At 48.9% G+C, this 56,098-nt stretch carries 62 protein-coding genes (2 of these 62 running past the window's edge); 20 read left to right on the forward strand and 42 right to left on the reverse strand.

Annotation, left to right across the window (positions count from 1 at the left end; genetic code table 11):
* The 4 genes in view from VNQ80_RS12385 to VNQ80_RS12400 are tightly spaced (at most 11 nt apart) and all read right to left on the reverse strand, a layout consistent with a single transcriptional unit that may run on beyond the window.
* On the reverse strand, nt 1-912 hold the 5' portion of the coding sequence (locus VNQ80_RS12385) for a hypothetical protein (RefSeq protein ID WP_325639015.1). Its footprint begins 12 nt before the window's first position; only the first 912 of its 924 coding nucleotides appear in the window; the start codon lies at nt 910-912; the stop codon falls past the left edge of the window.
* Nucleotides 912-1,886 (reverse strand): DUF6712 family protein, encoded by a 975-nt coding sequence (locus VNQ80_RS12390; protein ID WP_325639017.1) that lies wholly within the window; start codon nt 1,884-1,886, stop codon nt 912-914. The genes VNQ80_RS12385 and VNQ80_RS12390 overlap by 1 nt, the downstream gene beginning before the upstream one ends.
* An 11-nt stretch (nt 1,887-1,897) precedes the next feature.
* On the reverse strand, nt 1,898-3,265 hold the full coding sequence (locus VNQ80_RS12395) for a hypothetical protein (protein WP_325639019.1): 1,368 nt from the start codon (nt 3,263-3,265) through the stop codon (nt 1,898-1,900).
* A gap of 3 nt (nt 3,266-3,268) precedes the next feature.
* The gene (locus VNQ80_RS12400; RefSeq protein ID WP_325639021.1) at nt 3,269-3,541 is read right to left on the reverse strand and encodes a hypothetical protein; all 273 of its coding nucleotides are present in this window, start codon (nt 3,539-3,541) and stop codon (nt 3,269-3,271) included.
* A gap of 614 nt (nt 3,542-4,155) precedes the next feature.
* Between VNQ80_RS12400 and VNQ80_RS12405 the strand changes: the two genes are divergently transcribed.
* The gene (locus VNQ80_RS12405; protein ID WP_325639023.1) at nt 4,156-4,521 is read left to right on the forward strand and encodes a hypothetical protein; all 366 of its coding nucleotides are present in this window, start codon (nt 4,156-4,158) and stop codon (nt 4,519-4,521) included.
* Here the strand turns inward: VNQ80_RS12405 and VNQ80_RS12410 are convergent.
* The 14 genes from VNQ80_RS12410 to VNQ80_RS12475 form a co-directional block, all read right to left on the reverse strand.
* Entirely contained in the window at nt 4,505-6,256 is a 1,752-nt protein-coding gene (locus VNQ80_RS12410; protein ID WP_325639025.1) for a hypothetical protein, read from the reverse strand. The two genes, VNQ80_RS12405 and VNQ80_RS12410, sit on opposite strands and share 17 nt — an antisense overlap.
* The gene (locus VNQ80_RS12415; protein ID WP_325639027.1) at nt 6,225-7,163 is read right to left on the reverse strand and encodes a hypothetical protein; all 939 of its coding nucleotides are present in this window, start codon (nt 7,161-7,163) and stop codon (nt 6,225-6,227) included. The genes VNQ80_RS12410 and VNQ80_RS12415 overlap by 32 nt, the downstream gene beginning before the upstream one ends.
* A gap of 69 nt (nt 7,164-7,232) precedes the next feature.
* Entirely contained in the window at nt 7,233-7,793 is a 561-nt protein-coding gene (locus tag VNQ80_RS12420; RefSeq protein ID WP_325639029.1) for a hypothetical protein, read from the reverse strand.
* Between the two features lie 25 nt (nt 7,794-7,818).
* Complete coding sequence (locus VNQ80_RS12425; RefSeq protein WP_325639031.1) at nt 7,819-8,544, reverse strand: hypothetical protein; 726 nt, start codon at nt 8,542-8,544, stop codon at nt 7,819-7,821.
* Nucleotides 8,531-8,857, reverse strand: a complete 327-nt coding sequence (locus VNQ80_RS12430; RefSeq protein ID WP_325639033.1) for a Thoeris anti-defense Tad2 family protein — start codon at nt 8,855-8,857, stop codon at nt 8,531-8,533. The genes VNQ80_RS12425 and VNQ80_RS12430 overlap by 14 nt, the downstream gene beginning before the upstream one ends.
* Complete coding sequence (locus VNQ80_RS12435) at nt 8,857-9,264, reverse strand: DUF5675 family protein (protein WP_325639035.1); 408 nt, start codon at nt 9,262-9,264, stop codon at nt 8,857-8,859. The genes VNQ80_RS12430 and VNQ80_RS12435 overlap by 1 nt, the downstream gene beginning before the upstream one ends.
* A 60-nt stretch (nt 9,265-9,324) precedes the next feature.
* Nucleotides 9,325-10,362, reverse strand: a complete 1,038-nt coding sequence (locus VNQ80_RS12440; protein WP_325639037.1) for a hypothetical protein — start codon at nt 10,360-10,362, stop codon at nt 9,325-9,327.
* A gap of 81 nt (nt 10,363-10,443) precedes the next feature.
* Nucleotides 10,444-11,004 carry a hypothetical protein gene (locus tag VNQ80_RS12445; RefSeq protein WP_325639039.1) on the reverse strand — a complete coding sequence of 187 codons (561 nt, stop codon included), beginning with the start codon at nt 11,002-11,004 and terminating at the stop codon, nt 10,444-10,446.
* Between the two features lie 75 nt (nt 11,005-11,079).
* On the reverse strand, nt 11,080-12,732 hold the full coding sequence (locus VNQ80_RS12450; RefSeq protein ID WP_325639041.1) for a hypothetical protein: 1,653 nt from the start codon (nt 12,730-12,732) through the stop codon (nt 11,080-11,082).
* A 25-nt stretch (nt 12,733-12,757) separates the two neighbouring features.
* Nucleotides 12,758-13,684 (reverse strand): S49 family peptidase, encoded by a 927-nt coding sequence (locus VNQ80_RS12455; RefSeq protein WP_325639045.1) that lies wholly within the window; start codon nt 13,682-13,684, stop codon nt 12,758-12,760.
* A 55-nt stretch (nt 13,685-13,739) separates the two neighbouring features.
* The gene (locus VNQ80_RS12460) at nt 13,740-14,126 is read right to left on the reverse strand and encodes a hypothetical protein (RefSeq protein WP_325639047.1); all 387 of its coding nucleotides are present in this window, start codon (nt 14,124-14,126) and stop codon (nt 13,740-13,742) included.
* A 42-nt stretch (nt 14,127-14,168) separates the two neighbouring features.
* Entirely contained in the window at nt 14,169-14,714 is a 546-nt protein-coding gene (locus VNQ80_RS12465) for a hypothetical protein (protein WP_325639049.1), read from the reverse strand.
* Nucleotides 14,715-15,364: 650 nt separating this feature from the next.
* Nucleotides 15,365-15,637 carry a hypothetical protein gene (locus VNQ80_RS12470; RefSeq protein ID WP_325639051.1) on the reverse strand — a complete coding sequence of 91 codons (273 nt, stop codon included), beginning with the start codon at nt 15,635-15,637 and terminating at the stop codon, nt 15,365-15,367.
* Nucleotides 15,634-16,305, reverse strand: coding sequence for an SOS response-associated peptidase (locus tag VNQ80_RS12475; protein ID WP_325639053.1), 672 nt, complete (start codon nt 16,303-16,305; stop codon nt 15,634-15,636). The genes VNQ80_RS12470 and VNQ80_RS12475 overlap by 4 nt, the downstream gene beginning before the upstream one ends.
* A gap of 50 nt (nt 16,306-16,355) precedes the next feature.
* Between VNQ80_RS12475 and VNQ80_RS12480 the strand changes: the two genes are divergently transcribed.
* Complete coding sequence (locus VNQ80_RS12480) at nt 16,356-16,604, forward strand: hypothetical protein (RefSeq protein ID WP_325639055.1); 249 nt, start codon at nt 16,356-16,358, stop codon at nt 16,602-16,604.
* 14 nt (nt 16,605-16,618) lie between these two features.
* Nucleotides 16,619-16,864, forward strand: a complete 246-nt coding sequence (locus tag VNQ80_RS12485) for a hypothetical protein (RefSeq protein ID WP_325639057.1) — start codon at nt 16,619-16,621, stop codon at nt 16,862-16,864.
* Between the two features lie 114 nt (nt 16,865-16,978).
* Here the strand turns inward: VNQ80_RS12485 and VNQ80_RS12490 are convergent, their stop codons facing one another.
* From VNQ80_RS12490 to VNQ80_RS12575, 18 genes are all read right to left on the reverse strand, one after another.
* A complete protein-coding gene (locus VNQ80_RS12490) occupies nt 16,979-17,164 on the reverse strand; it encodes a hypothetical protein (protein WP_325639059.1) in 186 nt (61 codons plus the stop codon).
* Nucleotides 17,161-17,583: an ASCH domain-containing protein gene (locus tag VNQ80_RS12495; RefSeq protein WP_325639061.1), complete on the reverse strand. Its 423-nt coding sequence runs from the start codon at nt 17,581-17,583 to the stop codon at nt 17,161-17,163. Before VNQ80_RS12495 ends, VNQ80_RS12490 begins: the two co-directional genes overlap by 4 nt.
* Nucleotides 17,584-17,585: 2 nt before the next feature.
* Nucleotides 17,586-18,071 (reverse strand): hypothetical protein, encoded by a 486-nt coding sequence (locus VNQ80_RS12500; RefSeq protein ID WP_325639065.1) that lies wholly within the window; start codon nt 18,069-18,071, stop codon nt 17,586-17,588.
* A gap of 13 nt (nt 18,072-18,084) precedes the next feature.
* Complete coding sequence (locus tag VNQ80_RS12505; protein ID WP_325639067.1) at nt 18,085-18,285, reverse strand: hypothetical protein; 201 nt, start codon at nt 18,283-18,285, stop codon at nt 18,085-18,087.
* Entirely contained in the window at nt 18,282-18,500 is a 219-nt protein-coding gene (locus VNQ80_RS12510; protein ID WP_325639069.1) for a hypothetical protein, read from the reverse strand. Before VNQ80_RS12510 ends, VNQ80_RS12505 begins: the two co-directional genes overlap by 4 nt.
* Before the next feature lie 6 nt (nt 18,501-18,506).
* Entirely contained in the window at nt 18,507-19,478 is a 972-nt protein-coding gene (locus VNQ80_RS12515) for a phosphoadenosine phosphosulfate reductase family protein (protein WP_325639072.1), read from the reverse strand.
* The gene (locus VNQ80_RS12520) at nt 19,475-20,968 is read right to left on the reverse strand and encodes a DNA cytosine methyltransferase (protein WP_325639074.1); all 1,494 of its coding nucleotides are present in this window, start codon (nt 20,966-20,968) and stop codon (nt 19,475-19,477) included. Before VNQ80_RS12520 ends, VNQ80_RS12515 begins: the two co-directional genes overlap by 4 nt.
* On the reverse strand, nt 20,965-23,568 hold the full coding sequence (locus VNQ80_RS12525; protein ID WP_325639076.1) for a DNA methyltransferase: 2,604 nt from the start codon (nt 23,566-23,568) through the stop codon (nt 20,965-20,967). Before VNQ80_RS12525 ends, VNQ80_RS12520 begins: the two co-directional genes overlap by 4 nt.
* A complete protein-coding gene (locus tag VNQ80_RS12530; protein WP_325639078.1) occupies nt 23,565-23,873 on the reverse strand; it encodes a hypothetical protein in 309 nt (102 codons plus the stop codon). The genes VNQ80_RS12525 and VNQ80_RS12530 overlap by 4 nt, the downstream gene beginning before the upstream one ends.
* Nucleotides 23,874-23,882: 9 nt before the next feature.
* Complete coding sequence (locus VNQ80_RS12535) at nt 23,883-26,873, reverse strand: primase-helicase family protein (protein WP_325639080.1); 2,991 nt, start codon at nt 26,871-26,873, stop codon at nt 23,883-23,885.
* Nucleotides 26,874-27,021: 148 nt separating this feature from the next.
* Nucleotides 27,022-28,140 carry an RNA-directed DNA polymerase gene (locus tag VNQ80_RS12540; protein WP_325639082.1) on the reverse strand — a complete coding sequence of 373 codons (1,119 nt, stop codon included), beginning with the start codon at nt 28,138-28,140 and terminating at the stop codon, nt 27,022-27,024.
* 207 nt (nt 28,141-28,347) lie between these two features.
* Nucleotides 28,348-29,205, reverse strand: a complete 858-nt coding sequence (locus VNQ80_RS12545) for a hypothetical protein (protein ID WP_325639084.1) — start codon at nt 29,203-29,205, stop codon at nt 28,348-28,350.
* Between the two features lie 111 nt (nt 29,206-29,316).
* Nucleotides 29,317-29,895 carry a DUF4406 domain-containing protein gene (locus VNQ80_RS12550; RefSeq protein WP_325639086.1) on the reverse strand — a complete coding sequence of 193 codons (579 nt, stop codon included), beginning with the start codon at nt 29,893-29,895 and terminating at the stop codon, nt 29,317-29,319.
* Nucleotides 29,892-30,212 carry a hypothetical protein gene (locus tag VNQ80_RS12555; RefSeq protein WP_325639088.1) on the reverse strand — a complete coding sequence of 107 codons (321 nt, stop codon included), beginning with the start codon at nt 30,210-30,212 and terminating at the stop codon, nt 29,892-29,894. Before VNQ80_RS12555 ends, VNQ80_RS12550 begins: the two co-directional genes overlap by 4 nt.
* Entirely contained in the window at nt 30,212-30,484 is a 273-nt protein-coding gene (locus VNQ80_RS12560) for a hypothetical protein (protein WP_325639090.1), read from the reverse strand. The genes VNQ80_RS12555 and VNQ80_RS12560 overlap by 1 nt, the downstream gene beginning before the upstream one ends.
* Nucleotides 30,481-30,825: a hypothetical protein gene (locus VNQ80_RS12565; RefSeq protein WP_325639092.1), complete on the reverse strand. Its 345-nt coding sequence runs from the start codon at nt 30,823-30,825 to the stop codon at nt 30,481-30,483. Before VNQ80_RS12565 ends, VNQ80_RS12560 begins: the two co-directional genes overlap by 4 nt.
* Nucleotides 30,826-30,941: 116 nt before the next feature.
* Complete coding sequence (locus VNQ80_RS12570; protein WP_325639094.1) at nt 30,942-31,388, reverse strand: hypothetical protein; 447 nt, start codon at nt 31,386-31,388, stop codon at nt 30,942-30,944.
* A gap of 2 nt (nt 31,389-31,390) precedes the next feature.
* Nucleotides 31,391-31,633 carry a hypothetical protein gene (locus tag VNQ80_RS12575; protein WP_325639096.1) on the reverse strand — a complete coding sequence of 81 codons (243 nt, stop codon included), beginning with the start codon at nt 31,631-31,633 and terminating at the stop codon, nt 31,391-31,393.
* Between the two features lie 115 nt (nt 31,634-31,748).
* Here VNQ80_RS12575 and VNQ80_RS12580 point away from each other — a divergent pair, with 115 nt between their 5' ends.
* The gene (locus VNQ80_RS12580; protein WP_325639098.1) at nt 31,749-32,129 is read left to right on the forward strand and encodes a hypothetical protein; all 381 of its coding nucleotides are present in this window, start codon (nt 31,749-31,751) and stop codon (nt 32,127-32,129) included.
* A gap of 46 nt (nt 32,130-32,175) precedes the next feature.
* Nucleotides 32,176-32,640 (forward strand): hypothetical protein, encoded by a 465-nt coding sequence (locus VNQ80_RS12585; RefSeq protein WP_325639100.1) that lies wholly within the window; start codon nt 32,176-32,178, stop codon nt 32,638-32,640.
* Nucleotides 32,641-33,150: 510 nt separating this feature from the next.
* Here the strand turns inward: VNQ80_RS12585 and VNQ80_RS12590 are convergent.
* Together VNQ80_RS12590 and VNQ80_RS12595 are read right to left on the reverse strand one after the other, a co-directional pair.
* On the reverse strand, nt 33,151-33,777 hold the full coding sequence (locus VNQ80_RS12590) for a hypothetical protein (RefSeq protein WP_325639102.1): 627 nt from the start codon (nt 33,775-33,777) through the stop codon (nt 33,151-33,153).
* A 9-nt stretch (nt 33,778-33,786) separates the two neighbouring features.
* On the reverse strand, nt 33,787-34,575 hold the full coding sequence (locus VNQ80_RS12595) for a hypothetical protein (protein WP_325639103.1): 789 nt from the start codon (nt 34,573-34,575) through the stop codon (nt 33,787-33,789).
* Between the two features lie 284 nt (nt 34,576-34,859).
* Here VNQ80_RS12595 and VNQ80_RS12600 point away from each other — a divergent pair, with 284 nt between their 5' ends.
* The gene (locus VNQ80_RS12600) at nt 34,860-36,812 is read left to right on the forward strand and encodes a tetratricopeptide repeat-containing sensor histidine kinase (protein WP_325639105.1); all 1,953 of its coding nucleotides are present in this window, start codon (nt 34,860-34,862) and stop codon (nt 36,810-36,812) included.
* Entirely contained in the window at nt 36,805-37,416 is a 612-nt protein-coding gene (locus VNQ80_RS12605) for a response regulator transcription factor (RefSeq protein WP_325639107.1), read from the forward strand. Before VNQ80_RS12600 ends, VNQ80_RS12605 begins: the two co-directional genes overlap by 8 nt.
* A 276-nt stretch (nt 37,417-37,692) precedes the next feature.
* Here VNQ80_RS12605 and VNQ80_RS12610 read toward each other — a convergent pair whose 3' ends face one another.
* On the reverse strand, nt 37,693-38,217 hold the full coding sequence (locus VNQ80_RS12610) for a DinB family protein (protein ID WP_325639109.1): 525 nt from the start codon (nt 38,215-38,217) through the stop codon (nt 37,693-37,695).
* An 18-nt stretch (nt 38,218-38,235) separates the two neighbouring features.
* On the reverse strand, nt 38,236-38,694 hold the full coding sequence (locus VNQ80_RS12615) for an SRPBCC domain-containing protein (protein ID WP_325639111.1): 459 nt from the start codon (nt 38,692-38,694) through the stop codon (nt 38,236-38,238).
* Nucleotides 38,695-38,828: 134 nt separating this feature from the next.
* Here VNQ80_RS12615 and VNQ80_RS12620 point away from each other — a divergent pair, with 134 nt between their 5' ends.
* The 3 genes from VNQ80_RS12620 to VNQ80_RS12630 are packed head-to-tail and all read left to right on the forward strand — an operon-like array spanning nt 38,829 to nt 42,917.
* Complete coding sequence (locus tag VNQ80_RS12620) at nt 38,829-39,767, forward strand: hydrogen peroxide-inducible genes activator (RefSeq protein WP_325639113.1); 939 nt, start codon at nt 38,829-38,831, stop codon at nt 39,765-39,767.
* Nucleotides 39,768-39,797: 30 nt separating this feature from the next.
* Nucleotides 39,798-42,140 (forward strand): TonB-dependent receptor, encoded by a 2,343-nt coding sequence (locus VNQ80_RS12625; RefSeq protein ID WP_325639115.1) that lies wholly within the window; start codon nt 39,798-39,800, stop codon nt 42,138-42,140.
* Entirely contained in the window at nt 42,141-42,917 is a 777-nt protein-coding gene (locus VNQ80_RS12630; protein ID WP_325639118.1) for a DUF4249 domain-containing protein, read from the forward strand.
* 17 nt (nt 42,918-42,934) lie between these two features.
* On the opposite strand, the gene VNQ80_RS12635 is transcribed toward VNQ80_RS12630, so the two are convergent.
* Complete coding sequence (locus tag VNQ80_RS12635) at nt 42,935-43,543, reverse strand: polysaccharide deacetylase family protein (protein ID WP_325639120.1); 609 nt, start codon at nt 43,541-43,543, stop codon at nt 42,935-42,937.
* A gap of 91 nt (nt 43,544-43,634) precedes the next feature.
* On the opposite strand from VNQ80_RS12635, the gene VNQ80_RS12640 reads away from it, so the two are divergent.
* Both VNQ80_RS12640 and VNQ80_RS12645 read left to right on the forward strand, forming a co-directional pair.
* On the forward strand, nt 43,635-45,020 hold the full coding sequence (locus VNQ80_RS12640; RefSeq protein WP_325639122.1) for a TolC family protein: 1,386 nt from the start codon (nt 43,635-43,637) through the stop codon (nt 45,018-45,020).
* A gap of 23 nt (nt 45,021-45,043) precedes the next feature.
* Nucleotides 45,044-46,429 carry an efflux RND transporter periplasmic adaptor subunit gene (locus VNQ80_RS12645; protein ID WP_325639124.1) on the forward strand — a complete coding sequence of 462 codons (1,386 nt, stop codon included), beginning with the start codon at nt 45,044-45,046 and terminating at the stop codon, nt 46,427-46,429.
* Nucleotides 46,430-46,455: 26 nt separating this feature from the next.
* On the opposite strand, the gene VNQ80_RS12650 is transcribed toward VNQ80_RS12645, so the two are convergent.
* Nucleotides 46,456-46,728: a helix-turn-helix transcriptional regulator gene (locus tag VNQ80_RS12650; protein ID WP_325639126.1), complete on the reverse strand. Its 273-nt coding sequence runs from the start codon at nt 46,726-46,728 to the stop codon at nt 46,456-46,458.
* Between the two features lie 296 nt (nt 46,729-47,024).
* Between VNQ80_RS12650 and VNQ80_RS12655 the strand changes: the two genes are divergently transcribed.
* The 8 genes from VNQ80_RS12655 to VNQ80_RS12690 all read left to right on the forward strand — a co-directional run.
* Nucleotides 47,025-47,270, forward strand: a complete 246-nt coding sequence (locus VNQ80_RS12655; RefSeq protein WP_325639128.1) for a hypothetical protein — start codon at nt 47,025-47,027, stop codon at nt 47,268-47,270.
* A 129-nt stretch (nt 47,271-47,399) separates the two neighbouring features.
* Nucleotides 47,400-48,584 (forward strand): HlyD family secretion protein, encoded by a 1,185-nt coding sequence (locus tag VNQ80_RS12660; protein WP_325639130.1) that lies wholly within the window; start codon nt 47,400-47,402, stop codon nt 48,582-48,584.
* A 35-nt stretch (nt 48,585-48,619) separates the two neighbouring features.
* Nucleotides 48,620-50,845: a peptidase domain-containing ABC transporter gene (locus VNQ80_RS12665; protein ID WP_325639132.1), complete on the forward strand. Its 2,226-nt coding sequence runs from the start codon at nt 48,620-48,622 to the stop codon at nt 50,843-50,845.
* A 71-nt stretch (nt 50,846-50,916) separates the two neighbouring features.
* A complete protein-coding gene (locus tag VNQ80_RS12670) occupies nt 50,917-51,282 on the forward strand; it encodes a hypothetical protein (protein ID WP_325639134.1) in 366 nt (121 codons plus the stop codon).
* A 119-nt stretch (nt 51,283-51,401) separates the two neighbouring features.
* A complete protein-coding gene (locus VNQ80_RS12675; RefSeq protein ID WP_325639136.1) occupies nt 51,402-51,926 on the forward strand; it encodes a ferritin in 525 nt (174 codons plus the stop codon).
* A 142-nt stretch (nt 51,927-52,068) separates the two neighbouring features.
* Nucleotides 52,069-54,789: a TonB-dependent receptor gene (locus VNQ80_RS12680; protein WP_325639138.1), complete on the forward strand. Its 2,721-nt coding sequence runs from the start codon at nt 52,069-52,071 to the stop codon at nt 54,787-54,789.
* A complete protein-coding gene (locus VNQ80_RS12685; protein ID WP_325639140.1) occupies nt 54,786-55,757 on the forward strand; it encodes an NAD(P)H-quinone oxidoreductase in 972 nt (323 codons plus the stop codon). The genes VNQ80_RS12680 and VNQ80_RS12685 overlap by 4 nt, the downstream gene beginning before the upstream one ends.
* 101 nt (nt 55,758-55,858) lie before the next feature.
* On the forward strand, nt 55,859-56,098 hold the 5' end (the start) of the coding sequence (locus VNQ80_RS12690; RefSeq protein WP_325639142.1) for a serine O-acetyltransferase. The gene runs 573 nt beyond the window's last position; 240 of the gene's 813 nt are visible here — the first part of the coding sequence; its start codon is at nt 55,859-55,861; its stop codon lies beyond the right edge, outside the window.

A 56,098-nucleotide genomic window follows, 5' to 3' on the forward strand; every position in this document is an offset into this window, starting at 1 on the left:
GTTTTTAAATTTACGTTCCATCTCTTTATTGTCGAGGTGGTTTTTGTACAAGTAGATCAGGATATCGAAGAGCCCGGCTTTGTCGGTTTTTTCTGCATCGCCGAATATGCCTTCTTTGGCTACGTCAAAGAGCAGTCCGGCCCATCCGATTCCTTTCTTTGCGGTGCCGGAAGCGGCGGTGGATTTTGGGAATAATACGGCTAGGTTGATGGTCTGGCCGTCGATGATGATGTCTTCGGACTGGATGTATTTGATGCAGTAGGAAAACCATAACAGTGTCGTTTGTTTTTGCCATAGGGGAATCGCTCGGGTGAGCAGTGCGTATTTGCCGGTTTCAGTTGCATCGAAGGCCGAACGGCGGTGGTTCTGGCCGGGACGGTATAGCACGGCCATGAATCGGTTGAGCGCGTCGAGGGCTTCGGATGCGGTGTCGGGATCTTTGGCGGCCGCAATGTGGGCGTCCATTTCGCGGACGGCCGCTCGGAATTCTCCGAAGGTGAGATCGCCCAACAGATCGGCGGGACCGTAAAAGCTGTTTCCGCCCGCTGATATTTTGGTGAGCATATTTTTCACGGTGTCGATGTTGAGCTCCATTCGTGGCGGTTCGTCGTCTATGGCCGGTGCGGTGGTGAATGGCCATGCGCATAGCTGCTCGGCGAGCCGGTAGATGGTAGCGGTGATTTCTTCGTGCTGGGCGTGGGCTAGTCGCCGGGTGACGTGGTACTGGGGCGTGATTTCGAAGCCTGTGAGGTGCGCGAAGACGTAAATGCGGAATGCTGCAAAATCAATCGTTCCGGACACGACTTCAAAGGCGCGTTGCAAGATGTAATCGCTTTGCTCTCGGGTGCATTCTTCCCAGCACGATGGAAGGGCGATGGTTTTATTCTTTTCGGGGATTTCGAGGGTGTGCATTATGTACGTGCGTATTTTTTGCAAGGATCGTTATGTGGAGCTAAGTCCTGCGGGTTGTATTCCGGTTGGTTTTCATATCGGTATTTGCGGATATCGTCGAGGGCGTCTTCGGCGTCGCGTTCGAGGTAGAGGGCGTACTTGCGCAGGTCTTCTGATGGTGGGATTTGAGCGCCTTTCTGTGTGTGGCGTTCGGCTTCGAACTGCTGGACAACACCGCGGGGCAACACTTGGATGGATAGGCGTTTGAGTGCCTTGGCCATTGTGAGCAAAGCAAGGGCCTGTTGGGTGAGACTGAGCAGGGGTTCTTTGGCTTCCGGCACACTTTGGGCGATGAAGTCGTTGAGCAATGGCTGGTAGTCATCGCCGAGGGCCTGACGGATGGCGTTGCGCTGTACGTCGGCAATGAACGGCCGTACGGTGTGGTAGAACAGCCCGGAAAAGTCGATCGGGTAATGTTCTTGAAAAGCGGCCGTGTTGGGGATGAACAGCTTTTTGGCGGCTTTCTTTTCATCGCTGTTGGCCCATTCTTCGAGGTCTGTTTTGTCGAGCCACGCGATTAGCCGGTCGGTGGCTCGCTGGGTTTTACGAAGATGCGCTTCGTCATCTTTGTCGATCATCCATTGCCACGCCATTGACTCGCTACCTTTATCGATCTTGACCTTGCGACTGGTGTCGTCGTGGCTGACGAGATTAGCTTGGTAATATTTGAAAGCGGCGCCCAGTGCGATCGGTAGTTGCAGGTGTTTGAGCAATGCTTTGTTTGTGTCGGTTGCATCGTTAGCGATGGTACCTGGTACTTTACCATCAGTGGAGGGCGTGTAGATTGCCTTCGCACGGTCGTAGATTGCTTGGCCAACAAGACGGACGATCGCTTCGGTTTCGAGTTCGACATCGGTTGCGACCTTGGTAAAGTCGTTGTTGGTGTAGTAGCTGCCTGTGAGATTACGTAATTCGATGGATGATGATATGATCATGGTGATTGCTTTTAAACGGTGTTACGCATGCGATCTTCGGGCTTTGTGTCGGCTTCTGTTTTGACAATGTCGCGGTAGAACCCGAGTTTATAATCCTTACCCGGGAAGTTGACTTCGATGGCTTGATTGATGGGCTCGAAGATGACTTCTTCGGGGATGTTGACGTCCGAAGCGAGGTATGCTTTGAGTGCATAGAGCAGCTGCGAGCCGCTGGAAAACTGACCTTGCAGAATGATGTTGGATAACGACGGATGGAGACCCATGCTGGATGTGGTGGCGCTGTCTGCCTTTTCGCCAATCTTGATCTGGGCTTCGATGAAGTCTTTTATCTTCTGGTCGATCGGTTCGATTTTCCACTCGCAAAGGTTTTGCTCGTCGTCGTAGAAATCGACGGTTTCGATGAATTTGCCGGCGTTCTTTTTACCGGCCAGGGCGGCGGAGATATCGTCGAAGATTTTTGTTTTGAGTTCGTCGAGTTTTTCGTCGATGAAAGTCGCGGGCTTGTCTTCGTAGATATCTTCCAGTCGCTTGCGTTTCCGTTCCCAGTACAGCGCGGGGCTGTGGATGTGGAAGGCGGCGGCTATGCCGTTTTCCGTGAGGTACTGGATGATTTCGGGAATTTCGCTGGACCGCATGATCCATTTGAGTGCGCCGTAATACCCGGGGATGCTGTAGAAATTGCGGGCGAAGCTGTAGCTGTTGTGGTAGCTTAGGGCTACCGTGTGGCGCCATGGCTCGTCGTGATCGTAGACGGGGTATGTGGTAATGCCGGTGCGCAGGCAGTTGTTTTCGAAGTCGCCGACAAAGATGTTTCGGACGTCTTCGAGGCGCTGGTCCTGCGTGTCGGGCCATTCGAAGCGGGCATCGGTAGCGGGGATGACATCCAGTTGTTTTATGAATCGCTTTTCGCCGATGCGCCATCCACGGCGCTGGAACCGGCGGACAAAGAATCCTTTGAGGTGCTTGTATTCGACCATGGCCATGTCGAGGAATCGGTGGAATTTCCAGCTTTTGAGCCACTTTTCTATTTCGAGGTCGCGCAGGTATTTGCGCTGGATGGTGCCGTCTTCGGAGAATTCGAGGCGGTACAATGCGGGGCCGTTGCCGAATAGCAGGCCGATTTCGCGCTCGATTATGCCGGGTGCCAGGGCGTTTTCATCCATCACCTTGCGGATGATGACGGGCAGGTCGTTGTTGGTGCCGTAGGGTACGATTTTTTTGCCCATGACGTAGGTGGGGTCGCGCTCCCAGTTGTGCTTGTTGTCGAACAGGACGGTGCGCTGCCAGTCGTTGCCCTGGTAATTGGCGGCCACGGTGTAGACTTCGCCACCCAAGTGGATGGCGGCGGAGTTGTTTGATATTTTTTTGACGTTGCTCATGGGCTATGGTATGTGTACGCGCTGGCCGTTGAAGGTCATGAGGCAGCAATGCCAGAACCGGCGCGGTTCGTTGGTGTTCAAATCGAGGTATTCTTCCTGCAGCTGGGCGTGTTGGTTGTATTGGTCGTGGCCACGGGCGCGGAGCCGGGCGCTATTGACGGTTACGATGCCGTCAGTCCGTTGACGGGTACGGTCGTAGCTCATGAATGAGAAACTGAATGGTTTGCCAATTTTTGTCAACTGGCGCATTTCGCGTATGGCTGCGTAGAGTTCCATACAACGAAGGTATCTGATGACACCTCTCTAGGAAAGGACAGGTTTAGGTGAAACTTGGATGCTGGGCCAGCTTCAATCAGTTAAAAAGTAAATCTTTTTATGAAATCTGAATTTGAAATCCGCTCATGCAGTTTCGGAGCCACTAATGACAACACCATGGATAACAGCAAAATTGGACACAACAACATTAAAACTAATATAGATACGAAAAATGATACCCCATTAGACAGAAACCTTGTAAGTTTCTTTACGCTAATTTCACGATCTCGTTCGTGTCTAAATTCACTTATTCTTCGCCTGATTAATTCGTTATCCAATACCCCATCGTATTTTTCGTAGAAATCACCGTTAATAAAGTATCCAACGATTACCCTATCGTGTTCATTGGCGATTCCCTCAACTATGGTAACGTCGTTATTATCTACCCTAGAGAAGTTCAGTTTATGGACTTTATTAATTAGGTCGCTCTTCATAATCAATGTTTACCCGACTAAGGTATGTAAAACTAGCTAAAATTTATAACCCAAGCATCGAAGCGTGATGGGTTGTTTCCGGCAAGCGGGTGCTGATGAACCTGCAAAAATACGATGCCGGCAAATGCCGATATTTGAGGTATGAAAAAATTAAGCAATAACGCAGTAAACTTTTCCAAGGGAGAACTTTCTGCTGACCAGGTAGCTCTGGGGTTCGAAGGTGATGTAATTCGTATCACTGAGGTGTGGATAGACAACGGGTTTCAAAAGGCAAAGGGCATTCTAGAAAGCCATCACCCAGATTGGACCGGGTCTGAAGTGCGTATTATTCACCTTTTATCGGAAACCGATAAGATTTCATTGAAAGTGGGAGAGGTTTATCCCCGATCTATGTTCCGGCCACTTCGTGAATTCAATTGGGACAAACCGTTTCAAAAAGGAATCAGTATAGTTAACACTGTATGCTTGGACCTATGCCTTGATATGGACGCTAACCAATTGTCCTAACCGATACGTCGCCGACGTAGGTGTCGCCGGTGGACCGGATGAGTTTGCGCCATTCTTTGCGCATCATGAGGTATTTGAAGGAATCGGACGGGTTGGTTGATTCCAGGGGTAACCGGTGGATTGGTAGCTTTTCGGATTTCTTGTTTTTGACTATCTGGCCTTTACGGTTCTTTTCGGTCCGGGCGTTCTCGAGGGATGCCTTGAGTGGTTTGCAGTTGTAGAAGTCGATGAGCACTTTGGGCAATCGCTTGTTGTGGCCTGACAGTAGTTCTTGCATGAAGATGTATTCTTCGTTTTGGCCGATGTTCCCTTGACCTTTCGAAATGAGTAGGGCTTTCCATCCAGTGCGCTTGCCTTCGCGGTCTTTTTCGATGGCTTCCTTTAGCTGGCTGGCGTAGTCTTGCTTTGCGTCGGAAAAATTATTGCCAGCGCGGTCGTAGTAGATGTTGATGGTTTTTTCCCGGTGCGGTTTGAAATAGCGGATGAATTCGTCGGCCAGCTCGCGTATGAAGTCGGGCGAAAGGGTGTAGATGAATTTTAAGCACCGGTAGTGTTTGGGGCCTTGCTGGGCAATGGTCATGGACATCATGTTGCCGAAGTCCATGCCGGCATCGAGGGCACGATCCGGATTGAGGTATTTAAGGATTCGGCAATCTTCTTTATCCCGGATGCCGAAGCGTTCATCCCATTTGGCGTCGGTCCCGTCGGTGTAGAAATGCCGTTCGCCGATGTTAGCGTAGAAGCGGTCGCCCGATTCGAGGGATGGTCTCATGGATAGGATAGCCGTATTGGCATCTCCAAGGTCGGTTTCGTAGGCGTCGCTGAACCAATCGGGTGTGAGGATATCGGAGTTGACATAAGATGATGCGATGAAGAATAGTGTTTCAGCGTTCTTTTGACGGCGCACAATTTCCCAACGTTCTAGCCAACGCTCGTATGTACGGCGCTTCTTAATTGTTTCTTCGGTGTTGTTGGGCTTTTCGGCAGCGACGATGTATTCCTGCAGGGCATTATTGAGGATCAATGCTGTATTGGCAACGAGCATGATGGCGTCTTTATTCATCCGTTTCCCTTGGCGCACGATCCAGTCGTATTCGCCGATGTTGCTCGTGTTGGGCATGTCAGTTGTGAACGTCTGGCCGCGGTAAAAGACGGTATTGCCATATTTTACGAAGTAACCTCTGACTGCTTTTAACAGGTTGGCTATTTTGTGCTCGGCGAAGTACTTCACTTCATCGCCAAAAACGTGGACGTATGATCGACCGGCGAGGGATGCAGGGCGATCTAGCGAGCCAAAGGTGATGTTTAAGCCACTAAAGAAAATCATGGTATGTTTATATGAGGCCAGCCGGTTGTATGGCTTCCAGAAGTGGGTTTTGATATCGGCGGGAAGATCCTCCTTTTCGGCATCGGTGTATTCCGGCGGTTGCTTACCTAAGACGTAGTGCAACCCTTCTTTAAACCCTTTTCGTTCGAGGCCTTCCATGACCATCGGTAGGACGTTTTTCTGGAGGTTGGAATACGTATCGGACACCCAGCATATCGGAGCGCCGGGCATGTCGTAAATCATTTCGATGAGCCGTTCGACCAGAAATTCAGTGGTTTTGGATGAGCCGCGGCCCGCGATCAGCAGAAGTGTTTTGGTCATGACCATATTTGCCAGCTGGGCCAACCAGTTGGCAAATGCGACGGTAACGTTAGGGCTACTTTTCTTTACTTTCGGTCTCCAGCTCATCGAGGTATTGATCTAAAATGATGGGTTCTAAACGGGCATCCTTTCGTATCCGGGCTTTATCGGATTCAGGAATTTCGAGCGCGTCGATCTGCTTGGCGATCACGTTTCTATTTGGAGCGGGCAAACCGATATCGGGGGCATCCAGCGAGAATACGCGGACGGGTTTTCGGAATGCTTCAGCAGGTAATTTTTCAGGATCAGGCTGGTCAAGTCCGCGGAGTTTGGCGGCTTTCATTTCAATGTTGGCCGCTACTTCGATATCCTTAGCGGATTCGGCATTGTCGAATGCTGCTCGGGCCAGGTCTTCGAGAAATTCGGCTTTCTTGATGCGCAGGGCTTTCTTTTCGACGTTTCGGTCGGAGTAGAACAGGTTGACGGATTCGTCGTACATCTCGGAGGCTCGGGCATGTTTGAGGCCGTATGTTTTGACAAAGAAATCGACAGTGTTGCGGCGACCGTATTTGCGGTCCATCGAGTTTATGAGGGTGAGCGCGTCGAGGTATATTTTTTCGTCGGTATGGAGGTTTGATTTGCTGCCGCCCTGAATCCAGTCTTCGAGGGCTTGGAGTGACTTCCGGTCGGTGGTGCCGAAGATGTCTGTTTTGCTGATTTTGAAGCCACGGTTTTTCCGGATGTCTTGCAGGCGTTTTGATGCGTCGATATCGCCACGCTCGGCCTTTGACAGGATGGTGAGCGATTCGTTGGCCAGGGCTTTGAATTTCCCGGCCTCAATCCGGTAGTTTATGTGGGATGTAGGGTCGTTGGCGATGTGCTCGAAAGGTTTGACCGGCAGGTTGAAGTACCGGGCGATATCGGCGGGCTCATAGCCGAGCGCGGCCAGCTTTTCTAGCTTTTCGAGCTGCTCTTCGTCGAGGCCGAAGTTTTGATGTAGGGTAACGTCTGACATTGCCAAAATCCGCGTTTGGGCGGATAGTGGCTAAGGTATGGGGAGGCGGGTGATGGGGAAAGGACTTAATTATTTCATCAATTGGGGGTTTTGCGTATTTAATTGTAGCAAGCCCTCATACAATTTGTTTATAACTTCAAGTTTACTTAAGGATGAGCTGCTATTGGTTTTAACTTTTTCAAACAGAAGAAACATGTACTTATATAAGGCACCATCAATTGTTGGTATAGGATGTGTATTTTTCAAATACCCAATCCGAGCAACTAACGAGTATTCAAGCATAGGAATGTCTGGATAAATATTCAATAATTTCACAAAATATGGACTAGATTGTAACCGCTTAAGTCCGTCTCTAAAATCCTCACACGCTGTCAAAAACAATAATTGTGAATGTTGATCAGTTTTTATTGTTGCTTGCTTCGCATTTTTTTTGTCGATTGAATTGTAAAATGTGATAAAGTATTTAACCACCAAATTGATAAGTATCGCTTCTCCATTTTCAGTTTGAATTCGATCTACCTTTTTTTGTGTTACAAACTGTGAATAACCTATGATTGCCGTGCATATCAATGCTAATGCCGATAAGACTATTGACAAAATATCAATTGTGTATTGATAATTACCTTCCATAATGGTTTCTTTTAAGCAAAGGTATTCATTCTTTGATAAACTTACTGATTTCTAGTAATTCCTGCTGGTATGATTGAATTTTACGGCGGCGGTCAAAGTCCAGGTGTGGCTTTTTTCCTTCAGTAATTAGTTTTTCGATGCGCCAGATGTTGTGTTCGATGTTGCGTTTGCGTTTGTATAGGTCGACGGTGGACATGTTTCTAAAATGCTTTAGGCGCTGCATTTCTTCGAAGATGGGGTGTTTTCCGAGAATGGTTCGGTTCGTTTGGTAGTACGATAGCTCCTGATGGATCGCGTGGTTTTCGATGTAGTTTTCGGCGAGGGTGCGGACCGTATTCAATTCTTCGTCTAGCGTGGTGCAATCGAATAGTTTGGCGTGGGCGGCTTTGTATTCGTGGTAGGCTGTGATTTTATTGCTGACTAGAACTTTGAGTTCGGGCGGGGTGCCGGGTTCGGATAGGAAGGTGTAATCGGCGCGGAGCTTCCTGTTATTAGACGCGGATGACGCTGATTGAGCGGATGATAGCGAATTTTCTTTTTTGAGGTGGTTTTTTTGGGGGCTGGGCGGGGTGATACCAGCACGGTGGCATAGGGATTTGACGAGCAGCTTGTAGTTAGCTTCGGTTTTTATGCGTAGGATGTAAATGGTTGGATGGCCTTTGCCCACGGCTTTGACATAGAGCTGCAGCCCGGCGTCGTAGTCGGCACCGGCTTGCAGCCATTGGGTTACGGAATCCTTAATATTCGTCATATTCCCAATCCGTCGATTTGATGTCTGCATCGCCAGGAGCCCATCCGTTTTGGATTTCGTCGGCTTCATTCTTTATGCACAAATACTTTGTGCACTTAATTTGTGCTTGGTTGGGGTCTACTATTGGTTGATGTTTTCGCTCGAAGTAGTCTTTCACTTTCCTGGGAAGTGATTTGGCACCTAGCAGTACGCCGATTGGAAGGTCATCTTCTGGGCGCATGAATGCGAATACGTTTTTCGGCCACGCTTTGCGACGGGCGGTGTTTCCTTTTTCCATTGCCTCGTAGGCCTGTTCGAATGTTTGATTTTCCATTATTTGTTTTCTTTGATTTCGAGGTATACTTCTTCGCCTTGGTCGATCCAGCCATAGACCATGTCTTTGATTTTGTTGAACTGGATGCGGGAACTATTGCCGGTACCGGGGCCGGTGAGTCTGGTGACGGGTGCGATGCATCCGAGCAGCTCGGTGGCTGCGTTGTTGGCTGGATGGATAAGTATCAGGCTGCGATCGGGCACTTCTTCCAAGTGGATGTGGTGCTTGAATTTCTGGCTGTACCGCTTGGTGAGCTGGTAGGTGCCTTCGGGAATGCATGATTCTTGGATGCGATTGTTGCGCCAAGGCAATTCGATGGTATAACAAAGCAAGTCGCCCTGCTCGTTGTATAGCAGTCCGTTGGTGCCGTTGATGTGGTAGGTACGGCAAAGGGTGAGTTTCTTCATGGTGTGGTAAATAATGATGGCACCGGCACGGGTCCGGCACCATCGGGCTGGCAAACCAAATTAAACTTCGAACCGGGATTTTTCGGGATATGCTTCCTCGAATATGTGGCTGATTTTCTTCCATCCACGGGTATTGCAATTGAGGTACTTGCGCCGTTTGAGGGCGGTTTGCACGACGTCGAGCGGCGGGTTTTCGGAATATACCGAAATGAGAATGGTGCCGTTGAGCGCGCCGTTCAGTTTGATTAGGCCACGGGGTTCGGGCTGGTGGTGGTTGAAGTATGCCGATGTGAGCAGCACGCCTTTATCGAGCGCTTTGTAGCCGCGGATGGTGTCGGCCAGTTTTTCGGAATCCAGCACCATGGGTGTGTGGGTTCCGTAGTTGAGCGTTGCTTTTCCGGCAGATTTCAGCATGCTGGAGGTGCGTCGGGCATTATCGCCGTACATGCCTTTTTTGTTGATGTCGGTCAGGTTGCCCAATATTTTGGGCTGCTGCAGTTCGCTCAACGTGGTTGGCCCCAGTAGGAAGATGTCGTCGTTGGTGAGGATGAATTGCCCGTTGACGGTTCCGCTGGTGATGGCGTACAGTAGTTTGTGGGCCACGTCGGCCTGCGGGTTGCGGATCTTCTTCGGGTTGTCGCATCCACAATCTTCGTCGACCATATGGACATCTATGGGTAGATGCGTGATTTCGTCGCTGAACCAGTCTTCGCGCTCGCCTACGACAACTACGCGGAAATCGCCTTGGTAGTTTTGCTCCCAGGTACGGAGGGCGTGTTTGAGTTCGCCACCGGCGGCGGCACTGGCCAGGTAGGGAATCAATACCGTGATGACTTGCTCTTCGATTGTTCCGGATTGTCCGGTGCTGGATTGTTCATGTACTGTCTCTTGAACGACGGCGGGTTCGCCAGATGCTTCATCAGCGGGTCCGGCAGGTGCGCTATCAGTCGCTGTGACGGTTGCTGTTGCTGCAATATCTGTGACATCGATATCGGCAGCTTTTTGTTGCTTGGTGTCATTTTCTGGTCGCTTATGGGTGGTCTGCTTACTTGCTTTTTGCGATTTACTTTTCGCTGGTGCTTTTTTGGTTGTTGCCATGGTGTTGAGATTTTGATGGACGATTGGTTAAAAACCCCGCGGACCGTTCGGAACCGCGGGGCATTGTTATGGAGGAAATGGCTAAACGCCGGAACTTCCAGATGATGATCCTTCATCGGGATCGGGTGCCACTGCCGGGATGGCGCCACGGTAGTGGGCTGGCATCAGGTTGGAAGGCAGCGGCTGTGTAAACGTGAAGGTATTGCGGACGGCTTCATTGTCGTCCTGGCCTTCGAGTGTGAACTTCATCGGGTTGCAGATGGTGCCGTGTAACCGGTTACCAAGTCCGTCGCCGCATTCGCGGGAAATGGCCAAAAACCCTTCGCCCAGATTGTTCTGGATGAACTCGTCGATTTCAAGCGAATTGCCTGGGTGTGCGAAACCGAGGTTGTCGACGATACCTTCGGCATCTTCGTCGCCTTCAATGGTTTTACCCCGAGTGATGGATGACGGCGTGGCGTAGATACCGATGCCAACGGCTCCGGGCTTGAGTTCTAGGTCGCCCGTTACCAGGACGCCTTTATCGTCGCGAGTTGGGTCGGCCACCACATCGCGTGTGTTGAACAGCAGGATGGTGGGGTTCTTAGGACGCGGAGCGCCTACGGGTCCGCGTTTTTTTGGTACTGATGCATTTACGTACATGGTGAAATTTTTTCGATGGTTTTTGAAAGGCCAGCGCCGTATTGGCGCTGGCTGTTATCTGTTACTTGGCCGTGGCTACACGCCGCTGCCGCTACCGGATGATGATGACGAACCGGTTGATGATGAGCTATCGGCTGGATAGCTGTCGGCATCGCCCGGCATGTCTTCGTAGATATCCGACTCGCTGCGTGGATCGGTACCATCACGGAACTTGGTTGAAGTGCCGTAAGTGGCGGTGAGCTTGGCTTGCGGATCGTAACCGGACGGCACGTAGGCAAACACGGCTTCGGCAATAGCGAAACCAGCGGCGAACCAGAATTCACCGAACAGGCGCACCTCGTAGTTGATTTTTTGTACGTCGTTGATGACCATGGGCACTTCGTTTTTGTGGCGAAGTTTCACCTGGTTTTGCGCTGGTGTGCTCCACAAGATGGGTGAGCCGTAGAGGCAATCTAACGGAACCAATGTTTGCTGCGAGAAATCGATCTTGTCGTTTCCGAAATCGCCTGATTGCCCGGAATTGGTTCCCCAAACTTTTTTGTAAGCACGACGGTACCGTTTCCAAAACTCGTGAGAACAGTGGATGTTCATTGCTTTGTTTCGGTAGAACGGACTGATCCAGTCGACGAATTCTTCTACGAAATCGAGCACTTCTTGGTCCGTTGCGTTGGTGAAGTCGAATGGCGCGGTGGGTGTGAAGAAATTGACCCGGCTGTTGGCTCCGAGTGACTTTTGCTGCACCAGAATGGTTTCTACACCGTCCATGCCATCTTCTGGCGGAGTACCGGCGTCGCCTTCGCTGATGGAGCTCCATTCGTGTTCGACATATTTACCCTTGCCGAGCATTCGCAGCTCAATATCTTCCAAGATTTGGGGATATACTAGCGTATCCCAGATGTACTTGGTGATGGGCATCTGATCGGGTGCAAGACCTTCGTCGTACAGGTAGAAAAGGTACGAATCGAGCACCTGGGCCGGGATGATGGGGAAGTTGATTTTGTGGCGCCGGTTCTCGATGACCAAGGGGGTGAACTTGGTGTTTCCGGCGGGTGTCCACTTGGGGCTGAACTGTTGCACCACGCTGTTGATGAGTGCTTGCATGGCCTTGTATTTCGTCGTGGCAGGCACGGTGCGGAAATACTTGGCCGACGTGAAGTCTTGGAACAGCTGGCGGATGATTTCCAAGTTGTTTTGGTCTTGGCTCAAGAACGTGCCAAATTCGTTTTTGATGTCAATGACATCGATGGTGGCGGTAGACGCACCGGTGAATACGCCGTTGCGCAGAAAATCGGATGCCGCTTGGTAGTGCGGCAACGCCATGTTGACGTTCATTACCTTGGCTACTCCGGCTTTGCGGGGCAGTTTGCTTTCGCCTTCGGGTTTGGGAGCCTGCTCTGGCTCTTCGCTTAACCGGGCGACGGTGGCTTGCAGCGTTTCTTTGTCGGCATTGGCTTGGGCCAACTGTTGTTGCAGTTCCGTCAGGTTGTTGGCAACCGTCTGAGCGTTGTGGTCGCGTATAGCCGCTACTAGGTCTTCGGCGTCATTGTCTGCGGTTTCTTCTTTGAAATCCGCGAGCTGCGTTTCGAATTTGGTTACGGCTTCTTTTCCGAACAAACCTTCGAGTTTCGTTCGTTGGTCTTCAGTAAGCACGCTTTTACCGGAGGCATCTTTGGAGAATGCTTGGATTTTTAGCGTGGTCATGAAGATGGTCATCAGCTTTTTAAACATGGCTTTTGGGATTGGGGGTTAATGATTATGATTTGAGAAATTCGTTGCGGATGGCTAGCTCCTGGGCGTACTGGATGGCGCGGTCGCGCGTGCCTATCTCATCGATCAGGCCAACGGCCAGTGATTTTTGTGCGTAGAAAGTTTTGCCGTTCAATAGGCCGGGCTCTTCGAGGTTGAGCTTGCCGCGGCGGTTTGTTTTTACATTGTTCTGGAAATCGACGGCCAATGGTGATAGCTCTTCGGACTTGAGGAGCTCGTAGTCTTCTTTCAATGCATTCTCGAATGCGAGGTTTTTATGGTCGGATTCGGGCGCGTATACGGTATGCAGCTTGTAGCCCAGTTTTTCGTAATAGCCTTTTACATCCCAGAACGACATCATGACGCCGATGGAACCTACCGTGGCTGATATGCCATTATCGGCAATGATGCGATCGGTGGCGGATGCCGCCCAATAAGCGGCGGAGCATGCCATATCTACGGATGCTACGACTGGGATGCCCAGACCTCGAGCAAACTCGATGGCCTGCACGACGGGCGCTACGGAATCGACACTTCCGCCGCCGGAATCGGTATCCAATACGATGGAGTTGATGTTTGCATGGACGGCGGCGGACCGCATGGCGTGGGCTACCTCTTCGGTACCGTAGCTGCACCAGGTGCCGTACTTGAGCATGGTGCCTTTTAATGGGATGATGGCTGTAGAGCCTTTTGGTGCCTGATCGAGGTCGCCAAAGAATCCATCGACAACGGTACCGGCGGAGATGGGGAATTTCGACCGTATTTTTTCGTCATTTAGGTCGGTCGTTCCGTTGAACCCGTCCCAGTCGCGGTTGATGATGGACTGCACGGAACCGGCGAGGGCGACGGCATGATCTGGAGCAATAAAAAATTGCCCACGGAGTAATGTACTTATGAGGTGGAATTGCCAGTTGGAATGTAGAATGCGTTGCATGGGCATCTTGTTTCAGCAAGATTACCCTGATGCGCTGGCGGTGGAAAGGACGGTTTTAGGCCGTTTTCAGTGGTATATGAGTGTTTTGGTGGACTATTTGGATGGCTTTTTGGGTGGTTGTGTAATTGGGCTCGATGGTGACGGGTAGATCGTCGGTGCCTATTATATAGGTGGCATCGTTGCAGACTTCAACCAATACGATGCCTACGCACCGGATGGGGATGATTTCTTTGATTCGGGCGGTGATCTGGGTATTGAATAGCTCGACACCGTTCGTACGGTTGCCTGTAACCGTCATCCGGCCGCTGGCGGCATGCATTGGAATGGTGGTGAGCTGGCTGGTCTCGAGGGTGGCGGTACCGTCGTGGTTGTCTACGTAGCGAATGACGTCTGATAGCTTGGTGAACTTGATGCTACAGATGATATTGATGCGTTGTTCCATGGTTGTTTTTCAAGTTAAAAAGTTGAAAACCGGGTATTTTTTCTACAACGGACTGGCATTGAGCCGATAAGCTGTTGCGAGCGTTGATTTGATGAGTCTATCGCGGTAGTGAATCTTCTGTAGCAGGTGGTTTGACAGCTTTTCGAGGTCGTTTCTTTGCTTCCGGTACTGCCTTTTCTTGAGCGTTTCCACATCGCCGATCATCGATACCAATTTACGGTTGATGATGAAATTGTGGATGACATCTTTCTGCATCATGCCCAGACGGATGCCCGCCTGGTAATACGATTCGAAGTCGATATCGAATAGGGAGTCGAGCAGGTCGTTCAGCTTGAGCTGATCTTCGGTAGTGTAATAGAGGAAATGGTTTCGGTGGCTTCGAATGGATTTGGTGTTGGGGAGCCGGATACGGATTGTCTTTTCGGAAGGTTCGTGTTTGACTGGTAAATCCGATTTGCTGACCAATGCACATAGGGCCTTGCCGAATGTGTTGTGCCGGAATACGCTGAATGCATCGCTTTCGTACGCGAACTGCGAATGCAGGTATTCTCGAAGCATGGGCTTTTTGATATCTATAAGAACGATCATCGTTTGAGTAGTTAAGTAATCAAATGATGACTCTAATATAGGGGTTTTGTGGCTGATTTTCAAGTTGAAAAGTTGAAAATATGGTATTTATTTTCCGATAGTTTTTTGGGGGACTTTTCCGGTGCGGATCGCCGGGTTATTTTCCCGTTTATTCCTCTCCCAAATGTGAGGTGGTTTAAGTGCACGAAATTTTTGTAATGTTGTAATAATGTAACAACGTATTGTTTTACAGCATGTTGGGTCGATACATTTTTAAATTTAGAGTTGTAACGGCTTGTACTGCATTTTGTAACACGGTTTTGCATTACATTTTATTTGTAATACTACTATTTCTATTACAATAAAAATTGTAATACTGTAACACACTTATATTGTTCGCTCCCAGCCCTTTTCAAGTCTTTTTAGCGAAGCTATTACATTATTACATTTTTTTCGTGCAAAATTAGGTAGAGGGGTTTGGGGCGAAATCGGCCGGGCACGCGTAAGGCGCGGCCGGAATCGGCGGTGTGGCCCGATGGGCCACGTGTTGTAACAGTACGATGAAGAATGGAGTAGGACCAGTGAAGGGTGGCGCGCGCGATTAGACGCGCTGAGAATGGCGTATTTGATGCGGCGCTGGCCTGTTGGGTTGTATATGGGGTTGTGGGCGGCTAGAACTCGACATCGAATCCATCGGAGCTGCTTTGGTCGCGCCAGTATTGGTTAACGGCATTAAACGCAGCTTCGAGCTTATTCCTATCGAACTCTGCGCCAAACAATTCTTCACCGACATAAAGGTCGCCGAGATCATTATATATCAACCGGTCTGGGCTAAACTGGCGCTTGTACTCGTCGTCTGGTGTGAATAGGTAGCCGTCACCGTTCTCGTCGATGGCGATCATCCGGAAGTCTTCCGGATTGGTGAATACTTTGTAACTGCTCATATTGGATCCTGAATTTCGGGAACGTTCGTATCTTCTCCGCGGATGGCCGTAACCCGTCTCACTCGATGGGCAAAAAATTCGCCATCCCATGGCCGCATCAACTGCTTTATCTCAATGGGATCGGTCGCATTAAGCCAATCGTCACGATCGACCGGGTCAACGACGAACGGCATTCGTTTCTTTTCGTTGTGTATTTCTTCCAGTTGGGGATTTGCTTTGGTTGTGATGACGCTGAAGGTGGGGTATCCGTTGAACTCGGCCCAGACAATGCCGAGCGTAAACGGCTCGTGATGCTCCAGGTGCAAGTAATAATTCTCCGTGTCTTTCACCCCAGCTACCTTGTGTGGTTCGAAGAATCCGTCGACTATCAGCAAGCCCCGGTTCTTGGTGATGAAGTTCTTATAGCTGGCTTTTTCGAATATCGATTCCGATTCAGCATTGAGCGTGTTGGCGTACTTATTAGCACCTTCTTCATCCTTCACCCAGAACGGTATCAGCTTCCACCTTGCCGGAACAACCGTATCAGGTCTGTTGTTTAGAATTGCGGGCAGTGTAGGCCTAACGAAGCCGCTGACGTGATAGATACGCTCGCCTTGGTATTCGCTGCCAAGCGACTTAAAATGCTTGCGGATAGCCCGCTCGTCGGGATGACTGGTATGGTAACACATAAATACGAATTTAGGGAAAAACAAAGTAACGGGTACTATGTTTGGGATATATGTTTTCAAAGCTTACACACGAATTACTACGCGAATTAGAGGGAAAGGGCTACAACTGTCTCAAATCAACATCGCATTGGGGTGACGAATCCCCGACGTACACACCGATAAAAGTTGACAATGTAAATGAATACCTCATGTGGGGAGACCTGCACGGCCAGCTCGGCGACAACCCTCATTTCCTTGTTATCAGCGAAGCACTTACAATTCCGGAAGAACAATTGTTTGGATTTGTGCTGGACGATTAGCTAACTTTGTTAGCATGGAGCGACACACAGGCACGATGGATTTCGATTACTTCGGCAGACGGATAACCATTGATTACGCAATGACCAATCTAGGCGGGAGTCCGCATATCTATATACGGGACAAAAACGGCAGTTACCATACTTTCTTCCATCAAGGCAGTTGGCAGCTAAGCGGGAATTATACACTGAAGTGGCCCGCCGATTTCATGGCAGTGCTGTTCGCTGCGTTTGATATCGAGAGGGAACGGTGGGGGCTTTAAACCTCATTCAACGGTAAGCGCTTAGACCCAAGCCCCAGCTTACGTTCGGGACTATGGCGTTCAGGCGTGGGTTAAGTAGCCTGACTACTGCTTGTTCGAGTTCGGGTGTCGTAATCATGACTTCACTTTCCTCAATAACCTCCCTATAACCACCACGTCACCATGACCGGCGAAATGGACCAGCATGGATCCGTTCTTGCCGCGTACGCACTTGCCGTCATACCTGCGAACTGGATGGCATATGGCTTTCTTTAGCGCGGGGTCGGTCAGCTTGTCGCCGTGATAGATATATGTGGTCATAATTCAAACTCCCAAAATGACAACTTACCTTTTACGTTTTGTATCGGTTTATCGAATTTGACGGGGTTGTCAAGCACCCAATTGTAGATTGGTTTTTCTCCCATATACACACCTGCGGGAATTTCTGTTATCTCCGCCCATATACTTGGGTGATTTATAACACAATCAACTATTTCGACTTGGCCTATGATGGCTGATACAGGATAATCCCGCAACAGCATATCGGTTTGCACACTACCTGGCAGTGTTGCGAACTGCTCATCCGTAAGTAGCTCCCATGGATGCGGATGCGCGTATTTAGCGCTGGTGTGGATTAAGGTTGGCCCACGGAATTTCGTTGCCCACATGCGGTTTTCGATAGACTTGTAGCCCTCCACAATGAGGGAAGCCCATGGTTGTTTGACAGTTATACATTTCATGGTCAGTAATCTGTTGATGCGATGAAACTTGGTTTTTCGGCACCGGCCATGAATTCGGCTACTGTTTCGACGACCTGAAGCTTTTCGTGAACTTCGAGGTCTGTTTCGGGGTCGACGATATCCAGTGAACTCCATTTGTCCGGGTGAATGAGTTCGATGTTGTCGTCGGTGCCGAAGTCGAAAATGTTGACGCTGAGTTCGGTGATCATGGTCTGTATCGCTTCGATTTCGGTGCGGGCGCAAATCCAATAGTTCTCGCCGCCGAAAAGGATGTTGTAAACGTTCAGGCTATGGGGATGTGGCGGATAATCTTCTGGTGGCGCTGGCATAAGGCCGTGCTTTTCTGGCGACATCATTACACGGCGCATGCCGTAGTCGTGGGCTTTAATTGCCACGGATTCTTCGGTGCTTCCGGCGGTATAGTAAACGCTAGCGTAATTGGCCGAAGCCTTCTCAATGGTTTCTGTTTGTTGTTTTGTGAGTGTCATTTTTTGGTTCCTCCTAAATATCTTTTCTGATTAATGCTACGATGAACATTGCGGCTAAGATTACGATTGTGATGCCCGCGCTGATCCATAACGGAGACAATACCCACCACCATGTCCAGTTTATGGTGCCGATGAGTTTAAGAACGATAAATACAATTGTTAGCAAACCGGTAAATCCGATACCTGTACTGCTAGATGATGAATTGTTGCTCATGATAATAGTTTTTGTTTGATTAATTTTTCGAATGCTCGTTCGTATTGTTCGGTGTGCCCGTCTTTGGTAGCGACGTAGTCGTACCAGGTGCGCGTAATGAACGCGCTGCCGTGGATGTGCTCGGGCTCTTCGCGGTACAGCCGCTTTACCTCGTAGCCGTGAGATGCAAGGGATTTTAAGATTTCTTCGTCGGTGAAGTGTAGGGTGAGTTTCATAGTTGATTACATTGGTCCGCAGCTTTCGCCGTAGGCGCCAGCTGGAAGAATCCATTCTTCGTTATCGTTGAAAATGATTTGTTGGTCGTATACTTGGGAAGTGGCCATCCTCGCCAGTTCCGGGGTAATGTCATTGTATGGCCTGCCCAGGGCAATAAGGTCCCTGAGCGTCATGTTCCGTTTGATGGTGACGCCGAAAGAATCCTCATACATCATAATCTCATCGCCCTGGTTCGGACTGATGGTGTATGCGCTGGCGAACTGGTCGGCATTACCGAAGATGCAGAACTTGCAGCTGCAGCGGCTCCATCCAAGGTAATAGCAGGGGTGGACGCGGACGCGGTACCGCTCGATGATATCCCAGACCCTTCCTTCTTTCCAGTCGCGTATAGGACGCCAGCGGTCAACTATTCGCCAATTCTTTTTGCCCTCCCTTAAATCTGCACGGTCAGGCTCATGTATTTCGTATGCCGCCCTTGCCTTACTTTCCTCACCGCGTTCACCGGATATGACCAGAACCTTCCTTTGTAAAAATCTGCCCTGATTACGGATGGCGGTCGTCATGACATCAATCTTTAGGTACGACGAACACCATCTGACGGATAGGTCTACCGATATCTGCGGGAATTTTTGTCTGGTAGCTTTAGTTGCCCTTGTGCCTCGTTTTGAGACGCCAATACTACCGTCTGGTAGCTCAAAATAGTTTGGTTGTGTGTAGGCGTTTTCCCGAAGCATTTCCCGCTTAAAACCTCCTTTTTTCCACGAGAAATACAACGGGACGCCAAACGCAGCAGCAAACTTCCTGCAGTAGTCTGGTGTGACCTCCCAATCCATGAAAGTCTCTTCCCGACCGTCGATGTCATGGTGCCACAATTCAATTTTATCTTTCGGGATTCCGATATCAAGCAAATGAAGGAAGCAGGATATCGAATCCTTGCCGCCTGAAAATGCTACTATGTATTTGTCGTATCCTTTCATGCTGCCTTGATATTTTGTTTGTACTTCAATACCGCGGATACATTAGGTGATACAAGTTTTTCGGCCCATTTTGGCGGAACAGCATTACCGATAAGCCGAACGGCATTCTTGGCCGACAACTTAAGATTTGGACTGGTGAAATACCCTCTCTTGAATGTGCTGCATGCGCCTAATTCTTCGGGATTCAGAAAGCGGGCTTTGATATCGAAGTCATCCAATAGTGTGACAAGTTGATGCTTAAAATCCGTCATCACCGGCGGTAATGGATCATCGAGGGAATGGGTGTTTAATCCTGGGTTTCCATTTGAGTTAAAAAACGTTGCAATAAATTGGATTTTTTCGAACCGGATAGTAAGTAATTGATGTACATCTCGGGCAGGTATTGTGTTGATTGGGGCATCCAATGTTTGCGATTGAATGGTGCCATAGTATTGGCAAAGTATATTGTTAACCGTGGTCATTTGTTTGGTCTGCCAACATAACTGAGGTTTCATGGGTTCGTCAAGCTCATGGTAATTGTCCGTCCGGATATGATCCATGATGAACTTTAACTTTTCTACAGTAATCAACTGATGCCTGTTCTCACATGGAATGGTGTTGATTGGTGTGTCTAGGCTCTGAAACCTATTTGCGTTTTCCCCGCCGTAATAGTGTGCTAAAAACTGATGGAGTTGTGGGTACAGTCTTTTGATGCCGCCAGCGATCCTGCGGAGCGATTTGTAGCATAATGGTTTACGTTGGCCTTTACGAAGACCTGTGTTAAACTGCCTTCCGAATATGCTGTTCCCCTCGTTGGAAGTGTCGATGTGCGGTCGACATGACTTCCATTTTTGCTTGCCGTTTGTGCCGCACTTGGAGTGGGTGAAATTGGGGAAAGAAACGTTCACGCCCGGGCGATGAAAAAAAGCAAAGTAGCGTACACGTCGTGTGGGTAGACCGTCGTCGGCGGCATTTCGTATAGACTCTTTGTATTCGTAACCAAGATCCATTATCGCTTTTTTCCAGCGTTCGAACTCTTCGCCTTGTCTGGATTTAATAGGTTTGTTTTTCGCGTCGAGCGGCGCCCACTTTTTGAATTCGGGTACATTTTCAATACTGATAACAATTGGCTTAAGGAACTTTAGGTAACGGTACAATTCCCAACCTAAAGTATAAGATCCTACTTTCTTTTCTTTGCCGGCATTGGCCCGACTATGATATTTACAGTCGACGGAAGCATGTACCCAGTCTACGTAATCCATTTCGTGTTCATCCTGCGTACATACATCCGCCCAATAAACTTTTACCCCTTTGTGCCAGTGGGCATTTGTTTTTATTGCAACCTTATCATGGTTGAGTATCCACTTCGTTTTTACGCCTGGTAAGTCTTCGACACCAGACGTCCAGCCGCCACCACCAGCGAAGAATTCACCAAACGTAATTATTGAAGGGTCTTCAGTAGTCGAGCTTTCTACAAAATTCAAGCTGTACTGTTTTGTGTTAATTCTCATACAGCCTCCTCAATTAAGTCAAACAACGTAGGTACGGATTGCTTAAGCTCGGTGGCTTTGCAATAATTTGAGCCGTCTAAGAAGTACGTTGGATTGAGCTCGATGCCTTTTCCGTAGCGGCCTTTCTCTACTGCGATCATTGGCACGGTACCGATGCCGGCAAAATAGTCTAACACAACATCGCCGGGGTTACTCATTTGCTCGATGACGCGCTCCACAATATCAATCTGGAACGGGCATACGTGCATTTCTTTACCCAGACTCCACTGGGAGCCGTTGAGCGTGCGCATCCGCGTGATGTCGGTCCATACTTCATCTGACCAGCTTTGCGGCTGAAGGATCATGAAGCCCGGCGGCAACTTGCCCTGCGCTTCCAGCGTTTCGGCAATGGATACGATTTGTTCGAAATCCCAGACATCTTCAAGCGAATGGGTTTTGAATAGCTTGAAAATTGCATCGGGCTCCAGCTTGGCTACTTCTTCGGGGTTTAGCAAACGGTCGCCCGATGACCGGGTGAACCCATGTGCATCCATTTGCCAACGGGCACGGCTATATCCTTTGCTCCAATTTTTTGAAGATTTATCGTACATCCGTTTTTCTTTGAGCACGGGAACATCGGCATATGCATTGGACGTATCGGTTGGTGTTTTCCGAAACAGTAAAAGGTACTCGGGCATGCCGACACCCATTTTACTGCCGTCTTTGCATTGCTCTGACCATCCGAGACGATACGTTTGACTGTTTTCCCTTACCACGTCGGTGACTATTGTTTTCATACCGAGATATCCGAAGCCGTGTTTGATGAAGTGGTTGATAACGTCGCAATGGAAGGGATAGGCTGTTTGGTAACCTAGCCCGTTGATTCCGCCCGGCACGATGCGATCTTTTACATGGACGGCACATATACGGCCGGGCATGAGAACGCGTAGGGCTTCCGGCGTGGAGAAATCCATTTGCTGGAAAAATTCCACCGTGTTTTCCGAATGGCCATAATCCGCGTAATTAGGCGAGTACTCATACTGCGTGGCGAATGGAATAGACGTAAGTATCAGTCCTACGCTGTTGCTTTCGATTCTCGGTAGTTCCAACACGTTGTCGTTGTTGACAAACGAAAAGTTCTGGCCTTTAATTTCAACTCGTTCTACGCCCATTTTTCTAGCCAACAGGCTTGCCATGGACGCTTGTGACAATCCGTACTTTCTTACAATTTCTATCATTTTGTTTACCATTTTATCATGTTGCTGCCATTTGTGTTCAAGCTGTTTGCGAATCTGACGTTCGGCTTCGGTATAGATCAAATCGATTCGTGTGGGGTTTTTCTGGCCGAATCGAACGATGCGGTGGATGGATTGAATGAAGTCGTTGAATTTGAAACCTATGCCGGAATAGATGGCCCAGTTGCAATGCTTCTGTAAATTGGTGCCGGACCCTAACATGGAAGGTTTAGCCGCGATCTGGGCAAGTGAGCCGTCGGAGAATTCTGAAACGATCTCTTCGCGTAATTCCAGTTTTTGCGTGCCGAAAACAGCTTTGCTTTTCGGAAAGGTTTTTTGGATGTGACGACGTTCGTCTTCCAAGTCATGCCATAGGATGACGTGGCTTTCCGGTGATTCCTGATGTATGGAAAGCATTTTGTCTACCCGCCGTTTGAGGCTCTTCCGTTTTTCTTTAGCAGAACCATCCAGCCCGATAGCGGCCTCTGCGAAGGCTTTGTATTGGCCATTTCGTTCAACACCGGCATCGTTGTGGTCTGTCGGTATTTCATGCCAACGAACTTCCATGGGCGGCAATACGTACCCGGAATCGTCTGCCGGGTTGCCGGTAAGGTCTGACGGGACCGAAACGAATAACGCCCAAGATGCTACCCATAGCCAGAATTCTTCTGTCTTGTGCGGATATATCGTAAGCTTATCGGCTTTGGTACTATCCCGTTTGAAAAAGCGCGTCTTTGCTTGCGAGACATCCATAATGCCGAGAAAGTCTGCATATGCCAGCAGTTCGATGTAGTCATTGGGTGATGGCGTGGCCGTGGCGACGAACCGGTAGGGTACGGTTTCGGTACCGCGGCGATTGCCATGGACGCCTGCATCGCCGGTGAATAGCCGCATGAATTCACGGAAGGTTTTGGAACCTCCCAATCCCCTGAGTATCGATGCTTCGTCTAGACTGGCTACGTTGAAAAGGCGTGGGTCCAGTTTTCCGTCGCGCACCGTTTCGTAATTGGTGATGTAAACGCCTGTTTCGGCCGCTTCGTTTATGTTCCGAATAAATTTGGGGCCGGATGGCCATCCGAGTATTCTGACTGCATCATTACTGAATTCCTGACGGACGCCCAACGGCGCGATGATCAACCCACGGCCACCGGTTTTGGTGAGTACGATGCGGACGGTTTCTAACTGTGTGACGGTTTTGTGCAGGCCGAATGAGGCAAAACAGGCACGGCGGCCACCTTCTACCATCCATTTTACCATGAGCTTATTGTGGGGTTTGAGCGCAGGATTAACTTCGGAGATTTCACAGTCGAACCCGTCGGGTTGTGCGAGCCTTATTTTGGATTTCAGGAATTCGTTGTATCGCTGTAGCCTTTCGTTAGTATTCATCGCATCACTATTTTGCGTTCATCAATCAGTTGCTGCATCACTTCGACCGGGTGTGTGTTGGTGACAGCCGTGGGGTTGCCGATTTGCTTGAAGCCGACTTTTTGTAGCACGGATTTGTCGGGCGCGCCATACATGTTGATGCGGTGGCCGTTGGTAAGTTCTAGGGTGTAGCCGATACCGGATGGTGGCTCGGACTGGCCGGGGATGCCCCAGTGGGTTTCGATGATTTCGAACTCGCGTTCTTTGCCGTCGACGAAGCGTTCGCCGAGGCCGAAGGGGGGTCTGTAAGTGGTGTTGGGTTCCATAATCGTTTTTTAGAATGGTAAATCGTCTGATTTTTTAGCTTTCGGCATACCGTCGTTGCTTGTTTGCTCGGGCTCTTCGATTTGGAGCGACGGCGGTACGTCAAACTTGGTTTGTATATATATCATATCCTTACTGACTTTTTCGGGGGTGTCGTGCCAATGGCCGGTGCTCTTATCGAGCTTGCGGACGGTGACACGCATCATGATGCGGGGGGTGGCGCCGCTGGTGTTGATCAGTTCTTTGGGGTTGAGTATGTAGTTGTTGTACTTGCAGAATGCGCGTAGAGCGCGGCTAAACCGCTGGGTTTTCCATCCGCCGCGATAGCGGAAGTTGAAGTCGTCTCGAGCTTCATCGCGCGGGACTGGCCGGTCTACTTTATCGCCTATGAGACTGAAATATCCAGCGGCCCATTCTTCGAAATCTGGCCCCATATCTGCGAGCAGATTGCGGCGCGATACGTTGTTCATTGGCGGGTCTATCTTATTGGCTACACTCAGATAGAAGCGTAACGACTGCATCATGTTGACGTAGAAATGGTTCCATTCGGCATCGGTGAAATCCATGAATAAGTTCTTACCGAAATCGTCGCCGGGCGAACGGCTCTCGAGGTAGTCTGTGGTTTCGCCAGCGATATGATAGAAGTCTGAAAAGACGGTGTATAGCAGCCGGGCTTCAGTGGATGGGTCGATATTACGAAGTGTGAAATTGGATGTGATGGCGTACTTGCCTACTTTTTCGTAGGGAATGGTGTATGGTGCCATGTTTTTTGGGTTGACTTTCAATTCGCCCGTGATGGCATCGAAAAAGAACTTGAAGTTGATGTATTCGTCGGCATCGTCGATATATATGTATCGGTGATGCTCGGTGAGGCCATCGTAGATGTGCGGATTGTCTGTAATCTTAGGGTTGCGGCCACCTAGATAAAAATACCTACGCAGTACGAAAGGCAGCGCCTTGTGGAAGAGAATGGATTTGCCGGAACGTCCGTGGCTTCCGCCATCGTCGTTGATGTGGTTATCCATCGCGAACACACACCACGGCCGGCGGGGGTCTTTGAAACGATGGAGCAGGTAGCCCATGGCAAACAGTTTGTTGATAAGGTGCTTTTTCTGCTCGTTTTGTTCGTCGTCGGTGAGTAATGGACCGGCGATGTTGAATTTATTTTCAACACGGTAGTCTTCGCGCTCTTCGGGCTTGAGCTTCATGATTTCTTGCTCCAGCTCTTTGCGCCAATGGATGCGACTGGTTTGTATGAGGTAGTTGAAGAATAGATCTTCGTAGTGATTGACGGTGATATCGTATGTGTCGTGCTCTTCGCTGTAGGTGATGGTAAACGCTGGGGTAGTGGGTTTGTAGAAGTGCTCGATGACGTCTTGCTGCCAGACGTACCTGTTGACGGCGCCGGGCTTGTGCTGGATGATGTCTTCGCTGGTGATTTGCAGGGTGGTGTTTTGGAAGATGTAGTATTGTTCGTGTTTATCGGTATCGTTGAATTCGATGTCGATAAATGGCAGGTTGCTAAGGCTTGACTCGCTGAGCTGGGTGGTGCGGTACATGGCGTTTCGCAGGTCGTTATCGAGCATGCGTTCTTTGAGGAACTCATGCACGAAGTTTTTCACCTCGTTGCCTTCGGTTTCGCGCACGATATTGCCTTCGATCTTGATGAACATGTAGCCTACTTTGCGGGCTTCGGTGGCGAGGCGGTAGAAGCCGTTTTTTGCAAGGAAGTTGTAGGCCTGGACGTTGTTGAACTCGTAGGTGTAGCCGGTGAGCATGCGCTCGGAACCGCGGCCGGTGTATTGGGGCTTGCGGTCCCAGAACCGATAGGGTAGGGCGGTTTCTACGAGTGTGCGGAAGGCTTTGGCTTTCCAGTACCGGAAGTAATCTCGCACGTCTTTGCAGGGCTTTCCGCGGTCGCGGTATGTGGCCAGCACCTGAGGCAGCTCGATGGTGTAGAGATCGAGATAGGTCATGGCTTTTTTGTGGGCCTCGGCGCGGCCGGTGGCGTCGATATCCTGCAGTTGGTAAACCTTATCTGCTATTTTGAGCAAGGCGAACCAATGGTTGTCGGTGAAGTCGGCCGTTTCGGAGTTGAGCCATACGGGCCAATAGTCTAGCAATGCGAGGTTGAGCGCATCGGAGCCGCCGGATGCGAGAATGATTTCGGGTAGCTTTTCGACCTTGCGTTTTTGACGCTGGGTTTCCGGGTCGTCGTCGTTGTATTCTGAATCTTCTTCGACGGCCGCGGCTTCGCGTTTCTTGTATTCTGACTGGGCGGCTTTGAGGCCGTGCATGTAGTCTTTGGTGCGCTCGCCGATGTAGCTGAACCGGTGGTCTTTGTTTTTTGGCTGGTAGATTTTGGCAAAGCCATCTTCGGTGAAGATGAAGATGGGGTACCGTTCGTTGCTGGCGAAGGTCATCACCTTTCGGTTCTTGACCAGACTGTGGCTGACTGCCGGGTATAGGTTGTAGCGGGCGGTGACGGTTTTGATTTTGGTATATGCTTTTTTGCGCTTTTCTTCGCCACTGAACCATCCGACGTACCGCAGTACGTTGGGCGCGAACAGGGTTTCGATTTCCTGATCGGTGAAGCTATCGCGCAGTTCGTAGAACTTGTGCCCTTCTTGTTCTTCGCTGGTGGCCGGGCGCTCGCTGTAGTCGGGCCGTGGGGCGTCTTGCGGTTCCTGGCCGGTGAGGCCGTATTGCTGGGCGAGGTGCTGGATGGCGTCTACATAGCTCAGTCCGTTTTCGTGGGCATAGCATAGGATGCCGTTGCGTGGCTGGGAGTCGGAGCCGAAGTCGGTGACGAGCCATACGTCGTAACCTTTGCCGGTGTCTGTTTTCTTGAATAGGGATGCAGACGCGGTTTTTTCTTGCCGGATTTTGAACTTACGGTTCTTTTTGTGCTCGCTTTCGGCGGCATCGGGGTATAATTCTTTGATGATGTCGAGTCCGCCATTGGTGGCTTGGAGTAGTTCGTCTGCGTCTATGTACTGCATGTTGTCGTTTCGGCTATTGGGTTATGTGAATTCGTGCCAGTCGTTTAATTTTTTGATCGTTGCTTTGAAGGGGAACTTGTCTTTGGGCACCATCTGCAGTTGCTTTATCAGGTATGTGCCCGAACAGAAAAGTACCCGTTGCTTGCCTTCATGTTCGAACGATAGGTGAAGGCAGTTTCGGCCCAGTTCGGGTTTGATGATGCTCTTTTCTACCTTCCAATCGAGTACTGTGATTTCGATGTTCAGGATATCGGTTATTGCCATCTTCTTGCCTACAAAGCCTTTCATTTCGGCCTTGATGTTTAAGTCCTTGAAACTGATCATTGAGTTTTTTGATTAGGTGCTTGCTGTTGCAATGCTTTGCCCAACCGTTGTAAGCTGCTATCGATGCGCGGTTCGGTCGTTTTGCGAGCATGCGAGCGAAGCGTTGTTTAATTGATTTGCGTAGTAATGTGTGGTGGTGGTAGTGTATGTATCCGAAAACGTCGATGCCGCGCTTAGCGACTGGGAACACCTGGTAGTTGCCTTTTACCTGAAGGTTGAGTTTTTCGCGTAGGTATGTGCGCACTTTGGCCAGTATGGTATGAAGCTCGGTTTTGCTTGATGACAGGAACACCATATCATCGGCGTAGCGGAAGTAGTGCTTGACGCCGAGATTTTCTTTTACCCAGTGGTCGAAGTATGTGAGGTACAGATTGGCGAGGTACTGACTGAGGTAATTGCCGATGGGTAGGCCGGGAGCGCTATCGATGATTTCATCGAGAATGTTGAGCATGTCCTGGTCTTTGATTTTCTTCCGGATGATGGTTTTAAGGATGCCGTGATCTACCGACGGATAATACTTGACGATATCCAGTTTGAGGCAGTAGGTTGTTTCGCTTTGGTTTTTGAGGGCTTTACGCAGCCTGTACGATGCTTTATGAACGCCGCGGCCTTCGATGCAGCTGTAGGTGTCTGCGGTGAACGTGGACACCCAAATGGGCTTCATGACGTTGACGATGGCGTGGTGTACGATACGGTCCGGGAAGTATGGCAAGCAATAGATGGTGCGCTCCTTTGGATCGTGGATGGTGGCGGTAACGTATGGCGATGTGCGATACGTTTTGTCCATCAGTATGTTTTGCAATGCCATAAGGTTCATGTCGGGATTTTGCCGGTGCTTGATCACGCCGGGCTGTTTGCTTTTTCCCAGCGACGCTTGGCGGTCGGCCGCTTCCAGATTATGGATGTTGTATACTTGCTCGTATAGGTTGGAATGCCTTTTCATTGCCTCTGTTTTAGTCGGTCATCTTCCCTCGCCGTGGCGGGTACCAATGCCCTTTGAAACCTGTGATTTTTTACCGTGCGGGTAGGGTGTGCGCCATCCAAGTGTATCAGATGTGGGACGCGACATTCGAATTCGAGTTATCGTAGTTGTAATCGTTGAACGAAAAACCGCGGGCCGAACGCGCCGGACGGCGCACCACCTTTTTTCTTATCCGTTTATGTAGCGGTCGTAAATGCCTATGTGAGTTTTGCCCATGAATGTTGCTTTTTCGCTCGAATCAACGGTGAGGCGGGACGCGACACACGAAACCGAGTAAGCGCAGCGGTAATCGCCGAACGAAAAACCGCGGGCCGAACGCGCCGAATTAAACCACGGATAGTAGTCGTAGTCGCCTTTCTGCCCTTGACGGATGGCTTCTGCGATGACTTCGAGCTCTTTGCCGGCACGCTGTTGGTCGGTGTCGAACTGGGTGCGGTAGTTGAACTGCTCGATGGTTTCGCCGCGGTACTCGAGGGCTTTTTCGACCGACACGATATCCTTCCAATGCAGTGATTTGTTTGGCTTGATGCTGGTGTTATCGCTGTTTGGAAGTGTGAGGGGTGCGGTGTAATACTCTTCGAAAACCGGGAGGAACTTCTTGACGGCATCTTTGAAGTTGTCGAGGTCGAGAAACGCGAGGCGGGACGCGACATACGAATCCGAGTAATCGTAGTAGTAAGCGTCGAACGAAACACCGCGGGCCGAATCCATCCAAAACCATCCCCAGTATTTGCGCTGCTCATTGTCATCCCAATCGGGTGTTTGGCCTTCGTTATACGCGCGGGCAATGTATTCGAGTTTCAGCTCTGTTACGAATCTTGGGGGGAGAAGCTTCGATTCGTTGATGAATTGGATAGGCTTGATGCCCAGCTCGTCGAGTACATCGTCGAAATCAAAGATTCGATCTCGGACGTTACCGGTGAATACTTTCTTGCCGAAAAGGTTTTCGAGCAATGCTTTGCCTTTTTGGTTGGCTTCATTGTGTGCGGCCAATGCGTTTTGTTTGGTTACCTTTAATTCTTCCATGATTATTTGTTTTTGATTTTTCGGGGTTTATAAAAAATGAATGCTGCGATGAGGGCTATGCCGACGGCATTGCCAAGGAGCCAGTCTCGAACGGTGGGGTCTTGAAATAGATCACGCATCGACTGTAGCCTCCATTTGTTTTGTCTGGGCCTGTTGGAATGCTTCGAGGCTTTCGTGCACGGTGATGCCTACGAGGCTCGCGTTCATCTGTTCCAATGTGGCGTCATCCGAATTTTCCCATCCGGGAAGCAAAACGATGTCGGTACAGTCCATAAGCTGCTGTAATGCGCGGCGCATGAAGGTTTCCCATCGGGATGTTTTTGGAATGTCAGCGCTGAACTCGTGGGGGTTCTTAGCGATGTGTCCCATGTTGCGGACGGCCTTGGTGGCTTCGCGGAAGGCAACGACGTTGCCGTGGGGAATGTTGGTGATTGGACCGGCGATGTAGACGGTTTTTTGTGTGGTTTCCATATTCTCGGTTTTTTGCTTGTAAATGGTGATGGCCACCGCGGCGATGATAAGGGCGTGGGCGATGTATAATGCGACCATCAGGGTGATGATGGTGATCGCTTCCAACGCCCTGAGCCTGTAATATTGCTCACCGGTTTCGGGGTCCGTCGCGAAGAGTGCGAGGTCGCTTTCTTTGCGGACCGGCGGAGCGGGTGGCGGTGGTGTTATGGGGCGTTTCATTTGATAAAGGTGATATCATTGAGCCTTGCGGATACTTCGTACTTGCGTATGCCGCCATTGATGACGCTTTCGGTACTGGTGAATGCGAACCTGGCTTTGGCTTTTGTGCCGATGTGGCCGGCGGTGATGCCGAACTTTTCGATGCGGTCACCGTAGATGCTGACGCGCCAGTGATTGTCGCGGCCTTTCTTATCTCCGAAGTCGTCTGTGTAGCCGGGTTCCATCATGATGATGACCTGACGGCGTAGGCCGTCGCGTAGGGTTTCCGTGGGTTGAACGTCTTGGATGATGACGTTGATGGGTTCTGATTTTGCCATTATGATTGAGTTATGGGGGTTAATACTTCGAAATCTTTGAAGGGGAAGAAGGCGGCGACCCGCTTGTTTATGATGTAATTTTCGAGGGTGAAGCCTTTGTTGCTTTCGGTTTCGTGGATGTAGCCTTCGAAGTTCCAAGCATCTAAACACTCGGGCGATCTGTATGACCATACTTGCATGGTGATGCTTCCACCACCCCGGATTTTGTACCAGGTATTATCGTTAATGGTTGAGCGGAAGATGATGCCTTCTTTGAGGTCTGAACGTCTCATTGCGGCAACCTCCCTTCTATTTTTATGAAGCCGTATTCGTCGGCAGATTGGTGCAAAAGGTAGCTTCCGCTGTATTCGATGTTTACGGAAACGTTAGTGCCGGCAAGTGATTTCAATTGAAAACGCAGGATATCGCCAGGACGGGCTTTATCGTAATAAAGTACTTGGCCGTATATGGTGTCACGAACGACCATATTTGTGCGGTGTAGGTATATAACGACCTCGGATGCGTGGCCGGCGGTGATGTGGTAGGTGAGCTGCTGGGGCTCGGGCTGTGGTGCGGACTTCTTGCTGCATGATATGAGCGATGCCGCGATAAATATTAAGATTAGTGGTTTCATTTTGCCCGGATTAAGGGGTGGTTTAAAAAGCCCTGTTGCCACGTACAGGGCCGATATGACAGATGCTCCGAAGCTACAAGGCCATAAAGAACGGCGTGGCGGAGCTGGCCTACCTTTTACACACGGTTCTTTAAGTCGGGATGGTAGCGCTTGGCGTATTCCTGCTGGCACCAGTACCGGATGGGCACGACCTCATGGAGATACTTGCGATGGTAACGGCTCTTTTCGCCAGGGGCTATCCTGGCAATATTTTGATCGTGCTTGCTTACTTGCAGGATGATGACGTGGAGTTTGCTTTCCGAGTGATCGGCCAGCATTTCTTTGAGTGCGTCGATTGCGTATTGTTCTGTCGCGTTGAGCTGACCGATATACCTGAGCGTCCACTCGCGGTGTTTGACCCAGCGGGTTAGCGTGGCGATGATGTACTTAGCCACATTGGTGTTATACAAATTGATGGCTTGCTGGGTGCTCGTTACAGGCATCGTTATGGTGCGGGTGCGGAGTCCGTTGGGCAGCTCGATGTGGAGCGTGCGGGTAGCGGTGTTTAAATGGGTGTCGAACATGGTTAGTTGTTTATAATATCAGAAGTTCGCTTTTTGAGCGTGGTGACCGTTTGTCTGTTTTTCTCTGCAACATAAAGTGTTGCATTGTGCAAAGCGATTGTGTAGGTTTCACCAGAAAAAAAGTTGTAAACCGTCCGTCGGCTTATGGATTTACCCGTGAGATCTGCATAGGCTTCCATCACTTTCGGGACGTATTTGTCTGGCATTTTAGCCTTTAGCGCATTTAATTCGTCTTGTGTCAGCATTTTGGCATCATTTTTCTGTAGTGCAGCAACTATGCAACAAATATGCAACACTATAATGAGAAATGCAACACTTAGTGATTATAAAATGCAACATTTTAAGTCGCAATTTTGCAACATGTTGAAACACAGAGGAGAAATTTTATCGCGGGTCATTCGCGAGAAGAATGCGAAGATTGCTCCGCTCGCAAAGAAGATGGGGATTGATAGGGGAACGGTTTATCGGCATATGGATGATCCCGAGCTTTCTCTTGATTATATTACCCAGTACGGAAAGGCGCTCGATTACGATTTTTCCAAGGATTTCCCTGAAATGCTCTATGTTTTGCGGGAACCACCGGCAGAGTACGGATCAGCCAAAAGCTACGATGAATTAAAAGATGCAGCAGACTACTGGAAGGATAAATACATCGACATTTTAGAAAAGTATAATGCATTGCTGTTAAGTCGCGGAAACGGTGACAACGGCAAGACCACGTTTTCGGGCCACGGCTCGTGATGGGTGGCGGGTGATAATTAATCAACATAAATTTAAATGAAAAGCTATGAGACAAATTCTTGTATTAATTATCGTTGGCGCAGCCATTTCAAGCTGCTCGGTTGTCGGCCCCGGAATGTACTCGGCCACCGCTATCGACTATAAGCGCTTTAACGATCAAGGTTTCTTTATTACGGAATCTAATTCTGTCAATTTTGAGTATACTCCTATAAGTTCCGTTTCGGCACTATTCACAAATGGTTGGATTGAAAAGGAAGTGGTCGACGAGAATAAGCCGAAGAAATTAAAGAGGCACAAAGATGACGTGTACAATACTGAAGGCCCAAAAATGAAGCAAGTCTACGTGAGAGGCACGCCGGATGGGGTAACCGATTTACTGGTAGAGGAAGCAATGAAGATGGGGGGAGATGGCATCATCAATTTTAAATATTCGGCAGAAGTTTATATAGACAAAGACGGGAATGCTAAAGTATACGGATGGAGTGCGTCGGGGATGGCGATTAAGCGATGATTTATCTAACTTATTATCTAAGTATTTTGTAATTGATTGATTGTTAATTTATTGCCGAGGCATATAGAGTCCCGCTCCAGGTACTTACCCGCTTTACGATACCGTAAGGCGGGTTTTTTCTTTATATCCCGTTTTGCCGCATCTGTCGGGTGCGCCCTTTTTTCACTACGATTTTTGTGTTTGCCTGTACCGTTAAGCAAACGATTATATATTACAAAAAATTTAATATTTTATATCATGGATACCCTACTTATTCGTATCAAGAAAAACGCAATTGGAGACTAGTTACAGCCCTCATCACGAAAACTAATGAATAATCTGGGTTAAAGCTTTTGTCCTCGTAAAGCCAGTAATATCATCATGTACAAGGATCTGCGAACCTCCTGAAATAATGCGAAAATGGTGACGAGAAAACACCCTGGCAGCGGTATTCGGAAACGGCTTTGAAAAAATAAAGTGTATGGACGAAGATAATGCGCTAGGCACAAATTTACATTGCTCGTTCCAGTGCTATGGTTTGCAATCGCAATCTGCACCGGCCATATCCACCCCATTGGATGTCATTTCGTTATAATAGGTGCGGTCAAAAGAGAATTCGGCGTCTAAAGGAACAAGCACCACATCAGACCAGTTTTCCACACCGCCTTCCTTTTTCATGATCGTTCCCGATACCTTGAACCGCATGCGCCGTTCGGAGTTTTCCAATACGGTAACGGTAAGCACGCCGTCTTCCGGTGTCGCGTTGTTCTCCATACGATAGGTGTACTCGCCTAAATCGGGAAGATGGGCTGCTATCGCATTGAAAAAATTCACGAGATAGGTGGTTCCCATAGAAGTTTTGTCGTTAAATAATCCGGAAGGTTCGCTACCCAACTTGAGCGCGTTGTATTGTTGTCCGTTGGATTTCGTTTGTATCAGGTCCAGGCTAAGCCCTGATTTCCCATCAGGGCCAGTCACGGATGAAAAAATCAGGTGATCCTGACCAAACTGATTGGGATGTGTGGTTTGTTCCTCAATGGTGATTTTGTACCAGCATTGGCCGTTGATTTCCTTACCTTGTTCTTTTTCTTTGGAACAGGATACCACCGCAAAAGCCATAAATAATAGCCAGACGGTGTTTTTTAAAATTGTTGTCATAACTTTTTTTTAGTTGGCCTTTTTGTAGACGTATTCGTGTATTTGTACAACAACATCAGAGCCTCTGTTATAGACTTCGGCTTTCGCTGGGTAGCCAGCGTCATTGTAGGTGTATTTGTATATCTGGTCTGTTAAACTTGATTTTATTGCCTGTGCATTATTGACTGCACTGATTTTCCAAGGCGAGACAAAACTGGCAAAATTCCCGTTCTTGTCGTCATAATCACTTTGTTCGATGACATTGCGTTGGCCAGTAGCATAATCAGTAATATCCTGTATTAAGATATTTCCTTTGGCATTAAAGGTATAAGTGCTTGTTGCAAGTTTCTCTCCTTCCTTATTAATAAAGGTTTCCGTAGTAGTGTTTTGGGAATAGCTGTATTGAATAGTTATCCACCAATCGTCACTGTTTGGATGGTGCATCTTACCTGATACCGGTTTGTCGCCTGTACCATCATAGGTATAGTCTTCACGTATAACTAGACCCTCAGCATTTATCAAGTCAAGTGTGGTCAGTCTACCTGAATTGTCACGGGTTAAATCATATCCACCGCCTGCTTCAGAAAAACGTACAGCAGTCAGCAGGTTTTGAGCGTTATACTGATAGGTTAAGTATGTTTTTCCATTAACCTTAAACTCGATGAGCAAGAGCTGATCGTCGGTTACACCGCCCGAAGGGCCGGCATAGCAGGGGCTTTCTTCATCGTTGGGATCGCAGTGGTTATCTTCCTTAGAGCAAGATGTAACTGCGAACGCTATACACAATAGCCAGACTGTTTTTTGAAATATTGTTTTCATCTCATTTTTTTTGGCTGATGAGAACTCGATGTAATCAATAATTGCCCTGTGTGTCAATATTATTTACATCTTGGTTTCATTTTTTTATTTTTATCGTTTGTAATTTCACCCGGACGCAGACTTACTGAGCGCATCGCCACTATCTTGTCCATTTGATAAAGGCAAAGGTATAGTGGCAGCATTTCACCCAATACCCCCTAAATGGGGTTTTTGGCAGGGGGTGGTACCGCTACCTTTGTCATGTTGAAAGCTACTGGGATTGATGAGCCGTTATAGAAAACACGATGAAACGATATATGCCATATAAAAACGCAGCACTGCGGCAACTCCTTACGCTTCTGATAGCAGTGGGTATTCCTTTTTTTTCTTGGGGACAATCTGTGGATTCCTTGGAGCTACTGCTGAAAAAAGCCGACCTGCCCATGGTAGAGAAAATAAAAATCTACGATGATCTGGCATGGGGTTACATGGACATCGATACACGCCGTTCATTAGATGCGAGTAAGAACGGGGTGAAACTGGCTTTGGGAGCCGGTGATAATAAAATGGAAGCTATCTTTTATCGCAATATGGGAATCGCCTATTATATGGGAGGAGTTTACGACTCCGCCCGTCTGTATTTGGACAAGGCAAGCCCCACGCTGTTAAAGTTGGGCGATACCCGGCTGAAAGCATCTATACATAATGCCTACGGTAATCTGTATCGCGTCCAAAGCTGGTATGACCTTGCTTTGGAGGCGTACCATAAATCGGCCACTATTCTTGAACAAAGTAACGACATACAAGGAATGGCCATGGTCTACGGGAATATGGGTGGAATTTATCAGTTCCTACGTAATTACGACCAGGCTTTGCACTATTTCGCAAAAGCGGAAGAGATGGCATTGAAGGTAGGCGACCGGCAAACCGTGGCACAGGTCTACACCTCGCGAAGTGACATCTACTTATACCTGGAGAAAGACAAGGAAGAATCCATCCACTACGCCGAGCAAGCGATTAAAATCTATCACGAAGCCGGCAACAGGTTTAGTGAAATCAAAGCACGGGAAACCCTGGGGAAAGTCTATTACCATTATGAGGATTACCACTTGGCACTGCCCATCATCCGGCAAGCGGTACAAGAGGCTGAGGACTCAGGGTTTCCCACCCTGATTGCCAGCAGCCTGATCACGTTAGCCAATATCTATTACTATACGGGAGATTACCATCGATGCGTGGAGACCACACAAAAAGCGATACAGGCAGACTCGACAAATGCGGATCTCTATGGAAATGCATACGCCAACCTATCACAAAGTTATGCGCGCATGGGGCGTTTCGATTTGATGGAGGAATATTTACAACAGTACCGTGCTGTTGTGAATAGCCACAGCAACGAATCTTACCAGAACTCCATTTCGGAGATGGAAGTAAAATATGAAGCTGAGAAAAAAGAACTCAAAATAGCAGGTTTGGAAAAACAACGACAACTTCATACCTGGTTGGGCATTGCAGGTGGTATTATTCTACTTATCGTCCTGGCCTTTATTTTTATACGTTACCGATTAGCCGTTAGCCGACGAAAACTTGCCGAAGAGGAAGCCCAGAGACTGGAGCAGGAAAAACAACTGGTAGCGGTCCAGGCTACCTTGGATGGCGAAGCCGCAGAACGCGCGCGCCTGGCTAAGGATCTGCACGATGGCCTGGGTGGCATGCTCTCTGCCGTGAAACTGAACTTACCACAGGTAAAGGGCGAAGCCGTGCTGGACGCGATGGACGTTTCCCGTTTCCAGACAGCCCTTGGTATGCTCGACGATTCCATTCAGGAGCTCCGCCGCGTGGCACACCACATGATGCCCGAATCGCTGCTGCGTTATGGGCTGAAAGTCTCGCTATCCGATTTTTGCAACGCTATCCCAACGGCTGATTTTCATTATTTCGGGAACGAAGCCCGGCTACCTGGAAAAATGGAGATCATGGTGTATCGCTGTATCCACGAGCTGGTCAACAATGCGCTGAAACACGCAGAAGCAGACCATATAAACGTGCAATTGGTTCAAGAACCTGACCGGATATCCTTCACGGTTCAGGACAATGGCAAGGGATTCGACCGGCAAACGGTGTCCGAAGGAATGGGATTGCAGAATATCCAACAGCGGGTTGACGTATTTCAGGGTAAATTGGATATTTACTCTTCAACGGACGGGACGGAGGTGCATGTAGAATTAGAACTGACAAAAAACGAATCGCATGATTAAGGTAGCCATCGTAGACGACCATAAGATTCTGACGGACGGATTGCAAAACCTTATTGAAGACGCCGGTATAGCGAAAGTAGTTGGCGTAGCACACAGTGCTACCGAATGCCGAAATTCTATCGGCTTTTGGAAGCCGGATGTACTGCTTCTTGATGTAGGCTTGCCGGATATCAGCGGGGTAGATTTCTGTAAGGAACTCAAAGACCGTTTTCCTGAGCTCAATGTGTTGGCGCTGACCACGCACAATGAGTACAGTGTTGTAAGGCAGATGATGGAAAACGGTGCTTCAGGCTACTTGATCAAAAATGCCATGACCGAGGAGGTACTGGCTGGTATACAGGTTGTTGCCAATGGAGAGACGTTTCTCTGCCATGAGGTCGATGTGTTGATGAAACGGCCCAAAGAAACGCAACTATGGCTGAGTCAGCGCGAGCGGGAAATGTTGAAGCTAGTGGCCGAAGGATTGACCAACGGTGAAATAGCCGACCGTATCTTTTTGAGCCCTGAAACAATCAAAAGCTACCGCAAAAACCTGCTGCTGAAACTGGACGCCAAAAATACCGCTGCACTGGTCAGGATAGCTGTTGAGCAGAAACTGATCTGAGCGGATAGCTGTAATTTGAAACATTACAGGCCCGCAAAACAAGGAGATCATTCTGGCTCAGAAAATTTATACTTGAAAACGAAAAGCACCTTAGAAGAATCAGAAATAGGTCGGTGATAATCGAATCCTGCATACAAGCCGTCGCCCATGGGGAGATAATGCCCCCATCCGGGGACTAACTTGATTTCGTCTCTATTCCTAAAATCGACAAGATGATTATTTATATACGTTTTTCCATTAATCTCATCTTCCACTTTTTCGCTGGAAACGGTTTGTCTAATAGGCCAATCGATCGTCCAGATCGTACCGTACTCCTTCATAGCCCAACACCTTGCGCATCAGGCCCAATTGCCCGAAAAGATAGCTTTCCCTGTCCAGGCACATGCCTACCATGTTGCGTTTGTTTTCCTCCACATAGGGCGTGTCCATCCCGAAGGCATATGCTTGGTTGAGTTCGGGTTCGTCAACCGTTAGTAACTTTTGGTACAGTAACGGGGAAATCTTGTGCCATTGTTCTTTTAGCTCAGCCAGCGAAGGGTATGTCAATGTCGAATCCAGTGCTTTTGCATCCTTGAAAAGCGCATCATACGGGTCTCGCTCGGGTATGTCGAATACATCGGCCAACCAGTATCTGCAATTGACCAAATTGCCCACCATCCATGTAAAGTGGTTAGTTCTGTCTTCAATCCGTTTTTGCGCATCGCTTTCGCGGAGATCGGCAAGCATATTGTTGAAGAGCTGGCTATGCATGCGGTAAGCAGGGATGACGATTTCCAGTGTTTGTGCTATGGGCCTGTCCATGTTTCGGTATTTAAAAAGTTAATCAATATTTTCTTCAGCGAGCTTCTTTACCGTTTCCAGACCATCATTGAAGCCGTTGGTCATCATGCTCACCCATTCTTCTTCGGTTTGTACCGAAGCGTGGAGCGTGGTGACGCCACCACTTTCCGATAGATGATATTCTTCAAGCGCACCGGCCCAGTCTTTCACTTTTTCGCTAGTGGTGTCCTCTTCGCCATTCTCCACGGTGCCCCGGTGCTCGAATACGACATCATAGGGCTCATGCAGGGATTTTATAGTGCTGACCATACCATTGCCGGCGTTGTCTAGGAATAACGTCTTGCCGCCAACCTGCCAATCGCTCTGGATGGACCCGCCGGTGGGATCTTCTGGGTTAAAACTGCTGGTCCATTTTGAATAGGTGCTTGGGTTCCAAAGTAAGTCCCAGACTTTCTGGGCGGGTGCTTGGATGTCGATGGAGAATTGTAATGTTTTCATCGGATTTTGATTAAAATGCTAACTTTCTTTCTGGATAAAATTATCGAATAAGATAAAAGAACGCCGGGGGTATTAATGACAAATGAAGGGGGTAAGTGCGACTTTTCTTACCTTTGCTTCAATTTAGTAAGAAGATGACACTCGTACAACTGGAATATATTGTTGCCGTAGATACCTATCGGAGTTTTGTGGCCGCGGCAGAAAAATGCTGTGTAACCCAACCGACGCTGAGTATGCAGATACAAAAACTGGAAGAATCGATCGGAGCTCGTATCTTCAACAGAAGCAGACAGCCCGTTGTGCCTACGGAATTGGGTGTGGAAATCATCAAACAGGCCCGAATTGTACTCAATGAAAGCCGTAAGATCAATGAACTGGTACAATTGGAAAACGGGGAGTTGGAAGGTGAACTGCGTATCGGCGTAATCCCCACCATCGCACCGTACCTGTTACCGCGGGTGTTGGGTGGTTTCATGCAGAAATTTCCGAAATTGCAATTGCAAATATGGGAATATACCACCGATAAAATCGTCGAACAACTGAAACTGGGCCTGCTGGACTGCGGCGTACTGTCTACTCCGGTATATGGCCAACCCCTAACAGAACGCCCGATGTTTTACGAGCCTTTTGTGGCTTACCTTTCTGCCAAAAGCGCGCTTGTGGATAAACGGGAGGTAACCGCGGATGATGTGCTGAGCGATAAGCTGTGGTTGCTCACCGAAGGTCATTGCATGCGCGGACAGGTACTGAACATTTGCCAGCGGAAGCGAAGCATGGAGCCGCACGGCACCTTTGAATACAATACCGGCAGCGTGGAGACCCTTAAACGCATGGTGGATAGTAACTCGGGGGCTACCATTTTGCCCGAGCTGAGCGTGGCAGATTTCGACGAAGACCATTTAGCCCGCGTGCGTTATTTCAAAGCGCCGGAGCCCGTAAGGGAAATCAGTTTGGTAACTACCCAAAACTTTCTGAAAAAAGTCGCTATCGATGCGCTTGAAAAGGAAATCATCGCCTCTGTTCCAAAGAAATTCAGATCGAAGAAACAGAAACACGTGATGGAAATCGATTGACATATCCCCACAAGAACTTGAAATAACGAGATGTCTCATATGCTAGGTAGCAGGTGCTTTTTTATCATCTTTACGGTACTCCTCGGATCGGTACTGCCGGTTTTTTCGCAGATCCGGTATACCGTCAGCGGCCACATCCGTGATGCACAGTCGGGCGAAACCCTCATCGGCGCCAGTATTCGACTCCATGCGGATGCGTCGGTTGGGGTACGTGCTAACAATTATGGGTTTTATTCGCTTACGTTGCAAGGGGGTAACCACCATACCTTGGTGATTTCGCACGTAGGCTATCAATCGCAGGAACTATCCATTGAACTGGCGGGAGATACGGTGGTGGACATCGATTTGCATAGCGGAGAGCTGTTGCAAGAGGTGGTAATCAGCCAATCGGCTGCAGACGAGCAGGTGCGTAGCCCACAGATGGGGCTCACCCGGGTAGACGTAAAGGAAATCAAGCATGTACCCGTGCTGATGGGAGAGAAGGATGTGCTGAAAACCATCCAATTGCTTCCGGGTGTGCTATCGGGAGGCGAAGGCAGCAGTAATTTCTTTGTACGGGGCGGTGCCGGCGATCAGAACCTCATCTTGTTGGATGAAGCAATGGTATACAACGCGTCGCACCTTTTCGGTTTTTTCTCCACGTTCAACTCGGATGCGATTAAAGATGTAAAATTGTACAAAGGCGGCATGCCTGCCCAATACGGGGGGCGCCTTTCGTCGGTGCTTGATATCACCATGGTGGATGGAAATAAAAAGTCGTTTGGCACCGAGGGAGGTGTGGGCTTGATTGCCTCGCGGCTGAAGGTAGATGGGCCTATCGTTAAAGATAGGGGCTCGTTTGTGGTGAGCGGAAGAAGGACCTATGCAGACATGTTCCTCAAATTGTCCGACGATGACGCTGTTAAAAACAGTCGCCTATATTTCTATGATCTCAACGCAAAGGCAAATTACCGGCTCGATGAGCGGAATACGCTCTATCTTTCAGGTTATTTCGGCCGGGATGTGATGGGGTACTCCGGCCTGTTCGGGTTCGACTGGGGCAATGCCACGGGAACGCTGCGTTGGAACCGGGTGTGGGACAGCCGCTGGTTTTCGAACACTACGGCCATTTATAGCAATTTCAATTACAACGTTAACATTGAGAGTGACGAGTTTAATTTCGTAATCGCGTCACGTATACAGAATTATGACCTTAAACAGGATTTCCAGTTTTTTGCTACGAACAAGAGTACTTGGCGCTTTGGCTTCAATGTACTCCATCAGGGTATCTCACCCGCCAACATCGATGCCGATGAACAGACGGCCGTGAACAGCCTGCGACTGGAAAGCCGCAATGGGCTGGAGCTAGCCGCATACCTCTCGCACGAGTGGAAACCGACACAGCGGTTAAATGTAATTTACGGTCTTCGGCTGACAAATTTCATGCTGTTTGGCCCCGGCACGTTTTATGAATACGACGGTGAGGGTGACGTGATAGGTAGCGAGGTTTTTGGGCGCGGCGATGTGGCACAGCACTACTTCAATTTGGAGCCCCGTTTGTCGCTTAGCTACGAGCTGAATACGGACAATAGCCTGAAATTATCATATAATCGCAATGTGCAGCACTTGCACCAGTTAACCAACGCTACGGCGAGCTTGCCTACCGACGCATGGGTAATGAGTAGCAACAATATCAGACCGCAATTGGCGGATCAAGTGGCATTGGGTTATTACCAGAACTTTGGCGGCAATCGGTACACATTTTCCGCTGAATCCTACTACAAATACATGCAACACCAGATTGACTACCGTAATGCCGCCGATTTGCAGGCCAACGAACATATCGAAGCGGAGCTGTTGTATGGGATAGGGCGTGCCTATGGCGTAGAGCTATACCTGAAAAAACAGCAGGGCAGATTAAATGGGTGGTTGAGTTATGCGCTATCGAAAAGTGAGCGCCGGTTTGACGACATCAATGGCGGTGCTTGGTTTGCAGCACGCCAGGACCGTACCCACGACATGTCTGCGGTGGGCATGTACCAGCTCTCGCCGCGATGGAACCTTTCGGCCACGTTTGTGTATAGCACTGGCAATGCAGTGACCTTCCCCAGCGGGAAGTATACCGTAGACGGACGCACCTTGTGGTATTATACCGAGCGGAATGGTTATCGCATGCCCGATTACCACCGGCTGGACCTCGGCGCGACCTGGGAATCGAAAGCAACCAAACGGTTCCAATCGAGCTGGACATTTGGCATTTATAATGTATACAACCGCAAAAATGCGTATATCATCGACTTCAGAACGAGTGAATCCAACCCCAACGTTACCGAAGCGTACCGGATAGCGTTGTTTGGGATTATTCCGTCGATTACGTGGAATTTTAAATTTTAGATGATGAACAGATATTATTTCATTTGGCTGTTAATCAGTTTGTTTTTGCTTTCATGTGAAGATGTTATCGATATAAATTTGAACGATGCGGATCCGCAACTCGTCATCATTGGTACAGTGAATAACCGGTCTTATGAACAGCAGGTGACTATCAGCCGTACCGTGGCTTTTGATGTAGCTCGAACGCATGACCCGGTATCTGGTGCGGAGGTTGCGGTGGTTGACGGTGCGGGGCGCGTGTTTCAATATGCGGAGCAATCGCCGGGGGTTTACGTGTGCAATTTCAGGGGACATGAAGGCGAGTTGTACAACCTCTCGGTACGGGTTGAGGGGCAGACTTTTGTGGCGAGATCGACCATGCCACCGTTGGTTACGGCCGATTCCATAGGTACGGGGGTAAGGACGATATTCGGCGAGGAACAGAAATTCATCAGTCTCCGGTATGCGGATCCGCCCGGGGCACCCAATTACTACCGCTACCTGTGGCGCGTAAACGGTGGGCCGTTGGAGATGCTGCACGTATCGCAAGATAAGTTTAACGACGGGAAATATGTGAGTGAAGACCTGATGGATTTCGATGTCGAACTCGCTACGGGCGATTCGGTGGTGGTATGGATGCAGAGTATTGATCGCGCGAGCTATGATTTCTGGAATGCCGTTCAATCCATCAATCCCGGAACGGCCGCGCCGGCAAATCCGCCCTCAGTTTTCGGCGATGGTGCGCTGGGCTACTTCAGTGCGTATGCAGAGACGGAGATGTCTACAGTTGTACAGTAATGCTAGCTGAAAAAAGGTTATAACAACCCAAACGCATAGCCTTGGTCCAGCCAATATTCGATGGCGCGGGGCAGGGTATATGTGATGCGTGGGGTAGCTTTGACGTTATCGTGAAAAACAACGATAGACCCGTTCTGCGTATGTCTGATGACGTTACGCAAACACCCATCTGGGCTGAGATTGGGGTCGAAATCGCCACTAAGCACATCCCACATGATGATATCGTAGGTTTGCTGTAGCTGCTTATACTGCGAGCGCCGCCCCCGTCCGTAAGGCGGTCGGAATAGATTGGTGGGGGCCAACTGCTGGCACTGATCTACGTTTTGTAGGTACACGTCGTCCGGTGTTTGCCAGCCGTTGAGGTGGTTGTAGGTGTGATTGCCTATGCGGTGGCCATTTTCCACTAAGCAATCAAACAAATCAGGATGTTTTTTTATATTTTCGCCAACACAGAAGAATGTGGCCTTGATGCCGTAATGTTTTAAGGTATTTATCACGAAAGGTGTAACATCCGGTATCGGCCCATCGTCAAAGGTGAGAAAAATGATTTTCTCTGTCCGATCTCGATGCCAGGTAAGTGTGGGATAAAGCCACGTTAGGAATATGGGTGGGCGCACAGTATACATAGAATGCTTACAAAAGAAACAAATAAAGATTACATATAGAAAAGTAAACGGAGCGTTTGCCACGCGGATATGATAACCTACTTATAGCTACATGAAGAAAAGTTTCTTATACACCATCTATTTTATAGCCAGTTGTTGCTTGGTGCTATTGGCGCCATCGCGCGGTACCGCGCAGAAATTGGTGCCCATTAAAGTGGCAATATACCATGCGTTGGATAATAACTTGCAAATAAAACAAGCCCGATTCCAGGCCGCGATGTCTGAAGAAGACCTGAAATTAGCAAAGAGCCAATTTTATCCGACGCTAAATGCGGACGTAAACGGAAGTATGCGGTTTGGACGGTATTTCGATCAATATACCGCCCAGCTTGTGCCTTCCGTAAATACGGCTAGCGGCGGTATTTCTACAGACATTCCGATTTTCCAGGGCTTTCAGCGGATCAATCAGATATTGGCCAATAAAACCCAGCTTGCGGCGGATCAGAGCAATGTGGAGAAGGCGAAAAACGACCTCGTATTATCGGTGGCTACGACGTATCTGGAAGCATTGACAAATCAGGATTTACTGATTGCAGCTGAGCAACAACTGAAATTATCGCAGCGGCAACTGGAGGTGGCAAATGCCAACTACGAAGTTGGTAATAACACCCTAGCAGACCTTTCGCAAGCCAAAAGCCAAGTGGCGACCGATGAGCTGAGCGTCACTTCTGCCCAGAATGCGTATGATTTGTCGATGCTGAACCTGAAGCAATTGATGGAGATGGACCCTGCTGAAGACATCCTATTGGAAAAGCCCGATATAGAATTGGTCGAGCAAACTCCGGTGGTTTATAATGCGGCTGAAATTTTCGCCACGGCACTGGATGCCCAACCTGATATCCAGGCGGCGGAGCTATCCACCGAGGTTGCTAAGACAAACATTGCGATTGCCAAGGGAGCATATTATCCTACGTTGGGATTCGGTGCCGGCTACAGTACCAGTGTTTCTTCAGTGGCATCCAGGCTTGTCGGGATGGATGCGAACAATGAACCGATTTATGAGCGCGTGAATTTTGGGGAGCAACTGAAGGAAAACGAGAGTCCCTACATCGGGTTGAGCTTAAGGATACCCATTTTCAACAGGTTCCAAACACGGACAAGTGTAAACAAAGCCAAGATAAATTACCAGTATGCCTTGACGAATGAGCAACTGGCAAAAAATAACCTGAATAAGATTATCGCCCAAGCGGTGCTTGATCTCCGGGCTGCAAAAACACGCTATTATTCCACGGAAACGGCCTTTACCTCGGCAAAAGATGCATTTGAGGTAATCAATCAGCGGTATGAGGTCGGCTTGGCCAATTCGGTGGAGCTATTTACGGCCCAGACGACGATGAATCGGGCGGAATTCGACCATATCCAAGCGCGGTACGAGTTATTGTTCCGGAGCAAGGTTATTGACTTTTACTTAGGTAACGAAATAAATTTTGACAACTGACATATAAACAACCAAATACAACGATGGCAAAGAAAAAGAATACGCTTAAGTATGTGTTAATCGGTGCAGCAGTCCTATTGGTATTCGTTATCATCGCCAATAAAATGGGATGGATCGGCCAAGGAGACGTAATCAAGATAGCAACGGACAAGGTAGAGAAAAAGACCGTAAACGAACAGGTTTCAGCCAGTGGAAAAATTCATCCGGAAGTGGAAGTCAAGTTGAGCTCGGAAGTGTCAGGTGAGATTGTGGAGCTTACGGTAAAGGAGGGTGACGTGGTGACGAAAGGGCAGATCCTATGCCGCATACGTCCGGACATACTGCAATCGGGATACGAGCGCGCGGTGGCGTCGCTAAATGCCCAGCGGGCGAGCTTGGCTATGGCCGAGCAGCAGCTGAAGCAACAGGAAGTCAACTTCGCCAATTTGGAAGCAACTTTCAAGCGAAACAAAGAATTGTTTGACAAAAAGGTGATTTCGGCTGCCGAGTTTGACCAGATACGGGCCGACTATGAAAGTTCCCGCGCTACATTGGAGGCCCAGCGGCAGAATGTATTGGTTACCAAATACGGTATTGACCAATCGGAAGCCTCGGTGAAGGAAGCCGGAGACAACCTAGCCCGTACAACGATTTATGCACCGGTGGATGGGGTGATATCGCTGTTGCAGGTTGAACTCGGTGAGCGTGTGGTGGGAACAGCTCAGATGGCAGGTACCGAAATCATGCGCATCGCCAACATGGACGCTATGGAGGTCGTTGTGGAAGTCAATGAAAACGACATCAACCGTGTGGCACTCAACAATGAGGCGACGATTGAGGTAGATGCCTTCCAGGGCCGCAAGTTTCTTGGCGTTATTACCGAGATTGCCAGCTCGTCTACCACGGCCGCCACTTCTTCGAGCGCCACGGCAGGTACCGACCAAGTAACGAACTTCAACGTGAAGGTGCGCATCTTGCCCGAGTCGTACGAAGACCTGCTCAAAAAAGATCGTGAAAATCCGTCGCCTTTCCGTCCGGGGTTGTCAGCCACAGTGGATATCCACACCCAAAAGGACACCGGTTTGGCGGTTCCTATCCAAGCCGTGACAACGCGTGATGTGGCTAGCAACAGCGGAACTGATAGCACCAGTGGGGCTGATAGTACCGCCGCAGCGGATACGACAGCGTCTGGTCCGGTGGGTAACGCCGCTGGTAAAAAGACGAATGAGTATGTGTTTGTTTACGACAGCGGAACCAGCACGGTGAAGCAAGTAGCGGTGACGACAGGCATCCAGGACGACACGTATATCCGTATCCTATCGGGACTCAGCGAGGGTGACGAGGTTGTGTCTCGACCATTCAATGCGATTACCCAAACCCTAAAAGACGGCAGCAAGGTAGAAAAGGTAGATAAAAATAGCCTTTTCTGATATCCGATTTATCGTGTGCCGCTGAATTAACGGGTAGTGGGACGACCGATGGGATCGATACGGAGTTGGACGATCCCATCGTTTTCATTTTCGAGCAATGCGATGCACTCTACATCCAATACGTCTGCGATTTGGAATAAGCGTTCTAAAGATAGTTTGTGAAGCCCCAGTTCGAGCTTGCTGTAGGCATTTTGGGATATCCCTATTTTCCTTGCTACGTAGTCTTGTGTGTAGTTGCGGTACTCCCGCACGCGCCGGATATTACCGGCAACACTTTTCGCTTTGGCGATAGGTTTCATATATAGCGTAATCTAAACATGAGGGTCCATAAGTAGTGATGCAAAGTAATAAGCCAAATTGGTATCCGGTTGGTTTATCGTGTTTATTTCATTCATAACAGGTGATTGGCTTGTTTGCGCATATTCCCTTACGTTATAATTTATTCCTTATAGTTGTTTGATTCACAGCTATTAGTGTATGATTTCCGTTATAAAATGGCGTCCTTTGTCATGGTCAACGCGGCAAGCTGTTGCCAAAAAAGGGGATGCCGAAAACCTTTCAATCGAGTAGGCGCTAATTGAAACTTACATTATCTATGAAACTTCAAGAATTGAATGAGCAGGAGTTGAAAGCCACCAACGGTGGGTTGTTGGGACTGTTTAATGGCCCATTGATCAGCGGCGTAGCGTTAGGTGATTTGTTATCACTGACGGTGGTAGGCACGGATGACAAAATCGACGCTGATTTAGATGTCAATTTAAATGGATTGACAGGTGGATTGGGCGGTGGTAACCTTCTGGGTGGTCTTTTGGGCGGCTTGTTGGGCGGTATCAAATTATAAGACCGGTGCTCATCTGCTTGGTGTGGGGCAACCCCACACGCCGGAGGTTCACTAAAAGGAGGGATACAAACATCCCTCTTTTTTTGTCAAGCAGCATTTGTAGATATTCACTATACCAAGGAAGACAAGATGGGTAAAAAGCTGTTTCCGACTGAAATCGTCGAATTTACGGCAGAATACCACTTCAATAAGCATAATCCCCGAACCCTCATCGTTTACCAGCTTTTGTTGCTGCTCGTGATAGGGGCGATCGCATCCCTCTTCGTGGTGAAAATAGATGTAAGTGTTAAAGGGACCGGGTTGTTGCGCGCCGTGCAGGAGAACCATGCAATTAAAGCCATTGTTTCGGGCCGCGTGGAAGAGGTGTTCGTAGGCGAAAACCAACGTGTGGAAGCCGGCCAGGTATTGGCTAGGATACGGACGGATATCCTTGATCAAGAAAAAGATCTGTTGCTGTCGCAACGGTCCGATTTAGGCAGCCAACTGGACGACTTGCATAAACTGACCCGTTTGCTCCAGCTGCGCGAAGTGAAAAAGCGCCCATTATTGTCTTCGGCGATGTATAGCCAGCAATTCACCTTGTTTTGGCAGCGGGTGTCGAAGCTGCAAAACCAACTTGAACTTGCTGAGAAAAACTTCGAACGTTATAGCCAGTTGTACGATAATCGTGTGATTTCTGCAGCAGAATATGATGAAGCGAACTACACCTATCAACAGGCCAAAACCGAATTGGAATTGGCGTACGATGAGCAGGCGTCGGTGTGGCAGCAGGACTTGACCAACCTTCGCCTGAAGACCGGTGAGTTGGGGGCAAGGATCAGCCAAGTGAATAAGGAACAGGAACTTTATGTGTTGCAAGCACCGGCATCGGGCACGCTCCAGTCGGTAAAAGGGCTTCGGCAGGGGAGTATGATCAGCGCAAACGAGGTACTAGCCGAGGTGTCGCCCGATTCGGGACTGATTGCTGAGGCGTATATCTTGCCGAAGGATATTGGATACCTACGCGCGGGCACACCTGTGAATCTACAGATTGAGGCGTACGACTATAACCAATGGGGAATGGCCACCGGCGAAATTGCATCGATTTCGGCCGATATCTTCACGGATCGCGGGCAACCTTATTTTAAAGTTCGCTGCGTACTCAACGAAGACCGGCTTGCGCTTAAGAATGGATATGAAGGGAAGCTGCATAAAGGCATGACATTGCAAGCCCGTTTTTTCGTCACCCGACGGACGCTTTTCCAACTGATATATGACAAGGCTGACGATTGGCTGAACCCTAATATCATAGCGGCTCAGCAGGTGGCGCGCTAGCGATGTGCGAGACCGTATGAAAAAACATAAGAAAGATGGCAAACTGGAAGGCACGCTTTGCCCGGGGATCCCGGATACGCCGCGTTAAAATCAAGCAGCACGACATTGCGGATTGTGCTGCGGCATGCTTAGCGTCTGTACTGGCTTGGTATCGGCGCGATGTGCCTATAGCCCGTATTCGCCAGTATGCCTCCACAGACCAGAAAGGGACCACCGCTTGGGGTATCATCCAAGCGGCCAAGAAGCTAAACCTTTCAGCTAAGGGGGTACGTGGTGATCTCGTGGCGCTACCCGATATTCCATTACCGGCAATAGCCCACGTGGTTGTACGCCAGCGATTACAGCATTACGTAGTGGTCTATGGCGTGTCGAAGAGTCACGTGCAGCTCATGGACCCGGCCACGGGAACAATGGATAAAATACCGCTTCCAACGTTTATGGAAAGTTGGACAGGTGTATTGATTCTCCTTAGCCCCGACGATGGATTTCGTCCCGGAAGCGAGAAAGCAAGTGTGGCTAGTCGCTTTCTGTATCTGTTAAAGCCTCACAAGGCCATCCTTTGGCAAGTGCTCACGGGTGCATTGCTGTTTACCGTGCTAGGGCTGTCTACATCCATTTTCTTGCAGAAAATCGTGGACCACGTGATTCCCGACGGAAACCGCAACCTCCTTAACCTAATGGGACTCGCGATGGTGGCAATCTTGGTTGTGAAGTTGATCATCAACCATGCCCGAACTATCCTTACCATCAATACGGGGCAGCAGATTGATGCCCGGCTTATTTTAGGTTATTACAAGCACCTGCTGCGGTTGCCACAGGCGTTTTTTGATAACATGCGCGTAGGCGAAATCATTTCCAGAATGAATGATGCCGTCAAAATCAGGGCATTCGTAAACGATGTGTTGGTCGGATTGGCCGTCAATGTTTTCATTGTGCTGTTTTCGTTTGCGCTGATGTTTAGCTATTACTGGAAACTGGCGCTTGTTTTGGTGTTGGTGGTGCCTTTATTTTCCATCATTTATTATTTTGCAAACCGGCTGCACCGGAAGACACAACGTAAGCTTATGGAAGATTCGGCAGACTTGGAAGCCCAATTGGTCGAATCGGTTAATGCCGCGCGTACGATTAAACGTTTCGGGTTGGAGGAATTTGCAAACCTGAAAACGGAAACCCGTTTTATCCAGTTGCTCAAGAGCGTCTACACGTCGGCCACCAATTCCCTTTGGATCGGTAATGCCAATGGACTCGTGGCGGGCTTGTTTACGGTGATTCTATTGTGGCTGGGTACCTTGTTTGTGCTCAATAAAACCATTACACCCGGCGAGTTGCTGTCGTTCTACGCCATTTTAGGATACTTTATCGGTCCGGTAGGCAGCCTGATTGGGATGAATAAAACCATCCAGGATGCCGTGATTGCCGCCGATCGACTCTTTGAGGTGATGGATCTGGAACGCGAGGAAACCGAAAATCAGAGCGACCTGACCCCTGAGATGATCGGAGACATGGCGTTTGTGGACGTAAAATTCCAATACGGGACGCGTACGACAGTTTTTGAAAAGCTTAACCTACGGATTGCCAAAGGAAAGATCACTGCGATTGTAGGTGAGAGCGGCTCAGGGAAAACCACGCTGCTTTCACTGCTGCATAATATGTATCCCATACAGGGGGGTAAGATCGTGATGGGTGATTTCGATGTGAGGTACCTCACACACGACAGCCTTCGGCGGTTGGTGGGCGTTGTACCGCAGGAAGTCCACCTTTTTGCGGGCAATATTGTGCAGAATATCGCCATAGGCGATTTATCGCCCGATATGAACGAGATCATGAAATTATGTAAGGAATTGGACATGTTATCGTTCATCGAGCAGCTCCCTGCAGGGTTCAACACGTATATTGGCGAAAATGGTGCCCAGCTTTCTGGGGGGCAACGGCAACGGATTGCCATCGCACGATCACTTTACCGTCGTCCTGAGGTGCTTATCCTCGATGAGGCAACCTCGTCGCTCGATTCGATATCGGAGAGCCACGTACGACAAGCCATCGCTGATTTTAACAAACAAGGTAAGACCGTGATCCTCATTGCACACCGGCTGAGTACCGTGATGAACGCCGATCGCATCGTGGTGCTCCATAAAGGTAGGCTCGTAGAAGAAGGCCACCACTCAAGCCTAATGAATATTAAAGGCTATTACTACAATATGTGGCAGCAGCAATTCCCGCCAGAATTTGCCCTGCTGGGTAAACCGCTACCCGGGAATTGATTACCGAATTTAGTTGGACTGATTATAAATAATATGTATATTCGCCCCCGATTAATGACTTGGTTTAAACAATGGTTTGCCCGTTAGCTAATTTCGAAGAAGTATATAAAACCCAGCATGGTGCTGTATATCAGTGCAGCAGGCAAAATTGCTACTGGTTGGAATTTGCGGGCGACACTACGGCATTTAAGGTGAGTGATTTTCTCAACTTCAAAAAACGGATTGATGGTATCGACCTATCGGCCATGATTATCGATTCATCACGGACGGCAGATTTTACGATTGTGATGCCATTCCGCACACCACGTTGCTTCGTGTTGGATGTGAACGACGTGCTGAACCTCCGTGAATTGCTCGATGGCGCCAAGTTTATGATTGAGCTCAACAGCGTGGTCAACGCGTGCCTTCAAAGAATATCGAGCGGCGCTCGCGTATAATTTAGACTGAATTCGTATTGCTTTTATTTTGTGGTGTTTACCGCTTAGTTTGCGTATTTTTGTACCACAAGCCGGATAAGCCGTTGCTTGTTTGTTGAAATAAGAAAATACGTGATATTATGAAAGATTTATTAAGATTGAAGACTTCGTTGAACGAAGAAATCGAAACTATATTGAATGCACAGATTAAAGTAGAAGCACACTCGTCGTCCGTTTACCTGGCCATGTCCGCTTGGTGCGATGACCAAGGGTATGACTTCAGTGCTACTTTTTTTGCTGAGCAATCGGAGGAGGAGCGGAAGCACATGATGAAACTTTTCAATTATGTGAACGACCGGGGCGGAAAGGCAATCTCACCGGAGATTACCAACATTCCGGCCGATTTCGAATCTTTCCGTTCGGTATTTGAGGAAATGCTTGAGCAGGAGATGTATGTTACCCAGCAGTTTAATAACATCGCCGACAAATGCATCAAGTTGAAAGACTTTGTAACCTTCCAGTTTATCCAGTGGTTCCTTGAGGAGCAGATCGAAGAAGAATACGTAGCGCGCCGCATATTGGATATGTTTGATGTAATCGGTGAAGAGGGGGTAGGCCGCTGGGAGATAGACAAACACATACCGAAAGTACAATACAACGGGTAATTATAGGCGGTTAACGTTAGGATTTATCGGGTTGTCTTTTTAATAAGACAACCCGAATTTTTTTGCACACATACGGATTATGTGCTATCTTTCGTTCTTTATAAAGGTTATCCGCCTTTGGTTCATATATTGTCACGAAAAGTTGCCATCGATAGCGCCACATAAGCTCCTCGTTTTCGCATTCCTTTTTGTATCGTTGCAGGCCTTCGCACAGCATCAACGAAAGGAAATAAGCGGCCTTGTTATCGATACAGCGGGTGTGCCGTTGGTGGGCGTCAATGTTCGGTTAACAACCATATTGGACACCATGCTTGTCGTGACCGATGATCTTGGTCAGTTTAGGTTCGCCGATGTCATTGGCCCCGAATTCAGATTGAGCTTTAGTATGATCGGCTACAAGATATTGGACCGTAGCTATGCTAATAATTTTCCCGGCGCTACTATGCGACTGTTGCCTATCGTATTGCCACCGCAGCAAACATTGCTCGCAGAGATTATCATCAACAGGGTGCAACCCATTATCATCAAGGAAGACACCATACAATATAACATGGATGCGTACAACGTCCGCCCGAATTCCTTGCTGGAAGAAGCATTGAAACTACTTCCTGACATGCAGGTGAGACGGGATGGTAAGGTGATCGCACATGGAAAGCTTGTCAGCCGGGTGCAGGTGGATAGCAAGAACTTTTTCGGTGGCGATGTCTTAACTGCCACACGTAACCTACCCGCTGGATTTATCCAATCAATCCAAGTAATTGATGATTATGGTGCCATGGCCAACATCACCGGTGTAAAAGATACCGAACCGGAAAAGATACTCAACATCGTGCTGAAAGAAGAAAGTAAGCGGATTTTATTCGGCCAGGTAACTGGTGGGGGTGGTACGGAAAATCGCTATATCGGGAGTATGGGGCTGAATAACTTTAACGATGGGCAAGAGTTTTCTATATTGGGCTCATTCAACAATACCAACACGAGCCTCTTCAGTTACGGTGCACCGAGCGGAGCGGGCAACCGGGAGCGCGGAAACACGGACTTAACCGGTATGACGGACCCGGTAGATGGTGTGAATACGACGAACTCGGCAGGGATAAGTTATTCGGACGACCTGTCGGATAAAGTGAGCGTGTATGGGAAGTATACATTTACCAATAGAAAGAATCACACTATTGGCCAATCTGTATTGACCAGCCACTTCGATTTTTACGAGATCATCAATCAAGAAGAACGGGAACTCGTGACCGACAATATCAACCATTTGATGGCCTGGGATATTGAAGCCCAATTGGACGACCGAAATTATTTGAAAATAAGCCCAAACCTCTCTTATAGTACGGTCAATACCAACAACCAAAGCAACGATACCATTAAGAATAGAAACATCGTGAGCGAACGGGTGTACAATGCTACAGATGAGTTATCGATACCTAATTTCGATATGGATATCTTATATTCCCGGATGTTTAGTAAACCCGGAAGGAAGTTTGTACTCAACATGCAGGGTAAGTATTCGAAGCGAGACAAACTGGAAGATATCAACGACTATTTCGAGAGCGTGAATGCGAATTCCGGCCAACCGATCCAAGATGATGCGTACACGTTGGCCCAGCAGATCAAAAGTCAGAACCAAAACCGTATTGGCAGACTTAAGGCTTCTTTTGTGGAACCGATTGATAAGTCGAGCATATTAGAAATCGGTTATGAATACAATTATACGGCAATAGACAGTCGGCGGAGTGTTTGGGATACCGACGAAGGGTTATTTGTCGACTCGCTCAGTGTGGATTATTCGTATTTCTTTGAAAGCAATCGGGTGGGCCTGAATTACCAGATGGAACAGAATAAGCGTTTTAAATATACCTTGGGGTTTGCAGTACAGCCGTTGCTTCTCCGGGGCCATATGCTCAATGCCGATACGTTGATCCAGCACCGCAATGTCAATTTGATTCCAAGTGCCGGTCTCAGGTTTCGCATCAGTGACGAAAGCGAACTGTCTGTCGAATATTTGGGCACGAACAACCAACCGAACTTTTCGCAGATACAACCTATCCGTGATCTCTCCAACTCCCAGAATATCATCATCGGTAATGCGGATTTGAAAGCGGAGTTTATCAACCGGATAACGACCCGGTTTCGCCAAACCAAAATCGGGAAGAACCAGTTTTTCGAAGCCCAGCTGGCATTTAATAAAATCCAGAATAAAATCGTCACCAGCCGGTCTAACCCCACCAGTACGGTGCAGGAAACCAGTTTCCGCAACTCGAGCGGCTATTTTGACGCACGAGGGTATTATATGTTCAGCACACCGGTTATCAATGAAGACTTCCAGCTGAATTTTAATGGTACCACCGATTACGTAAACAACATATCGTACATCAACGAGGAGAAAAACTATGGCCGTAACTTTATTTATTCACAGGCTGTTCAGATGCGGTTCATGCTCGAAGATATCGTTGAAACGGAATTGAATACAAGCTATACATTCAACCATACCCAATATTCGCTGCGCAATAGCGAGGGCATCAATGCCAATTCATTTCTAGTGGGGTTGGCTGGGAAGGGCTATCTCTCGGACAATTGGGCATTTGGCTTTGATTTATCCCACAGACTCAACAATGGCTACAATAGTTTTGTGAATGTGAACCCGACGTTGCTCAACGCCTACCTCGAATGCACATTCCTTGCCAATAATATGGCCTTGTTGCGGTTCCAGGGTTTTGACCTCTTCAATCAGAATACCGGCGTAACCCATGAAATTATGGGCTCTGATGCGCTTTTTATGCGCAATAACCGCCTTGCCCGCTACTTTATGGTTTCGCTTAACATCCGTTTGCAAAAATACCCATCAAAGAAATCATGATGCGCGCCGTCGTAATTACTGCCCCCGGACCCGCTAGCAACCTCACATTGCAGCAACGGCCCATACCAACGCCAGAACAGGGCGAGGTCCTTATCGAAGTACGTGCTGCGGGCATTAATCGTCCCGATATCTTGCAGCGTAAAGGGAAGTACCCGGCGCCGCCGGACACGGTGCAGGATATTCCGGGGCTGGAGGTAGCCGGTGAGGTCGCAGCATGTGGAGACGGCGTGGATAGGTGGTCGGTCGGCGACCGGGTATGTGCCTTAGTCCCGGGAGGGGGATATGCCGAGTACGTTGCCGTTGATGCGTCGCACTGTCTACCGGTACCGGATAACTTGGATTTCCGCGCAGCGGCTTGCCTGCCCGAAACCGTCTTTACCGTCTGGTATAACCTATTTCAACTTGGGAAGTTGCGCTCCGGTGAAAACGTGCTGATACACGGTGGGAGTGGGGGGATAGGGACCACTGCCATCCAGCTTGCCAGCCGCTTAGGGGCCAACGTGTATGTCACTGCTGGTTCGCGCGATAAGTGCATCTTCTGCGAACAGTTAGGTGCTGCCAAATGCGTCAATTACAACTTGGAAGACTTTGGTGAGCAGTTAGCCAATCGATCTATCGATGTGATCCTCGATAGCATCGGTGGCCCCTATTTTGAAAGAAACATGGCTTTATTGGCCGATGGCGGTCGGCTGGTGTTTATTAACGCCGTGGGCGGCCGGCAAGTGGCGCTGGATGCGTTGGGGGTAATGCAGCGCCGCCTCACCATTACCGGTAGTACATTGCGCAGCCGTAGCCGTGTGTTCAAGAGCACCCTCCGGGAATCGGTGGAACATCATGTGTGGCCATTGGTACGGGCGGGGCAATTTGCCCCGGTTATCCATGAGGCATTTCCATTGGCCCAGGCATCTCGTGCGCACGAACGGATGGAATCCGGTGATTTTATGGGCAAGTTGGTACTGGATGTATAGGCATATGATAGATTATTAAGATTATTGTAATAAATAACTCATATTGTTGCCAGCTTGCGAATAATTTACGTCCTTAGTTGCCACTTATAACAACGGATACCATGAACGAAGCGTTTCTTCAACAACTTTACGATAAACAACGGGAAATAGCGGACGTGCCGCCAAACGGTGTAATCGCTGCTTGGGCATTGCGGCTATTGGATTTGCTTTTCCCTGAACGCCAGACTCATCCCGACAGGGATGTGGCACAACTTAAAGCACACTTTATACAATCGGAAGCAGATTTGCTCAGCATACTCGATCGGACGAAAGCCTGTGAAACCTGCAACCATGGGGCGGTT

The organism is Parapedobacter sp., assembly GCF_035556095.1.
In the GTDB taxonomy this organism is placed as follows: domain Bacteria; phylum Bacteroidota; class Bacteroidia; order Sphingobacteriales; family Sphingobacteriaceae; genus Parapedobacter.

Bases quoted from the DNA above. Each gene is read 5' to 3' on its own strand.
- VNQ80_RS12610 (WP_325639109.1), bottom strand. From the start codon at position 38,217: ATGGACAGGCCCATAGCACAAACACTGGAAATCGTCATCCCTGCTTAC.
- VNQ80_RS12655 (WP_325639128.1), top strand. From the start codon at position 47,025: ATGAAACTTCAAGAATTGAATGAGCAGGAGTTGAAAGCCACCAACGGT.
- VNQ80_RS12450 (WP_325639041.1), bottom strand. From the start codon at position 12,732: ATGTTTAAAAAGCTGATGACCATCTTCATGACCACGCTAAAAATCCAA.
- VNQ80_RS12540 (WP_325639082.1), bottom strand. From the start codon at position 28,140: ATGAAAAGGCATTCCAACCTATACGAGCAAGTATACAACATCCATAAT.
- VNQ80_RS12615 (WP_325639111.1), bottom strand. From the start codon at position 38,694: ATGAAAACATTACAATTCTCCATCGACATCCAAGCACCCGCCCAGAAA.
- VNQ80_RS12420 (WP_325639029.1), bottom strand. From the start codon at position 7,793: ATGGAAGGTAATTATCAATACACAATTGATATTTTGTCAATAGTCTTA.
- VNQ80_RS12410 (WP_325639025.1), bottom strand. From the start codon at position 6,256: ATGAGCTGGAGACCGAAAGTAAAGAAAAGTAGCCCTAACGTTACCGTC.
- VNQ80_RS12535 (WP_325639080.1), bottom strand. From the start codon at position 26,873: ATGCAGTACATAGACGCAGACGAACTACTCCAAGCCACCAATGGCGGA.
- VNQ80_RS12640 (WP_325639122.1), top strand. From the start codon at position 43,635: ATGAAGAAAAGTTTCTTATACACCATCTATTTTATAGCCAGTTGTTGC.
- VNQ80_RS12675 (WP_325639136.1), top strand. From the start codon at position 51,402: ATGAAAGATTTATTAAGATTGAAGACTTCGTTGAACGAAGAAATCGAA.
- VNQ80_RS12620 (WP_325639113.1), top strand. From the start codon at position 38,829: ATGACACTCGTACAACTGGAATATATTGTTGCCGTAGATACCTATCGG.
- VNQ80_RS12480 (WP_325639055.1), top strand. From the start codon at position 16,356: ATGTTTTCAAAGCTTACACACGAATTACTACGCGAATTAGAGGGAAAG.
- VNQ80_RS12510 (WP_325639069.1), bottom strand. From the start codon at position 18,500: ATGAAACTCACCCTACACTTCACCGACGAAGAAATCTTAAAATCCCTT.
- VNQ80_RS12550 (WP_325639086.1), bottom strand. From the start codon at position 29,895: ATGAAACGCCCCATAACACCACCGCCACCCGCTCCGCCGGTCCGCAAA.
- VNQ80_RS12460 (WP_325639047.1), bottom strand. From the start codon at position 14,126: ATGGAACAACGCATCAATATCATCTGTAGCATCAAGTTCACCAAGCTA.
- VNQ80_RS12430 (WP_325639033.1), bottom strand. From the start codon at position 8,857: ATGGAAAATCAAACATTCGAACAGGCCTACGAGGCAATGGAAAAAGGA.
- VNQ80_RS12600 (WP_325639105.1), top strand. From the start codon at position 34,860: ATGAAACGATATATGCCATATAAAAACGCAGCACTGCGGCAACTCCTT.
- VNQ80_RS12665 (WP_325639132.1), top strand. From the start codon at position 48,620: ATGGCAAACTGGAAGGCACGCTTTGCCCGGGGATCCCGGATACGCCGC.
- VNQ80_RS12580 (WP_325639098.1), top strand. From the start codon at position 31,749: ATGTTGAAACACAGAGGAGAAATTTTATCGCGGGTCATTCGCGAGAAG.
- VNQ80_RS12685 (WP_325639140.1), top strand. From the start codon at position 54,786: ATGATGCGCGCCGTCGTAATTACTGCCCCCGGACCCGCTAGCAACCTC.
- VNQ80_RS12650 (WP_325639126.1), bottom strand. From the start codon at position 46,728: ATGAAACCTATCGCCAAAGCGAAAAGTGTTGCCGGTAATATCCGGCGC.
- VNQ80_RS12670 (WP_325639134.1), top strand. From the start codon at position 50,917: ATGGTTTGCCCGTTAGCTAATTTCGAAGAAGTATATAAAACCCAGCAT.
- VNQ80_RS12405 (WP_325639023.1), top strand. From the start codon at position 4,156: ATGAAAAAATTAAGCAATAACGCAGTAAACTTTTCCAAGGGAGAACTT.
- VNQ80_RS12455 (WP_325639045.1), bottom strand. From the start codon at position 13,684: ATGCAACGCATTCTACATTCCAACTGGCAATTCCACCTCATAAGTACA.
- VNQ80_RS12395 (WP_325639019.1), bottom strand. From the start codon at position 3,265: ATGAGCAACGTCAAAAAAATATCAAACAACTCCGCCGCCATCCACTTG.
- VNQ80_RS12560 (WP_325639090.1), bottom strand. From the start codon at position 30,484: ATGAGACGTTCAGACCTCAAAGAAGGCATCATCTTCCGCTCAACCATT.
- VNQ80_RS12505 (WP_325639067.1), bottom strand. From the start codon at position 18,285: ATGAGCAACAATTCATCATCTAGCAGTACAGGTATCGGATTTACCGGT.
- VNQ80_RS12425 (WP_325639031.1), bottom strand. From the start codon at position 8,544: ATGACGAATATTAAGGATTCCGTAACCCAATGGCTGCAAGCCGGTGCC.
- VNQ80_RS12445 (WP_325639039.1), bottom strand. From the start codon at position 11,004: ATGTACGTAAATGCATCAGTACCAAAAAAACGCGGACCCGTAGGCGCT.
- VNQ80_RS12470 (WP_325639051.1), bottom strand. From the start codon at position 15,637: ATGAGCAGTTACAAAGTATTCACCAATCCGGAAGACTTCCGGATGATC.
- VNQ80_RS12485 (WP_325639057.1), top strand. From the start codon at position 16,619: ATGGAGCGACACACAGGCACGATGGATTTCGATTACTTCGGCAGACGG.
- VNQ80_RS12585 (WP_325639100.1), top strand. From the start codon at position 32,176: ATGAGACAAATTCTTGTATTAATTATCGTTGGCGCAGCCATTTCAAGC.
- VNQ80_RS12625 (WP_325639115.1), top strand. From the start codon at position 39,798: ATGTCTCATATGCTAGGTAGCAGGTGCTTTTTTATCATCTTTACGGTA.
- VNQ80_RS12645 (WP_325639124.1), top strand. From the start codon at position 45,044: ATGGCAAAGAAAAAGAATACGCTTAAGTATGTGTTAATCGGTGCAGCA.
- VNQ80_RS12415 (WP_325639027.1), bottom strand. From the start codon at position 7,163: ATGTCAGACGTTACCCTACATCAAAACTTCGGCCTCGACGAAGAGCAG.
- VNQ80_RS12475 (WP_325639053.1), bottom strand. From the start codon at position 16,305: ATGTGTTACCATACCAGTCATCCCGACGAGCGGGCTATCCGCAAGCAT.
- VNQ80_RS12605 (WP_325639107.1), top strand. From the start codon at position 36,805: ATGATTAAGGTAGCCATCGTAGACGACCATAAGATTCTGACGGACGGA.
- VNQ80_RS12595 (WP_325639103.1), bottom strand. From the start codon at position 34,575: ATGAAAACAATATTTCAAAAAACAGTCTGGCTATTGTGTATAGCGTTC.
- VNQ80_RS12435 (WP_325639035.1), bottom strand. From the start codon at position 9,264: ATGAAGAAACTCACCCTTTGCCGTACCTACCACATCAACGGCACCAAC.
- VNQ80_RS12500 (WP_325639065.1), bottom strand. From the start codon at position 18,071: ATGACACTCACAAAACAACAAACAGAAACCATTGAGAAGGCTTCGGCC.
- VNQ80_RS12465 (WP_325639049.1), bottom strand. From the start codon at position 14,714: ATGATCGTTCTTATAGATATCAAAAAGCCCATGCTTCGAGAATACCTG.
- VNQ80_RS12495 (WP_325639061.1), bottom strand. From the start codon at position 17,583: ATGAAATGTATAACTGTCAAACAACCATGGGCTTCCCTCATTGTGGAG.
- VNQ80_RS12490 (WP_325639059.1), bottom strand. From the start codon at position 17,164: ATGACCACATATATCTATCACGGCGACAAGCTGACCGACCCCGCGCTA.
- VNQ80_RS12400 (WP_325639021.1), bottom strand. From the start codon at position 3,541: ATGGAACTCTACGCAGCCATACGCGAAATGCGCCAGTTGACAAAAATT.
- VNQ80_RS12520 (WP_325639074.1), bottom strand. From the start codon at position 20,968: ATGAGAATTAACACAAAACAGTACAGCTTGAATTTTGTAGAAAGCTCG.
- VNQ80_RS12590 (WP_325639102.1), bottom strand. From the start codon at position 33,777: ATGACAACAATTTTAAAAAACACCGTCTGGCTATTATTTATGGCTTTT.
- VNQ80_RS12565 (WP_325639092.1), bottom strand. From the start codon at position 30,825: ATGAAACCACTAATCTTAATATTTATCGCGGCATCGCTCATATCATGC.
- VNQ80_RS12515 (WP_325639072.1), bottom strand. From the start codon at position 19,478: ATGAAAGGATACGACAAATACATAGTAGCATTTTCAGGCGGCAAGGAT.
- VNQ80_RS12570 (WP_325639094.1), bottom strand. From the start codon at position 31,388: ATGTTCGACACCCATTTAAACACCGCTACCCGCACGCTCCACATCGAG.
- VNQ80_RS12530 (WP_325639078.1), bottom strand. From the start codon at position 23,873: ATGGAACCCAACACCACTTACAGACCCCCCTTCGGCCTCGGCGAACGC.
- VNQ80_RS12660 (WP_325639130.1), top strand. From the start codon at position 47,400: ATGGGTAAAAAGCTGTTTCCGACTGAAATCGTCGAATTTACGGCAGAA.
- VNQ80_RS12440 (WP_325639037.1), bottom strand. From the start codon at position 10,362: ATGGCAACAACCAAAAAAGCACCAGCGAAAAGTAAATCGCAAAAAGCA.
- VNQ80_RS12525 (WP_325639076.1), bottom strand. From the start codon at position 23,568: ATGAATACTAACGAAAGGCTACAGCGATACAACGAATTCCTGAAATCC.
- VNQ80_RS12545 (WP_325639084.1), bottom strand. From the start codon at position 29,205: ATGGAAGAATTAAAGGTAACCAAACAAAACGCATTGGCCGCACACAAT.
- VNQ80_RS12635 (WP_325639120.1), bottom strand. From the start codon at position 43,543: ATGTATACTGTGCGCCCACCCATATTCCTAACGTGGCTTTATCCCACA.
- VNQ80_RS12575 (WP_325639096.1), bottom strand. From the start codon at position 31,633: ATGCTGACACAAGACGAATTAAATGCGCTAAAGGCTAAAATGCCAGAC.
- VNQ80_RS12390 (WP_325639017.1), bottom strand. From the start codon at position 1,886: ATGATCATATCATCATCCATCGAATTACGTAATCTCACAGGCAGCTAC.
- VNQ80_RS12630 (WP_325639118.1), top strand. From the start codon at position 42,141: ATGATGAACAGATATTATTTCATTTGGCTGTTAATCAGTTTGTTTTTG.
- VNQ80_RS12555 (WP_325639088.1), bottom strand. From the start codon at position 30,212: ATGGCAAAATCAGAACCCATCAACGTCATCATCCAAGACGTTCAACCC.